Genomic DNA, 57,671 nt, shown 5'->3' with positions numbered 1-57,671 from the left:
CGCCCGCGTCGCGGTCTACGGGCACCTGCACATCCCGCGCAGCACCCGTTACGACGGCGTCCGGTTCGAGGAGGTGTCCGTCGGCTACCCCCGCGAGTGGCGTCGCCGCGCCACCCCGCCGGGCCGGCCCCGGGCCATCCTCCCGGCGCTCGCCGGGCAGCTCCGCTGACCGTCCACCGGCCCGGCCGGACCCCCCGCCGGGGACGGCGAATGAGGGGTCCGTAGGGGTTGGGTCCCAGGTCAGCGCTCAGTAGCGTCCACTCACGGTGACGGGCCGGGTGCCGGCGTACCCCCGTGTGCCGCACCGGCGGCTACCTCGGTGTTCGACGGAATCGATCGGCAGCAACTGCGGGCGGGTGGATCATGGCGGACGAAGAGAAGCTTCTCGAACACCTCAAGTGGGTGACCACCGAGCTCCGTCAGGCGCACCGGCGCCTGCGCGAGCTGGAGGAGCCCGAGCCGATCGCCGTGGTGGCCATGGCCTGCCGGTTCCCCGGCGGTGTGGACTCCCCGGAGCAACTGTGGGACCTGGTCGCCGCCGGCACCGACGCCACCGGACCGTTCCCCACCGACCGCGGCTGGGACCTGGCGGACCTGTACGACCCGGACCCGGACCACCAGGGCACCTCGTACAGCGACCGGGGCGGCTTCCTCACCGACGCCGGCCACTTCGACCCCACCCCGTTCGGCATCAGCCCGCGCGAGGCGCTCGCCATGGACCCGCAGCAGCGGCTGCTGCTGGAGACCACCTGGGAGGTGTTCGAGCGGGCCGGCATCGACGCCGGCACGCTGCGCGGCAGCCGTACCGGGGTGTTCGTGGGCACCGCCGGGCAGGACTACGCGTCGGTGCTGCGCCGGCTGCCCGCCGGCGTCGAGGGGTACGTGCTGACCGGCACCGCCGCCAGCGTCATCTCCGGCCGCCTCGCCTACACGTTCGGCCTGGAAGGGCCGGCCGTCACCATCGACACCGCCTGCTCCTCATCGCTCGTCGCGCTGCACCTGGCCGCGCAGGCGCTGCGCGACGGCGAGTGCACGCTCGCGGTCGCCGGCGGGGCCAGCGTGATGGCCACCCCGGGCGGCTTCGTCGAGTTCTCCCGCCAACGGGGCCTGGCCGCCGACGGGCGGTGCAAGGCGTTCTCCGCCGCCGCCGACGGCACCGGCTGGGCCGAGGGCGCCGGCCTGGTGCTCGTCGAACGGCTCAGCGACGCCCGCCGCCTCGGTCACCCGGTGCTGGCCGTGATCCGGGGCAGCGCGGTCAACTCCGACGGCGCCAGCAGCGGGCTCACCGCCCCCAACGGCCCCGCCCAGCAGCGCGTCATCCGGGAGGCCCTGGACAACGCCGGACTTACCCCGGCCGACGTCGACGTGGTCGAGGCGCACGGCACCGGCACCACGCTCGGCGACCCGATCGAGGCGCAGGCGCTGCTGGCCACGTACGGCCGGGACCGGCCCGCCGACCGGCCGCTGCGGCTCGGCTCGCTGAAGTCGAACCTCGGCCACACCCAGGCCGCCGCCGGCGTCGCCGGCGTGATGAAGATGGTGCTGGCGCTGCGCCACGGCCTGCTCCCCGCCACGCTGCACGCCGACGAGCCCACCCCGCACGTGGACTGGTCGACCGGCGCGGTCGCGCTGCTCACCGAGCCCCGAGCATGGCCGGCCGACCCGGAGCGGGTCCGCCGGGCCGCCGTCTCCTCGTTCGGCATGAGCGGCACCAACGCCCACCTGGTCATCGAGGAGGCCCCGGCCGTCGAACCGGCGCCCGAGCCGGCGGCCACCGTGGACCGTCCGGTCGTGCCGGTGCTGCTCTCCGCCGCCGACCCGGGCGCGCTCGCCGCCCAGGCCGGCCGCTGGGCGTCCTGGCTGGACACCGACCCCGCGCCCCGGCCGCGGGACGTGGCGTACGCGTCGGTCACCAGCCGGGCCGCGCTGGACCGGCGGGCCGTGCTCACCGCCACCGACCCGGACGGCCTGCGGGCCGCGCTGCGGGCGCTGGCCGCCGGTGAACCGTCCGGCGCGCTGGTCACCGGCGAGGCGACCGACCGCGGCCCCACCGCGATGCTCTTCTCCGGGCAGGGCGCGCAACGCGCCGGTATGGGCCGGGAGCTGTACGCGCAGTTCCCGGTGTTCGCGACCGCGCTGGACGAGGTGTGCGCGCACCTGGACCGGGCGCTTCCCCGGCCGCTGACCGAGGTGCTGTTCGCGGCCGAGGGCACGCCCGAGGCGGCGCTGCTGGACCAGACCGCGTTCACCCAGGCCGGCCTGTTCGCGGTCGAGGTGGCGCTGTTCCGGCTGGTCGAGTCGTTCGGCGTCACCCCGGACCTGCTGGCCGGCCACTCGATCGGCGAGGTCACCGCCGCGTACCTGGCCGGGGTGCTGTCGCTGAAGGACGCCTGCCTGCTGGTGGCGGCCCGGGGCGCGCTGATGCAGGCGCTGCCGGCCGGCGGCGGCATGCTCGCCGTCGCCGCCACCGAGGAACAGGTCCGCGCCGACCTGGCCGGACACGCCGACCGGGTCGGGATCGCCGCGGTCAACGGCCCGTCGTCGGTGGTCGTCTCCGGCGCGGCCGACGCGCTGGACGACCTGGCCGCGCGGTGGACCGGGCAGGACGTGCGGGTGCGGCGGCTCGCCGTGTCGCACGCGTTCCACAGCCCGCTGATGACGCCGATGCTGGACCGCTTCCGCGCGGTGCTGGCACGGCTGAGCTTCTCCGCCCCGACGCTGCCGGTGGTGTCGAACCTGACCGGCGCGCTCGCCGAGGGCGACGACCTGCGCACCCCCGACTACTGGGTGCGGCACGTCCGCGAGGCGGTCCGTTACGCCGACGGCCTGGCCGCGCTGCGCGCCGCCGGCGCGGACACGTTCCTGGAGATCGGCCCGCGCAGCGTGCTCACCGCGCTGACCGCCGAGGCGCTGCCCGACGCCGACGGCGTGCTCACCGTCGCCGCCCAGCGGCGCGACCGGAGCGAGACCGAGGCGCTGCTCGCGGCGCTCGCCGAGCTGCACGTGCACGGCGTGCCGGTGGACTGGACGCCCTGGTTCGCCGACACCGGCGCCCGCCCGGTCGACCTGCCCACGTACGCGTTCCAGCGGGAGCGGTTCTGGCCGGACGCGCCGGCCTGGCAGGCCGGGGACGTGTCCGGGGCGGGGCTCGGCGTGGCCGGGCACCCGCTGCTCGGCGCCGCCGTCCGGCTCGCCGGCGACGACGAGGTGGTGCTCACCGGGCGGCTGTCCGTGTCCACCCACCCGTGGCTGGCCGACCACGTGGTCGCCGGCGCGGTGGTGGTGCCCGGCACCGCGCTGCTGGAGCTGGTGGTGCGCGCCGGCGACGAGGCCGACGCCGGCCGGATCCGCGAGCTGACCGTGGCCACCCCGCTCACCCTGCCGGCCGCCGGCGCGGTCCGGGTGCAGGTGCGGGTCGGTGCCGCCGACGACACCGGCGCCCGGCCGGTGACCGTGCACGCCCAGCCCGACGACGACCCGGACGCCGAGTGGGTGCGGCACGCCGACGGTGTGCTGGAACCGGCCGCCGCCGAGGAACCCACGATCGGCGCGTGGCCGCCCGCCGGGGCGTCCGAGGTGGACGTCGCCGGCTGGTACGACGCGTTCGCCGCGCACGGCCTGGCGTACGGGCCGGTGTTCCGGGGCGTCCGCCGGGTCTTCTCCGGCCCGGACGGCGCGTACGCCGAGGTGACGCTCCCCGACGGGGCCGACCCGAGCGGCTTCGGCGTGCACCCGGCGCTGCTCGACGCGGCGCTGCACCCGATCGGCCTGCTCGACGTCGGCACCGGCGACGGTCCGCGCGTGCCGTTCGCGTTCGAGGGCGTGCAGGTGCACGCCGCCGGTGCCCGAGTGCTGCGGGTGCGGCTGACCCGCGCAGGCTCGTCGGTGCGGCTGGTCGCGGTGGACGCCACCGGCGCGCCGGTGGTTTCGGTGGACGCGTTGACGCTGCGTGAGCTGGGCGGCGGCGTGCCGGCGACCGCCGCCGACCGGTCGCTGTACGCGCTGACCTGGCCGGTCGAGGAGGTCACCGCACCGGCCACCGCGCCGGTGTGGGCGGTGCTGCGGCAGCCGCCGGCCGGCACCGGCACTGTCCCGGCCGACGCCGACGCCGACGCCGACGCGGCCACGTCCGCCGCCGGTCCCGGCGGTGCGGCGGAGTATCCGGCTGTGGCGGCGCTCGTCGCCGCCGTGGCGGCCGGCACGCCGGCACCGGACGCGGTGCTGCTGCGACTGCCCGCCGAGCCGGCCGCCGGCCGGACCGCCGCCGACGCGGGCCACCCGACGGACGACGCTCCCGACGGCGGGACGAGGGCCCGGACCGGTGCCGCCGCCGGCCTGCCGGACCGGGTCCGTGCGGTGACCACGGCGGTGCTGAGGACGCTCCAGGACTGGCTGGCCGCGGACGCGCTCGCCGACTCACGCCTGGTGGTGCTCACCCGGGGCGCGGTCGCGGCCACCGACGACGACCGGATCACCGACCTGCCCGGCGCGTCGGTGTGGGGGCTGCTGCGTTCGGCGCAGTCGGAGCACCCGGGCCGCATCGTGCTGGCCGACCTGGACCGGGAGCCGGACGCCGAGGCGCTGTCGCTACTGGCCGGGGTGGTCGCCGACCCGACGTCGACCGGCGGTCAGGTGGCGCTGCGCGGTGACGCGGTGCGCGTACCCCGGTTGGCGCGCCCGGCCGACGACGAGCTGAACCCGCCGGACGGGCCGTGGCATCTCGCGGCGGTCGCGCCCGGCACGCTGGACGGCGTCGCGCCGGTGTCGGCGCCGGTCGCCGAGCCGGGACCCGGCCAGGTCCGCATCGCGGTGCGGGCCACCGGCGTGAACTTCCGCGACGTGCTCATCGCGCTCGGCATGTACCCGGATCCGGCCGCCCGGATGGGCAGCGAGGGCGCCGGCGTGGTCCTGGCCGTCGGCCCGGACGTCACCGACCTGGCCCCCGGCGACCGGGTGCTGGGCATGTTCGAGCCCGGCTTCGGGCCGGAGGTGGTCGCCGCCCGTGAGCGGGTGGCCCGCATCCCGGCCGGCTGGTCGTTCACCGAGGCGGCCTCCGTGCCGCTGGTGTTCCTGACCGCCTGGTACGCGTTGCGGGACCTGGCCGGCCTGCGCTCCGGCGAGTCGGTGTTGATCCACTCTGGTGCCGGCGGCGTCGGCATGGCGGCGATCCAGATCGCGCACCACCTCGGCGCGACGGTCTACGCCACGGCGAGCCCCGGTAAGTGGGGGACGTTGCGGGGCCTGGGTGTCGCGGCGGAGCGGATCGCGTCGTCGCGGACCACGGAGTTCGAGCAGTCGTTCGCCGCCGCGAGCGGCGGCGCCGGTGTGGACGTGGTGCTGGACGCGCTGGCCGGTGAGTTCGTGGACGCGTCGTTGCGGCTGTTGCCGCGCGGCGGACGGTTCGTCGAGATGGGCAAGACGGACCTGCGGGATCCGGCGGTGGTGGCGCGGGAGCATCCGGGCGTCGTCTACCGGTCGTTCGACCTGAACGAGGCCGGCGGGACGCGGATCGGGGAGATGCTGGCCGAACTGCTGGCGCTGTTCGAGCGCGGTGTGCTGTCGCCGCTGCCGGTTCGGGCCTGGGACGTGCGGCAGGCGCGGGCCGCGTTGCGGCACCTCAGCCAGGCCCGGCACGTCGGCAAGGTGGTGCTCACGGTGCCGGTTCCGGCCGATCCGGAGCGCGTCACGCTGGTGACCGGCGCGTCCGGCGCCCTCGCGGGGATCGTCGCCCGGCACCTCGTCGCCACCGGCCAGACCCGCAACGTGCTGCTGGCCGCCCGCCGGTCCCCGGCCGACGACCCGGCGTACGCGGCCCTGGTCGACGAGCTGACCGCCGCCGGGGCCACGGTCCGCGCGGTCGCCGCCGACCTCGGTGACGCGGAGCGGGTGACCGCGCTGCTGGCCGGCGTGGACCTGACCGCCGTGTACCACTGCGCCGGTGTCATCGCCGACGCCACGATCGCGTCGCTCGACGCCGACGGCGTGGACCGGGTCATGCGGCCCAAGGTGGACGCCGCCTGGGCACTGCACCGGGCCACCGCCGGCCTGGACCTGTCCGCGTTCGTGCTGTTCTCCTCGTTCGCGGCCACGCTCGGCTCACCCGGGCAGGGCAACTACGCCGCCGCGAACGCGTTCCTCGACGCGCTCGCCGCCCACCGCCACGCCGCCGGGCTGCCCGCCACCGGCATCGGCTGGGGCATGTGGGCCACCACCAGCACCATGACCGCCCACCTCGACCGGGACGACGCGCGGCGGCTGCGCCGCCTCGGCATGACCCCGCTCACCGCCACCGAGGGCGCCGCCCTGCTCGACGCCGCCACCCGCCGTGCCCGGCCCGCCGTCGCGGCGGCCCGGCTGCGGCTCACCGGCGACGCCGACCGCTACCCGGCGATCCTGCGCGGCCTGGCCCGCCCCGGCGCCCGCCGCGCCGCGCAGGCCACCGGCGGCGAGAGCGGCTGGGCGCAGCGGCTCGCCGGCCTCGCCCCGGACGAGGCGACCGCGCTTCTGGTGGAGCTGGTCCGGGCGCAGGCCGCGGCGGTGCTCGGGCACGCCTCGGCGCAGGCGGTGCCCGGCACTCGGGCGTTCAAGGACCTCGGGTTCGACTCGTTGACGTCGGTGGAGCTGCGCAACCGGCTCGCCGCCGCCACCGGGCTGCGGCTGCCCGCCACGCTGGTCTTCGACCACCCCACCCCGGAACGCGTCGCCGGCCTGCTGCACGGACACCTCGCCGCCGCCGGGCCCGCCGCGCCGGCCACCCGTACCGCCGGGCCGGCCGGCGCCGACGAACCGCTCGCCATCGTCGGTATGGCCTGCCGCTACCCGGGCGGCATCGCCACCCCCGAACAGTTGTGGGACCTGGTCGCCGCCGGCGGCGACGCGATCGGCGGCTTCCCGGCCGACCGGGGCTGGGACCTCGACGCGCTCTACGACCCGGACGCCGAACGGGCCGGCACGTCCACCACCCGGCACGGCGGGTTCCTCGCCGACGCCGGCGACTTCGACCCGGCGTTCTTCGGCATCAGCCCCCGCGAGGCGCTCGCCATGGACCCGCAGCAGCGGCTGCTGCTGGAAACCGCGTGGGAGGCGTTCGAGTCCGCCGGCCTCGACCCGGCCACCCGCGCCGGCACCGCCACCGGCGTCTTCGTCGGCGCCGCCTCCTCCGGCTACGCCGCCGACGGCGCCGAAGGGCTCGAAGGTCACCTGCTCACCGGCACCGCCGGCAGCGTCGCCTCCGGCCGGCTCGCCTACACGTTCGGCCTGGAAGGGCCGGCCGTCACCGTCGACACCGCCTGCTCGTCGTCGCTCGTCGCGCTGCACCTGGCCGCGCAGGCGCTGCGCTCCGGCGAGTGCGACCTGGCGCTCGCCGGCGGCGTGGCGCTGATGGCCACGCCGGGCATGTTCTCCGAATTCTCCCGGCAGGGCGGCCTCGCCCCGGACGGCCGGTGCAAGGCGTTCGCCGCCGGCGCGGACGGCACCGGCTGGGGCGAGGGCGCAGGCATCCTGCTGGTGCAGCGCCTCGCCGACGCGCGACGCGACGGACGCCGCGTCCTCGCCGTGGTACGCGGCACCGCCGTCAACTCCGACGGCGCGTCGAACGGCCTGACCGCGCCGAACGGGCCGTCACAGCAACGCGTCATCCGCGCCGCGCTGGCCAACGCGCGGCTGTCGCCGGCCGACGTGGACGTGGTCGAGGCGCACGGCACCGGCACCACGTTGGGTGACCCGATCGAGGCGCAGGCGCTGCTCGCCACGTACGGGCAGGACCGTGAGACGCCGCTGCTGCTGGGGTCGATCAAGTCGAACATCGGCCACACCCAGGCCGCCGCCGGTGTCGCCGGGATCATCAAGATGGTCCTCGCCATGCGGCACGGCGTGGTGCCGCCGACGCTGCACGTGGACGCGCCCTCGTCGCACATCGACTGGTCGGCCGGCGCGGTCACGCTGGTCACGGACGCCGCGCCCTGGCCGGCCGTCGACCGGCCCCGCCGCGCGGCCGTGTCCTCGTTCGGCATCTCCGGCACCAACGCGCACGCCGTCATCGAGGCGGCCCCCGCCGCGCCGCCGGCCGGTCCCGCGCCCGCCGCCGGCCCCGGCCTGGTCTCCGCCGACGCCGTGCCGCTGCTGCTGTCCGCGCGCAGCGCCCGCGCGTTGCCCGCCCAGGCCGCCCGGCTGCGCGCCCACCTCGACGCCCACCCCGACCTGGACCTGGCCGACGTCGGCTGGTCACTGGCCGCCGGCCGGGCCCACCACCCGTACCGGCAGGTCACCGTCGTCGCCGGCCGCACCGACGCGCTGGCCGCGCTCACCGCCGCCGCGCCGCCGGCCGCCCCCGCCGACGGTACGCCGAAGGTCGTCTTCGTCTTCCCCGGCCAGGGCTCCCAGTGGCCCGGCATGGCGCTCGACCTGCTCGACAGCTCACCGGTCTTCCGGGACCGGATGCGCGAGTGCGCGGCCGAGTTGGCCGGGCTCGTCGACTGGACACCCGAGGACGTGCTGCGCGGCGCGCCCGACGCCCCGCCGCTGGACCGGGTCGACGTGGTGCAGCCGCTGCTGTTCGCCGTGATGGTGTCGCTGGCCGAGGTGTGGCGCTCCTGCGGCGTACGCCCCGACGCGGTGATCGGCCACTCGCAGGGCGAGATCGCCGCCGCGTGCGTGGCCGGCGCGCTCACCCTGCCCGACGCGATGCGGCTCGTGGTGGCCCGCAGCCGGGCGCTACTCGCCCTCTCCGGCCGCGGCGGCATGGTTTCCGTGCCGCTCTCCGCCGCCGACACCGCCGAGCTCATCGCGCCCTGGGGCGACCGGCTCGGGGTGGCCGCGCTCAACGGCGCCGCCGTCACCGTCGTCTCCGGCGACGCCGACGCCGTCGACGAACTGCTCGCCACCTGCGCCGACCGCGAGCTGCGGGCCCGGCGGATCGCGGTCGACTACGCCTCGCACTGCGCGCACGTCGACGCGGTCCGCGACGACCTGGCCGCCGCGCTCGGCACGCTCGAGGCGCGCCCGAGCCGGGTGGTGTTCCACTCCACCGTCACCGGCGAGCCGATCGACACCACCGACCTGGACGCCGGCTACTGGTTCCGCAACCTGCGCGAACCGGTCCGCCTCGCGCCGGTCGTGGACGCGCTGATCGACACCGGACACCGGGCGTTCGTCGAGATCAGCCCGCACCCGGTGCTCAAGGTCGTGGTGCAGGACGCGCTCGACCGCACGCCCGCCGGGACGCCCGGCGTCGTCGTCGGGTCGCTGCGCCGCGACGAGCACGGCCCCCGCCAGCTCCTCACCGCGCTCGGCGGCCTGCACACCGCCGGCGTACCCGTCGACTGGGCGGCCGTCTTCGCCGGCTCCGGAGCCGGCCGGGTGGACCTGCCCCCGTACGCGTTCCAGCGGGAACGGTTCTGGCCCGAACCGGGCGCGACGCACGGCGGCGACGTCACCGGCGCCGGCCTCGGCGCCGCCGGGCACCCGCTGCTCGGCGCCGCGGTCCGGCTGGCCGACGCGGACGAGGTGGTGCTGACCGGGCGGCTGTCGCTCACCGCGCAGCCGTGGCTGGCCGACCACGCGGTCGCCGGCACCGTGCTGCTGCCCGGCACCGCGCTCGTCGAGCTGGTGGTCCGGGCCGGCGACGAGGTCGGCGCCGCCCGGGTACGCGAGCTGACGCTCGTCGCCCCGCTGACCCTGCCGGACGCCGGTGGGGTCCGGGTGCAGGTACGCGTCGGCGCGCCCGACGACGCCGGCGCCCGCCCGGTGACCGTGCACGCCCAACCGGACGGCGTCACCGACGACGCGTGGACCCGGCACGCCGAGGGTGTGCTGGAACCGGCGACCGCCGAGGAGCCGACGCCCGACGCCTGGCCCCCCGCCGGCGCGGCCGAGGTGGACCTCACCGGCTGGTACGACACGCTCGCCGGGCACGGCCTGGCGTACGGGCCGGCCTTCCGGGGCCTGCGTCGGGCGTGGACCGTCGACGACACGGTCTGCGCCGAGGTCGCCCTGCCGGACGGGCCGGCTGACCGCGCCGGGCGGTTCGAGGTGCACCCGGCGCTGCTCGACGCCGCGCTGCACGCCATCGGCCTGCTGCCCGGCGCGGACCGGACGCCCGGACCGCGGGTGCCGTTCACGTTCGGTGGCGTGCAGGTGCACGCGGCCGGCGCGGCGGCGCTGCGGGTCCGGCTGTCCCGCGCCGGTGACACGGTGCGGCTGGTCGCCGCCGACGAGACCGGCGTGCCGGTGGTGTCGGTGGACGAGCTGGTGCTCAAGGAGCTGGGCGCGTCCGTCGTGCCGGCCGCCGCCGACCGGTCCGTCCTCGAGGTGACCTGGTCGGCCCGGGACGTCGTGCCGGCGCGTGAGCCGATGGTCTGGGCGACGCTGGGCGGCGGGGGCCTCGGCGCGGCGTACCCCGACGTGGCCGCGCTGGTGGCCGCCGTCGCGGCCGGCGCACCTGCCCCCGAGGCGGTGCTGCTGCCGGTCCTGCCCGGCCCGACCACCGACGGAACGGCCGGCGGGGACCTGCCGGACCGGGTGCGCGCGGTGACGGTGGCGGTGCTGGCGGAGGTGCAGGGCTGGCTGGCCGCCGACGTGCTGGCCGACTCGCGGCTGGTGGTGACCACCCGGGGCGCGATGGCGGCCCGGGACGGCGACCGGATCGCCGACCTGGCCGGCGCGGCGGTGTGGGGGCTGCTGCGGTCCGCGCAGTCCGAGCACCCGGGCCGGATCGTGCTGGCCGACCTGGACCGGGCGGCCGACGCCGACGTGCTGGCGCTGCTCGCCGCCGCGCCGGCCGGCGGGCAGGTCGCGCTGCGCGACGGCGACGTGCTCGTCCCGCGCGTGCTGCGCCCGACCGGCGACCGGCTCGTCCCGTCGACCGAACGTTGGCACGTGGCGGCCGTCGAGCCCGGCACCATCGACGGTGTCGCCCTGCGGCCTACCGACACGCTGCCGCTCGCGGCCGGTGAGGTGCGGGTGGCGGTGCGGGCGGCGGGGGTGAACTTCCGGGACGTGTTGATCGCGTTGGGCATGTATCCGGATGTGTCGGCGGTGATGGGTAGTGAGGGCGCGGGTGTGGTGGTGGAGGTCGGTTCGGGGGTGTCCGGGCTGGCGGTGGGTGATCGGGTGTTCGGGTTGTTCGAGCCGGGTTTCGGTCCGGTGGTGGTGGCGCGGCGGGATCGGGTCGCGCGGGTGCCGGCGGGTTGGTCGTTCGTTGAGGCGGCGTCGGTGCCGGTGGTGTTCCTGACCGCGTGGTATGCGTTGCGGGATCTGGCCGGGCTGCGTGCGGGTGAGTCGGTGTTGATCCATTCGGGTGCCGGTGGTGTGGGGATGGCGGCGATCCAGATCGCCCGGTATCTCGGTGCGACGGTGTACGCGACGGCGAGTCCCGGTAAGTGGGGGACGTTGCGGGGCCTGGGTGTTGCGGCGGAGCGGATCGCGTCGTCGCGGACCACGGAGTTCGAGCAGTCGTTCGCCGCGGCGAGTGGTGGTGCGGGTGTGGACGTGGTGTTGGACGCGCTGGCCGGTGAGTTCGTGGACGCGTCGTTGCGGTTGCTGCCGCGCGGCGGACGGTTCGTCGAGATGGGCAAGACCGACGTCCGCGACCCGGACCTGGTCGCCGCCCAGCACCCCGGCGTCACGTACCGGGCGTTCGAACTGAACGGTGCCGGCGGCGAGCGCCTCGGCCAGATGCTCACCGAACTGCTCGACCTGTTCGCGTCCGGCGCGCTGACGCCGCTGCCCATCCGGACCTGGGACGTGCGGCAGGCCCGCACCGCGTTGCGGCACCTCAGCCAGGCCCGCCACGTCGGCAAGGTCGTGCTCACCGTGCCCGCGCCCGTCGACCCGGACCGCGTCACGCTGGTCACCGGTGCCAGCGGCACCCTCGCCGGCCTGGTCGCCCGCCACCTCGTCGCCACCGGCCAGACCCGCAACCTGCTGCTGGCCGCCCGCCGCGCACCGGCCGACGACCCGGCGTACGCGGCGCTGGTCGACGACCTGACCGACGCCGGGGCCACGGTCCGCGCCGTCGCGGTCGACCTGACCGAACCCGGCCGGGCCGCCGACCTGGTGGCCGGCGTGGACCTGACCGCCGTCCACCACTGCGCCGGCACCATCGCCGACGCCACCATCGCGTCGTTGGACGCCGACGCCGTCGACCGGGTCATGCGGCCCAAGGTGGACGCCGCCTGGGCGCTGCACGAGGCCACCGCCGGGCACGACCTGTCCGCGTTCGTGCTGTTCTCGTCGATCGCGGCCACGCTCGGCTCACCCGGGCAGGGCAACTACGCCGCCGCGAACGCGTTCCTCGACGCGCTCGCCGCCCACCGACGGGCGAACGGCCTGCCGGCGGCCAGCCTCGCCTGGGGACTCTGGGCCACCACCAGCACCATGACCGCCCACCTCGACGACGGCGAGCACCGGCGCGCCATCCGCGCCGGCAGCGCGCCGCTCACCGACGCCGAAGGGCTCGCGCTGCTCGACGCCGCCCAGCGGCACGGCGGCGCGCACGCCGTGCTCATGAACGTGCCGACCAGCCCCGACCCGACCCGCGTGCCGGAACTGCTACGCGACCTGATCCGCCCGGCCCGGCGGCGGGCCGCCGCGCGTACCGGAGGGGACCTGTCGCTGGCCGAGCGGCTCGCGACGCTCAGCCCCACCGCCCGGCACAACCAGCTCCTCGACCTGGTCGCCGGCAGCGTCGCCGCGGTGCTCGGCCACCGGTCCGCCGACGGCGTCGACCCGCAACGCCCGTTCAAGGAACTCGGCTTCGACTCGCTGACCTCGGTGGAGCTGCGCAACCGGCTCGCCGCCGCCACCGGCCTGCGACTGCCCGCCACCGTGGCGTTCGACCACCCCACCCCGGTCGTGCTCGCCGAGCACCTCGACCGGGAGATCGGCGGCCGGGCCGCACCCGCCGCCGCACCGGCCGGCACCGCGACCACCGCCGTCGACGAGCCGATCGCCGTCGTCGGCATGGCCTGCCGCTTCCCCGGCGACGTCCGCAGCCCCGAGGACCTGTGGGACCTCGTCACCGCCGGCGCGGACGTGATCGCGCCGTTCCCCACCGACCGGGGCTGGGACCTGGCCGGCCTGCTGAACGACGGCGACGACCGGCCCGCGCCCCGGCACGGCGGCTTCCTCTACGACGCCGCCGACTTCGACGCCGCGTTCTTCGGCATCAACCCGCGCGAGGCGCTCGCCATGGACCCCCAGCAGCGGTTGCTGCTGGAGACGTCGTGGGAGGCGCTGGAACGCGCCGGCGTCGACCCGTCCACCGTGCGCGGCAGCAGCACCGGCGTCTACGTCGGCCTGATCTACCACGACTACGCCGGCACCGCCGTCGGCACCGACGACGAACTCGACGGGTACGTCGGCAACGGCAGCGCCGGCAGCGTCGCCTCCGGCCGCATCTCCTACCTGCTCGGCCTGGAAGGCCCGGCGGTCACCGTCGACACCGCCTGCTCGTCGTCGCTGGTCGCGCTGCACCTGGCCGCCCAGGCGCTGCGCCAGCAGGAATGCGGCCTGGCGCTGGCCGGCGGCGTGACGGTCATGTCCAGCCCGGGCATGCTCGCCGAGTTCTCCCGGCAGCGCGGCCTGTCCCCGGACGGACGGTGCAAGGCGTTCGGCGCCGACGCCGACGGCACCGGCTTCGCCGAGGGCGTCGGCATGCTGCTGCTGGAACGCCTCTCCGACGCCCGCCGCAACAACCGCCGGATCCTCGCCGTGCTGCGCGGCAGCGCCGTCAACCAGGACGGCGCCAGCAGCGGCCTCACCGCCCCCAACGGCCCCTCCCAGCAGCGGGTCATCCGGGCCGCGCTGGCCAACGCGCGGCTGTCGCCGGCCGACGTGGACGTGGTGGAGGCGCACGGCACCGGCACCGCGCTCGGCGACCCGATCGAGGCGCAGGCGCTGCTCGCCACGTACGGGCAGGAGCGTGAGACGCCGCTGCTGCTCGGGTCCGTCAAGTCGAACATCGGGCACACGCAGGCCGCCGCCGGTGTCGCCGGGATCATCAAGATGGTCCTCGCCATGCGGCACGGCCTCGTGCCGCCGACGCTGCACGCCGACGAGCCGTCCCCGCACGTCGACTGGGCGGCCGGCGCGGTCACGCTGGCCACGGCGACGGCACCCTGGCCGGCGGTCGACCGGCCCCGCCGCGCCGCCGTCTCGTCGTTCGGCATTTCCGGCACCAACGTGCACGCCATCCTGGAACAGGCCCCCGAGCCGGCCCCCGCGCCCACCACGCCGCCCGCCGTCACCGGCGACCTCGGCACCCCGTGCGTGCTCTCCGCCCGCACCCCGGACGCGCTGCGCGCCCAGGCCGACCGGCTGGCCGCCTGGATCGGGGCGAACCCGGCGGTGCCGCTGAGCGACCTCGGGCACGCGCTCGCCACCGGGCGGTCCGCGTTCGAACACCGGGCCGTGCTGCTGCCCCGCGACCGGTCGGGCCTGCTCGCCGGCCTGGCCGCGGTCGCCGCCGACGAACCGTCGTCCACCGTGGTACGCGGCACCGCCGGCACCGGCCGGCTCGCCGTGCTCTTCTCCGGTCAGGGCGCGCAGCGCCCCGGCATGGGCCGCGAGGCGTACCGGGCGTTCCCGGTCTTCGCCGCCGCGCTGGACGAGGTCTGCCGGCACCTCGACCCGCTGCTGCCGCGACCGCTGCGGCCGGTGCTCTTCGCGCCCGAGGGCGCCCCGGAGGCGGCGCTGCTGGACCGCACCGAGTTCACCCAGCCGGCGCTGTTCGCCGTCGAGGTGGCGCTGTTCCGCCTGATCGAGTCGTTCGGGGTCACCCCCGACGTGGTCGGCGGGCACTCGGTCGGCGAGATCACCGCCGCGTACGTGGCCGGGGTGCTCTCCCTGCCCGACGCCGCCACGCTGGTCGCCGCGCGTGGCCGGCTCATGCAGGCGCTGCCCGACGGCGGCGGCATGCTCGCGGTCGCCGCGCCCGAGGACGAGGTGACCGCCGCGCTCGCCGGGTACGCCGACCGGGTCGGTGTCGCCGCCGTCAACGGCCCGTCGTCCGTGGTCGTCTCCGGCGCGGTCGACGCCCTCGACGCACTGGAGCGCGCCTGGCGGGACCGGGGCCTCCGGACCCGCCGGCTGCGGGTCAGCCACGCGTTCCACAGTCCGCTGATGACGCCGATGCTCGACGGGTTCCGGGCCGTCGTCGACGGGCTCACCCTCGACCCGCCGCGCCTGCCGGTGCTGTCGAACCTGACCGGCCGCGTCGCCGAGCCGGACGCGCTGCGTGATCCCGACTACTGGGTGCGACACGTCCGCGACGCGGTCCGCTTCGCCGACGGCATCGCCGACCTGCGGCAGCGCCACGTCGGCACGTACCTGGAGGTCGGGCCGGACGGGGTGCTCGCCGGCATGATCCGCGACTGCCTCGGCGACGACGCCACGCCGGTGGTCGTGCCGACGCTGCGCGCCGGGCGTACCGAGGGGGCCGCGCTGCTCACCGCGCTCGCCGAGGCGTACGCCGGTGGTGTGCCGGTGGACTGGACGCCGCTGACCGGTGGCGGCGCGCCGCTCGACCTGCCCACGTACCCGTTCCAGCGGCGGCGTTTCTGGCCCGACGCCGCGGGCTGGCGGGCCGGCGACCTGACCGGCGCCGGACTGGCCGCCCCCGGCCATCCGCTGCTCGGCGCCGCGGTGCGGCTGGCCGGCGCGGACGAGACGGTGCTCACCGGCCGGCTCGCGGTGTCCGCGCAGCCCTGGCTGGCCGAGCACGTCGTGGCCGGTGCCGTGCTGCTGCCGGGCACCGCGCTGGTGGAGCTGGTGGTGCGCGCCGGCGACGAGGTCGGCACGCCCCGGGTACGCGACCTCACCGTCACCGCCCCGCTGGTGCTGCCCGCCACCGGCGGCGTCCGGGTCCAGGTGCGGGTCGGTGCCGCCGACGACACCGGCGGCCGGGACGCCGCCGTGTACGCCCAGCCGGACGACGACCCGGACGCGGAGTGGACCCGGCACGCCGAGGCGGTGCTGGAGCCGGCCGCCGCCGACGAACCGGGCCTCGCCGCCTGGCCGCCGCCGGGCGTCACCGAGACGGACCTGACCGGCTGGTACGAGACGCTCGTCGGCCACGGCCTGACGTACGGGCCGATGTTCCAGGGCCTGCGCCGGGCCTGGACCGGCCGCGACGAGGTGTACGCCGAGGTGGCGCTCCCCGACACGACGGTGGCCGGGTTCGCGGTGCACCCGGCGCTGCTGGACGCCGCGCTGCACCCGATCGGCCTGCTGCCGGGCGGGGACGCGCCGACCGGACCGCGCGTGCCGTTCGCGTTCGAAGGCGTGCAGGTGCACGCCGCCGGCGCCCGGCTGCTGCGGGTGCGGCTGACCCGCGCCGCCGCCGGCGTACGCCTGGTGGCGGTCGACGAGACCGGCGCGCCGGTGGTGTCGGTGGACACGCTGGTGCTGCGCGAGCTGGCCGGCGCCCCCGCCCCGGGTGCGGGCTCCCGGTCGCTGTACGCGGTGACCTGGCCGGCCGAGGAGATCCCGCCGGCCGGGGCGGACCTGACCTGGGCGGCGCTCGCCCCGGCGCGACCGGCCGACGCCGGCACGTCCCCGGACCGGCCGGCCCGGGGCCGGCCGGCGACCGGGCGCGGCGCGGCCCGGAAGAACGGCCGGACCGTCGCCGGCTCCCCGGACACCGGCTGGCTCGACGCGGACGGGGCACCGTCGGAGTTCCCGGACGTCGCGGCGCTCGCGGCGGCCGTGGCGGCCGGCACGCCCGCCCCGGACGCGATCCTGCTGCCGATCGGCCGCGCGCCTCGCGCAGCCGGGAGCGGCGCGGCGGACGCCACGGACGCGCCGACCGGCGGTACGGCGCTCGCGTCGGCCGGAGGGGCCGGTGTCGACGGTGACCTGCCGGGCCGGGCCCGGTCGCTGACCGCGGCGGTGCTGGCGGGCGTGCAGGCGTGGCTGGCCGCCGACGTGCTCGCCGACTCGCGGCTGGTGGTGGTGACCCGCGGCGCGGTGAGCACCGGCGACGACGACCGGGCGGTCGACCCGGCCGCCGCGGCGGTGTGGGGACTGCTGCGCTCGGCGCAGTCGGAACACCCCGACCGGATCGTGCTGGTGGACGCCGACGCCGCCCTCGACCGGCGCGCGCTCGGCGTGCTGGCCGCCGTGGTGGCGGACCCGTCCCCGGCGGGCGGTCAGGTCGCGCTGCGCGGCGACCGGGTGTGCGTACCCCGGTTGGCGCGCCCGACGAACGTGGAGCTGACGCCGCCGGCGGCGGGCGGCTGGCACGTCGCCGCCGCGCGGCCCGGCACGCTCGACGGCGTCGAGATCGTGCCGGCCACGCCGGCCCCGCTCGCGGCCGGTGAGGTGCGGGTGGCGGTGCGGGCGGCGGGGGTGAATTTCCGGGACGTGTTGATCGCGTTGGGCATGTATCCGGATGTGTCGGCGGTGATGGGTAGTGAGGGCGCGGGTGTGGTGGTGGAGGTCGGTTCGGGGGTGTCCGGGCTGGCGGTGGGTGATCGGGTGTTCGGGTTGTTCGAGCCGGGTTTCGGTCCGGTGGTGGTGGCGCGGCGGGATCGGGTCGCGCGGGTGCCGGAGGGTTGGTCGTTCGTTGAGGCGGCGTCGGTGCCGGTGGTGTTCCTGACCGCGTGGTATGCGTTGCGGGATCTGGCCGGGCTGCGTGCGGGTGAGTCGGTGTTGATCCATTCGGGTGCCGGTGGTGTGGGGATGGCGGCGATCCAGATCGCCCGGTATCTCGGTGCGACGGTCTACGCGACGGCGAGCCCCGGTAAGTGGGGGACGTTGCGGGGCCTGGGTGTCGCGGCGGAGCGGATCGCGTCGTCGCGGACCACGGAGTTCGAGCAGTCGTTCGCCGCCGCGAGTGGTGGTGCCGGTGTGGACGTGGTGTTGGACGCGTTGGCCGGTGAGTTCGTGGACGCGTCGTTGCGGTTGTTGCCGCGCGGCGGACGGTTCGTCGAGATGGGCAAGACGGACCTGCGGGATCCGGAGGTGGTGGCGCGGGAGCATCCGGGCGTTGTCTACCGGTCGTTCGACCTGAACGAGGCGGGTGGGACGCGGATCGGGGAGATGCTGGCCGAGCTGCTGGCGCTGTTCGAGCGCGGTGTGCTGTCGCCGCTGCCGGTCCGGGCCTGGGACGTGCGGCAGGCGCGGGCCGCGTTGCGGCACCTCAGTCAGGCGCGGCACGTCGGCAAGGTGGTGCTCACCGTGCCGGTTCCGGCCGATCCGGAGCGCGTCACGCTGGTGACCGGCGCGTCCGGCGCCCTCGCGGGGATCGTCGCCCGGCACCTCGTCGCCACCGGCCAGAGCCGCAACGTGCTGCTGGCCGCCCGCCGGTCCCCGGCCGACGACCCGACCTACGCGGCGCTGGTCGAGGACCTGGAGACGGCCGGCGCGACCGTCCGGGTCGCCACCGTCGACGTGGCGGACGACGCCCAGGTGACCGCGCTGCTGGCCGGCGTGGACCTGACCGCCGTGTACCACTGCGCCGGTGTCATCGCCGACGCCACGATCGCGTCGCTCGACGCCGACGGCGTCGACCGGGTCATGCGGCCCAAGGTGGACGCCGCCTGGGCACTGCACCGGGCCACCGCCGGGCACGACCTGTCCGCGTTCGTGCTGTTCTCGTCGATCGCGGCCACGCTCGGCTCGCCCGGGCAGGGCAACTACGCCGCCGCGAACGCGTTCCTCGACGCGCTCGCCGCCCACCGACGGGCGAACGGGCTACCGGCCACCAGCATCGGCTGGGGCGCGTGGGCCACCGGCGGCATGGCCGGGCGGCTCGACGCCGGCGACCGGCAGCGGCTCGGCCGGATCGGCATGACCGGCCTCAGCGCCGCCGAAGGCAGCGCGCTGCTCGACGCCGCCGCCGCGCAACCGCTGCCCGCCGTGGTCGCCGCCCGGCTGCGGGTCACCGGGGACCGGACGCACCTCCCGCCGCTGCTGCGGCTGCTGGCCCCCACCGGCGTACGCCGGCAGGCCCGCACCGCCGACGCGAACACCACCGGTTGGACCGAGCGGCTCGCCGGCCTCGCCCCGGACGAGGCGACCGCGCTTCTGGTGGAGCTGGTCCGGGCGCAGGCCGCGGCGGTGCTCGGGCACGCCTCGGCGCAGGCGGTGCCCGGCACTCGGGCGTTCAAGGACCTCGGGTTCGACTCGTTGACGTCGGTGGAGCTGCGCAACCGGCTCGCCGCCGCCACCGGGCTGCGGCTGCCCGCCACGCTGGTCTTCGACCACCCCACCCCGGAACGCCTCGCCGAACACCTGCACGAACGACTCGGCCACCGGCCGGCCGTCGTCGCCGCCACCCGGGCCACCGCCACCGAGGACGACGACCCCATCGCCATCATCGGCATGGCCTGCCGTCTCCCCGGCGGTGTCACCAACCCGGACCAACTGTGGGACCTGGTCTCCACCGGCGGCGACGGGATCGCCGAGTTCCCCGCCGACCGGGGCTGGGACCTCGACGCGCTCTACGACCCGGACGCCGACCGCGCCGGCACGTCCACCACCCGCCACGGCGGGTTCCTGCCGGACGCCGCCGACTTCGACCCGGCGTTCTTCGGCATCAGCCCCCGCGAGGCGCTCGCCATGGACCCGCAGCAGCGGCTGCTGCTGGAGACCTCGTGGGAGGCGTTCGAGTCCGCCGGCCTCGACCCGCACGACCGCACCACGACCACCGGCGTCTTCGCCGGTCTGATCCACCACGACTACGCCGGTCGGCTCGACGCCTCCGAGGAACTGGAGGGGTACCTGGTCAACGGCACCGCCGGCAGCGTCGCCTCCGGCCGCGTCGCGTACGTCTTCGGGCTGGAAGGGCCGGCCGTCACCGTCGACACCGCCTGCTCGTCGTCGCTCGTCGCGCTGCACCTGGCCGCCCAGGCGCTGCGGGCCGGGGAGTGCGACCTGGCGTTGGCCGGTGGCGTCACCGTGATGGCCACGCCCAGCGCGTTCGTCGGCTTCTCCCGCCAACGCGGGCTGGCCCCCGACGGGCGGTGCAAGTCGTTCGCCGCCGGCGCCGACGGCACGAGCTGGGGCGAGGGCGTCGGCATGCTGCTGGTCGAGCGGCTCAGCGACGCCCGCCGTCGCGGCCACCGGGTCCTCGCGGTGGTGCGGGGCACGGCGGTGAACCAGGACGGCGCGTCGAACGGCCTGACCGCGCCGAACGGCCCGTCGCAGCAGCGGGTGATCCGGCAGGCGCTGGCGAACGCGCGGCTCACCACATCGGACGTGGACGCCGTCGAGGCGCACGGCACGGGCACCACGTTGGGTGATCCGATCGAGGCGCAGGCGGTGCTCGCGACGTACGGGCAGGACCGCGAGACGCCGCTGCTGCTCGGCTCCGTCAAGTCGAACCTCGGCCACACCCAGGCCGCCGCCGGCGTGGCGGGCATCATCAAGATGGTCCTCGCCATGCGGCACGGCATCGTCCCGCCGACGTTGCACGTGGACGAGCCGTCGCCGCACATCGACTGGTCGGCGGGGGCGGTGACGCTGGCGACGGCTGCGACGCCGTGGCCGGTGGTGGACCGGCCGCGTCGGGCGGCGGTGTCGTCGTTCGGCATCTCCGGCACCAACGCCCACGTCATCCTCGAACAAGCACCCGTGGACCCGGCAGGTCCGACGGCCGACGGTGACGCGACCGGAACCGGCGGCGCGGATCACTCCGGCGCGGCGGCTCCTGACCGCTCCGGCGGCGGGCCGGTGCCGGTGCTGCTGTCGGCGCGTACCGACGCGGCGCTCGCCGCGCAGGCCGACCGGTGGGCGCGTTGGCTCGCCGCCGACGAGACGCTGCGTCCGGTCGACGTCGGATGGTCGGCGTTCACCACCCGGCCGGCGCTGGAGCAGCGCGCCGTGGTGGGCGCCACCGACCGGGACGACCTGCTGGCCGCGCTGCGCGCGCTGGCCGCCGGCACGTCCTCCGGCGCGGTGACCACCGGTCCGGCCGGCCCGCGTGGGCGACTGGCGGTGCTCTTCTCCGGGCAGGGCGCGCAGCGCGCCGGCATGGGCGCGGAGCTGTCCGACGCGTTCCCGGTCTTCGCGTCCGCGCTGGACGAGGTGTGCGCGCACCTGGACCCGCTGCTGCCGCAGCCGCTGAGGCCGGTGTTGTTCGGCGACGGTGACCTGCTGGACCGCACCGAGTTCACCCAGCCGGGCCTGTTCGCGGTCGAGGTGGCGCTGTTCCGCCTCGTGGAGTCGTTCGGGGTCACCCCGGACTTCGTGGGTGGACATTCGATCGGTGAGGTCACCGCCGCGCACGTGGCCGGGGTGCTGTCCCTGGCCGACGCGTGTGCCCTCGTCGCGGCGCGGGGCCGGTTGATGCAGGCGTTGCCGGCCGGCGGCGGAATGCTGGCGGTGGCGGCCTCGGAGTCGGAGGTGGCCGCGTCGGTGGCCGGGCACCCGAGCCTGGGCGTCGCGGCGGTCAACGGCCCGTCCTCGGTGGTGGTGTCCGGGCCGGTCGACGCGCTGGACGACATCGAGCGCGACTGGCGGGAGCGCGGCGTGCGCACCCGGCGGCTGACGGTGTCGCACGCGTTCCACAGTCCGCTGATGGAACCGATGCTGGCCGGGTTCCGGGCCGTCCTCGACGGGCTGAGCTTCGCCGCGCCGCTGCTGCCGGTGGTGTCGAACGTGACCGGCGCGCTCGCCGGAGATGAGATCACCACCGTCGACTACTGGGTGCGGCACGTGCGGGAGGCGGTGCGGTTCGCCGACGGCGTGAGCGCGTTGCGGGCGGCCGGGGCGGACACGTTCCTGGAGATCGGTCCGCAGAGCGTGTTGACCGCGCTGGCCGCGGAGATCCTGCCCGACGACGACACGGTGGTGGCGACCGCCGTGCAGCGCCGGGACCGGGACGAGAGCGACGCGTTGTTGGCCGGGCTGGCGGAGTTGCACGTGCACGGCGTCCGCGTCGACTGGACGCCCTGGTTCGCCGGCGCCGCCCGCGTCGACCTGCCCACCTACGCGTTCCAGCACGAGCGGTTCTGGCCCGACACGCCGACCCGGACCGACGCCTCCGACGCCGAGTTCTGGGCCGCCGTGGAGAGCGGCGACCTCACCGCGCTCGCCGGTCACCTCGCCGACGACGCCCTCGACACGCTCGCCCCGGCGCTGCCCGCGCTCACCACCTGGCGACGCGCCCGCACCCGGCGTACCCCGGCCGACCGGTGGGCGTACCAGGTCACCTGGAAGCGGCTCGACCCCGACGAGCGGCCCGCCGCCGGTGGCGCCTGGCTGGTCGTCGCCCCGGCCGGGGAACCCGCCACCGCCGACGTCGCGACCGCGCTGGCCGGCGCGGAGCTGCGCCCGGTCACCGTCGACCCGGCCACCGCCACCCGGACCGACCTCGCCGCCGCGCTCGGCAAGGCGCTCGCGGACGGGCCGGTCGACGGCGTGGTCTCGCTGCTCGGCCTGCACGACGCGCCGCACCCGGAGCATCCGGCGCTGCCCGCCGGCACCGCCGCCACGCTGCTGCTGATCCAGGCGCTGCACGACACCGGCGACACGCCGCCGCTGTGGTGCCTCACCCGGGACGCGGTCGCCACCGACGGCGACGACCCGGTGCGCGGAGTCGCCCAGGGCGGCCTGTGGGGCCTGGCCCGGGTCGCCGGGCTGGAACTGCCCCGGCAGCGCGTCAACCTGCTCGACCTGCCCGCCGGCGACACCGACCCGGCCCGGCTCGCCGCCGCGCTCACCGCCGACGGCGACGAGGACCAGCTCGCGCTGCGCGGCACCGCCCTCTACGCCCGCCGGCTGGTCCGCGCCGCCCCGGCCGCGTCGGCCGCCGCCGACCGGTGGCAGCCCACCGGCACGGTGCTGGTCACCGGCGGCACCGGCGCGCTCGGCGCGCACGTGGCCCGCTGGGCGGCCGGCGCCGGCGCGGAGCACCTGGTGCTCACCAGCCGACGCGGCGACGCCGCCCCCGGCGCGGCCGAGCTGCGCGACGAGCTGACCGGGCTCGGCGTACGCGTCACGGTGGCCGCCTGCGACGTGGCCGACCGGGACGCGGTCGCCGCGCTGCTCGCCCGCCTCGACGCCGACCCGGCGCCGCTGACCGCCGTGGTGCACGCCGCCGGGCTCAACGACGTGGCGCCGCTGCTCGACACCGACCCCGACCGGCTGGCCGGGGTGCTGACCGGCAAGACCGCCGGCGCGGTGCACCTCGACGAGCTGCTCGGCGACCGGCCGCTCGACGCGTTCGTGTTGTTCGCCTCCATCGCCGGGGTGTGGGGCAGTGGCGGGCAGGCCGGCTACGCGGCCGGCAACGCCCACCTCGACGCGCTGGCCGCACGGCGGCACGCCCGTGGCCTCGCCGCCACCTCGGTGGCGTGGGGACCGTGGGCCGACGGCGGCATGGCCACCGACGACGCGCAGCGGGAACTGGCCCGCCGTGGACTGCGGGCGATGGCACCCGCCGACGCGGTGCACGCCATGCGCGTCGCGGTCGGGCGCGGCGACGCCGCCCTCACCGTGGTCGACGTGGACTGGGCGATGTTCGCCCCCGCGTACGCGTCGAGCCGTCCCCGACCGTTCCTGGCTGACCTGCCCGAGGCCCGGCAGGCGATCCGCGCCGCCGCGGAGGTCCCCGCCGACGGCGGCGCGGCGCTGCGTGACCAGCTCCGCGACCTGTCCACCGAGGACCGGGACCGCAAGCTCGTCGAGCTGGTCCGCGCCGAGGCGGCGGCCGTGCTCGGCCACGGCGGCCCGGAGCGGGTCAAGCCCCGGCGGGCGTTCAAGGACCTCGGCTTCGACTCGCTCACCGCGGTCGAGCTGCGCAACCGGCTCAACCGGGCCACCGGCCTGTCGCTGCCCACCACGCTGGTCTTCGACCACCCCGACCCGGCCGCGCTCGCCGACCACCTGCGCGCCACGCTGCTGCCCGACACGCCGACCACGTCGACGGCCGACCCGGCCGAGACCGCGGTACGCCAGGCGCTGGCCACCGTTCCGCTCGCCCGCATCCGCGAGGCCGGGCTGCTGGAGCTGCTGCTCGGCCTCGCCGACGGCGGCGGCCCCGCGCCCGAGCCGGACGGCGCGGAGGTCGACCTCGACGACCTCGACACCGACACCCTGATCCGGCTGGCCCTCGACGGCTCCGAGTCCTGACGCCCACGTACGGAGTAGATGATGTCCACGTCTTCAGACAAGGTCGTCGAGGCGCTTCGGGCCTCCCTCAAGGAGACCAGCCGGCTCAAGCAGCTCAACCAGCAGCTCACCGCCGCCGCCCGGGAGCCGATCGCGATCGTCGCGATGTCCTGCCGCTACCCGGGCGGGGTGTCCACCCCCGAGCAACTGTGGGAGCTGGTGGACGCCGGCGGCGACGCGATCGGCGGCTTCCCCACCGACCGGGGCTGGGACCTGGCCAACCTCTACGATCCGTCCGCCGACCGGGTCGGCCGCTCCACCACCCAGCAGGGCGGCTTCCTCTACGACGCGGCCGGCTTCGACGCCGAGTTCTTCGGCATCAGCCCGCGTGAGGCGCTCGCCATGGACCCGCAGCAGCGGCTGCTGCTGGAGACGTCGTGGGAGGCGTTCGAAACCGCCGGCATCGCCCCCTCGTCGGTACGCGGACAGAAGGTCGGCGTGTTCGTCGGCACCGCCGCCAACGGCTACGGCGTCGCCTCCGACGGCGGCGCGACGGACGCCGACGAGGGCTACCTGCTCACCGGCACCGTCACCAGCGTGGTCTCCGGGCGGATCGCGTACGCGCTCGGCCTGGAAGGGCCGGCCGTCACCGTGGACACCGCCTGCTCGTCGTCGCTCGTCGCGCTGCACCTGGCCGCGCAGGCGCTGCGGGCCGGCGAGTTCGACCTGGCGCTCGCCGGCGGCGTGACGGTGATGGCCAGCCCCAGCGCGTTCGTCGGCTTCTCCCGCCAGCGGGGTCTCGCCTCCGACGGGCGGTGCAAGTCGTTCGCCGCCGCCGCCGACGGCACCGGCTGGGCCGAGGGCGTCGGCCTGCTGCTCGTCGAACGGCTCGCCGACGCCCGCCGCAACGGCCACCCGGTGCTCGCCGTGCTGCGCGGCAGCGCGGTCAACCAGGACGGCGCGTCCAACGGGCTCACCGCCCCCAACGGCCCCTCCCAGCAGCGGGTCATCCGGCAGGCGCTCAGCAACGCCCGGCTCGACACCGCCGACGTGGACGCGGTCGAGGCGCACGGCACCGGCACCACGCTCGGGGACCCGATCGAGGCGCAGGCGCTGCTCGCCACGTACGGGCAGGACCGCGACGGCCGTGACCCGCTCTGGCTGGGCTCGATCAAGTCGAACCTGGGCCACAGCCAGTCCGCCGCCGGCGTCGCCGGAGTGATCAAGATGGTGCAGGCCATCCGGCACGGCCGGCTGCCCGCCACGCTGCACGTCGACACGCCGTCCCCGCACATCGACTGGTCCGCCGGTGCGGTGGAACTGCTCACCGAGGCCCGGGGCTGGCCGGCGGTGGACCGGCCGCGCCGCGCCGCGATCTCCTCGTTCGGCATCAGCGGCACCAACGCCCACGTCATCCTGGAACAGGCCGAACCGACGCCCACCCCGCCCGTCGACACCGACCGGCCGGCCCTGGTCGCCGGCGCCGCGACCGTGTGGCCGCTCTCCACCCGGTCCGCCGACGCGCTGCGCGAGCAGGCCGCCCGGCTGGCCCGACACGTCCGCGAGCACGCCGACCTCGACCCGGCGCGGCTGGCCTGGTCGCTTGCCACCACCCGGTCGGTGTTCGAGCACCGGGCCGCCGTGGTGGCCGCCGACCCCGAGCAGCTCCTCGCCGGCCTGGACGCCGTCGCCGCCGGCACCCCCGCCGCCACCGTCGTCACCGGGCAGGCCGGCGAGCCGGGGGAGGGACCGGTCTGGGTGTTCCCCGGTCAGGGCGCGCAGCACGTCGCGATGGCCGCCGAGCTGATCGGCGCCGCGCCGGTCTTCGACGAGGCGCTCGCCGAGTGCCAGGCCGAACTGGACCGCTGGATCGACGTCGACGTGGTCGACGTGCTCACCGGTGCCGACGATTCGTGGCTGACCCGCTCCGAGATCGCCCAGCCGGCGCTGTTCGCGGTCGGTGTGGCGCTGGCCCGGCTGTGGCGGCACGCCGGAATGAGCCCGCGCGCCGTGATCGGCCACTCCCAGGGCGAGATCGTCGCCGCCCACGTGGCCGGCGCGCTCACCCTCGCCGACGCGGCCCGGGTGCTGGCGCTGCGGCTGCGGGCCCTGGCCGACGTCGCCGGCACCGGCACCATGGCCGCCGTCGACCTGCCCGCCGCCGAGCTGGCCGCCCGCCTGCCCGAGGGCGTGACCGTCTCCGTGGTCAACGGCCCCGCCACCACCGCCGTCGCCGGGCCGCCGCAGGCCATCGCCGACCTGATCGCCACGCTGGTCGCCGACGGCGTACGGGCCCGCCCGGTGGCCGTCGACTACGCCTCGCACTCCCCGGCCATGGCGCCGGTCGCCGACCGGCTCCGCACCGAGCTGGCCGGCCTGACGCCGCGCGCCGGCGACGTGCCGATCATCTCCACGGTCACCGGCGCCCGGCTCGACGGCGCCCGCCTCGACGCCGACCACTGGGCCGACAACCTGCGCCTGCCGGTGCTGTTCGACACCGCCGTGCGGACCGCGATCGACGCCGGGCACACCGACTTCGTCGAGGTGTCCCCGCACCCGGTGCTCACCATGTCGGTCGCGGCCATCCTGGACGACACCGGCACCACCGGCCGCGCGCTGTCCACGCTGCGGCGCGGCGAGGACGCCCGGCTGCGGCTGCTGACCAGCATCGCGCACGCCCACGCCCACGGCCTGCCGGTGGAGCTGAGCCGGGTCCTGGCCCCCGCGCCGGTGCTCACCGGCCTACCCACGTACGCGTTCCAGCGGCGGCGCTACTGGCCGGAGCGGATGGCGGCGACCGCCGCCGGCCCGGTCGGCCCGGACGTCGTCGACGTGGAGTTCTGGTCCGCCGTGGAACGCGCCGACGTCGCCGCGCTCACCGCCGGCGACGCCGACCCGGAGGTGCTCGCCCCGGCGCTGCCGCTGCTGTCGTCCTGGCGTCGCGCCCGGCTCCAGCGGGCCGTGCTGGACGGCTGGTCGTACCGGGTGGTGTGGCAACCCGCCACCGCTGTCGCCACCCCGGCCGCCGCCGACCTGCTGGTGGTGTCGCCGGCCGGCGACGACCGGGCGGACGCCTGGCTGGCGCTGCTCGCCGCCGCGCTGCCCGACGGGTCGACGCTGCGCACGCTGCCCGTCGACCCGCTCCACGCCACCCGCGCGGAGCTGACCGCGTCGCTCACCGACGAACCGGCCGCGATCGTGTCGCTGCTCGGGCTCGCCGACGCCGACCACCCGGGCCACCCCGGCATCTCCACCGGCCTGGTCGCCACCACCCGGCTGGTGCAGGCCGCCCAGGACGCCGGCCGCACCGCCCCGCTGTGGTGCGTCACCCAGGGCGGCGTGGGCACCGGCCCGGCCGAGCCGGTCACCAGCGCCGCCCAGGCCGCGCTCTGGGGCCTGGCCCGGGTGATCGGCCTGGAACACCCCCGGCAGTGGGGCGGCGTGGTCGACCTGCCCGCCGCGCCCGACGCCGCGACCTGGGCCGAGGTCGCCCGCATCCTCACCGGCGGCGGTGACGAGGACCAGTTCGCGGTCCGCCCGTACGGCACGTTCGTCCGCCGGCTGGCCCGCACCACCGCCCGCACCGCCGGGCAGCTCGCCGGCTGGCAGCCGCGCGGCACCGTGCTGATCACCGGCGGCACCGGCGCGATCGGCGCCCAGGCCGCCCGCTGGCTCGCCGCCAACGGCGCCGAGCACCTGGTGCTCACCAGCCGCCGTGGGCTCGACGCCGCCGGGGCCCGCGAGCTGGCCGACGAGCTGACCGCCGACGGGGTACGGGTCAGCGTGGTCGCCTGCGACCTGGCCGACCGGGACCAGGTCGCCGCGCTCGTCGCCGGCCTGGACGACGTCGCGCCGCTGACCGCCGTGCTGCACGCCGCCGGCATCACCCGGCTCACCGCGCTCGTCGACACCGACCTGGACGTGTTCGACCACGTGATGGCCGGCAAGGTCGCCGGCGCCGCGTACCTCGACGAGCTGCTCGGCGACCGGCAGCTCGACGCGTTCGTGCTGTTCGCGTCCATCTCCGGCGTGTGGGGCAGCGGCGGGCAGGGCGCGTACGCGGCGGCGAACGCCTACCTGGACGCGCTCGCCGAGCAGCGCCGCGCCCGGGGACTGACCGCCACCTCGATCTCCTGGGGCGCCTGGGCCGAGGGTGGCATGGCTACCACCGAGGAGGCGCAGCGGCTGCTCAGCCGGCGTGGCCTCAACCCGATGCAGCCGGCCGCCGCGCTGCTGGCCCTGCGCCGGGCCGTCGAACACGGCGAGACCACGCTTGTCGTGGCCGACGTGGACTGGGCCCAGTTCGCGCCCGCGTACGCCTCCGCCCGGCCCCGGCCGCTGCTCGCCGACATCCCGGAGGCCCGGGACGCGCTGACCGAGCGCCCCGCCGAGGACGTCGACGACCGGGCCGCCGGACTGCGCCGGCAACTGCTCGACCTGCCCCGCGCCGACCGGGAACGCCGCCTCACCGACCTGGTCCGCGACCACGCCGCCGCGGTGCTCGGCCACAGCGGCAGCGACGCGGTACGCCCCCGGCGCGCGTTCCGCGACCTCGGCTTCGACTCGCTGACCGCGGTGGAGCTGCGCAACCAGCTCACCGCCGCCACCGGCCTGTCGCTGCCCACCACCGTCATCTTCGACTATCCCAGCCCGGCCGTGCTCGCCGGCCAGCTCGCCACGCTGCTGCGGCTGCCCGAAGCCGGCGACGCCGCCGCCGACGCCCCCGCCGGCCCGGCGACGGCCGACGAGCCGATCGCGATCGTCGGCATGAGCTGCCGCTACCCGGGCGGCGTCGCCGACCCCGACGGGTTGTGGGAGCTGGTCGCCGAGGGCCGCGACGGCATCACCGAGTTCCGCACCGACCGGGACTGGGACCTCGACCGGCTCTTCGCCGACGACCCGGACGCCCCCGGCCGCTCGTTCACCCGCCACGGCGGGTTCATCGACCGGGCCACCGAGTTCGACCCGGACTTCTTCGGCATCAGCCCGCGCGAGGCGCTCGCCATGGACCCGCAGCAGCGGCTGCTGCTGGAGGCCACCTGGGAGGCGTTCGAGCAGGCGGCGCTCGCCCCGGACGCGCTGCACGGCACCGCGACCGGCGTGTTCGTCGGCGCGTCCCCGTCCGGCTACGGCGCCGGCGACGAGACCCGCGACCTGGACGGCTACCGGCTCACCGGCGGCGCGCACAGCGTCATCTCCGGCCGGGTCGCCTACACGTTCGGGCTGGAGGGCCCGGCGGTCACCGTGGACACCGCCTGTTCGTCGTCGCTTGTCGCGCTGCACCTGGCCGTGCAGTCGCTGCGTCAGGGTGAGTGCGACCTGGCGCTGGCCGGCGGCGTGAACGTGCTGGTGACCCCCGGCGCGTTCGTCGAGTTCACCCGCCAGGGCGGGCTGGCCGCCGACGGCCGCTGCCGGTCGTTCGCCGCCGCAGCCGACGGCACCGGCTGGTCCGAGGGCGTGGGCGTGCTGGTGGTGGAGCGGCTCTCCGACGCCCGCCGCAACGGCCACCGGGTGCTCGCCGTGGTCCGGGGCTCCGCCGTCAACCAGGACGGCGCGTCCAACGGCCTCACCGCGCCGAACGGGCCGTCCCAGCAGCGCGTCATCCGGGCCGCGCTCACCGCCGCCGGGCTCACCACCGCCGACGTGGACGCCGTGGAGGCGCACGGCACCGCCACCACGCTCGGCGACCCCATCGAGGCGCAGGCGCTGCTGGCCACGTACGGGCAGGAGCGGGCCGGCGAGCCGCTGTGGCTGGGCTCGATCAAGTCCAACATCGGGCACAGCCAGGCCGCTGCCGGCGTCGCCGGCGTGATCAAGATGGTGCAGGCGCTGCGCCACGGCGTGCTGCCCCGCACGCTGCACGTGGACGCGCCGACCCCGCACGTCGACTGGTCGGCCGGCGCGGTGGAACTGCTCACCGAGGCCCGGCCGTGGCCGGCGGTGGACCGGCCCCGCCGCGCCGCGGTCTCCTCGTTCGGCGTCAGCGGCACCAACGCCCACGTCATCATCGAGCAACCGCCGGCCGCCGAGCCCGAGGTGACCGGGCGGCCCGCGCCGCCGCTGGTGCCGGTGCTGGTGTCCGCGCGCGGCGACGGCGGGCTGGCCCGGCAGGCGGCCCGCTGGGCCGACGCGTTCGCCGCGCCGATCCGGCCCGACCTGCTCGACGCCGGCCGAGCGTCACTGACCGTGCGGACCGCGCTGGAGCACCGGGCGGTGCTGCTCGCCGCCGACCACGACGAGCTGGTCGCCGGGCTGCGCGCGCTCGCCGCCGGCGGGGCGGCCGACAACCTGGTCACCGGCCGCGCCACCGACCGGGGCCCGGTGGCGGTGCTGTTCTCCGGGCAGGGCGCGCAGCGCGCCGGCATGGGCCGGGACCTGTACGCGGCGTTCCCGGTGTTCGCGTCCGCGTTGGACGAGGTGTGCGCGCAGCTCGACCCGTTGCTGCCGGAGCCGTTGCGGCCGGTGTTGTTCGGCGACGGTGACCTGCTGGACCAGACGCAGTTCACGCAGGCCGGTCTGTTCGCGGTCGAGGTGGCGTTGTTCCGGCTCGTCGAGTCGTTCGGGGTCACCCCGGACTTCGTGGGTGGGCACTCGATCGGTGAGGTCACCGCCGCGTTCGTGGCCGGGGTGTTGTCGCTGCCGGACGCGTGTGCGTTGGTGGCGGCGCGGGGCCGGTTGATGCAGGCGCTGCCGGCCGGTGGCGGGATGCTGGCGGTCGCCGCCGCCGAGTCGGAGGTCGCGGCGTCGGTCGCGGATCGTGCGGACGTGGGGATCGCGGCGGTCAACGGCCCGGAGGCGGTCGTCGTCTCCGGTGACCTCGACGCGCTCGACGAGCTGGCACACGCCTGGCGGGAGCGCGGTCTGCGGACCCGGCGGCTGACCGTGTCGCACGCGTTCCACAGCCCGCTGATGGCACCCATGCTGGCCGAGTTCCGGTCCGTGCTGGACGGGTTGACGTTCGCCGCGCCGCTGCTGCCGGTGGTGTCGAACGTGACCGGCGCGTTGGCGTCGGGCGACGACCTACGGACGCCCGACTACTGGGTGCGGCACGTGCGGGAGGCGGTCCGGTTCGCCGACGGCGTGACCGCGCTGCGTGCCGCCGGGGTGGACACGTTCCTGGAGATCGGCCCGCGCAGCGTGCTCACCGCGCTGATCCGCGACACGGCCGACGACCGTGCCGGGCTGGCCGTCGCCACCCAGCGCGCCGACCGCGCCGAGCCCCGCGCGCTGCTCACCGCGCTGGCGGAACTCTTCGCCGGCGGCGCGCACGTCGACTGGACCCCGCTGTTCGCCGGCGCCCCGGCCACCGCCGCCGACCTGCCCACCTACGCGTTCGGCGGCGACCGCTACTGGCTGCGCCCGGCCGGACCCGCCGCCGACGTCACCGGCGCCGGCCTCGGCGCCGCCGGCCACCCGCTGCTCACCGCCGCCGTCCGGCTGGCCGGCGAGGACGCCGCCGTGCTCACCGGCCGGCTGTCCCTGTCGACCCAGCCGTGGCTCGCCGACCACGAGGTCGCCGGCGCGGTCCTCGTCCCCGGCACCGCGCTCGTCGAACTCGTGCTGCGCGCCGGCGAGGAGTTCGGCCCTTGCCGGGTACGCGAGCTGACCGTCGCCGCGCCGCTGGTGCTCCCCGCCCGGGGCGGGGTGCGGGTGCAGGTCCGGGTCGGCCCGCGCGACCACGCCGGCTGGCGTACCGTCGCGGTGCACTCCCAGCCCGACGACGACCCCGACGGCGACTGGATCCGGCACGCCGAGGGTCTGCTCACCGCCGCCGCCCCCACCGACGAAACCGGCCTCGGCGCGTGGCCCCCGCCGCACGCGGTCGAGACGGACCTCACCGGCTGGTACGACGCGCTCGCCGGCCACGGCATGACGTACGGGCCGGCGTTCCAGGGCCTGCGACGGGCCTGGACGACCGGCGACGACACCGTCTACGCCGAGGTGACGCTGCCGTCCGCCGGCACCGACCCGGCCAGCGGGTTCGGCGTGCACCCCGCGCTGCTCGACGCCGCGCTGCACCCCACCGCGCTGCTGCCCGGGGACGGCACCACCGGCCCGAAGGCGCCGTTCGCGTTCACCGGCGTCCAGGTGCACGCCGTCGGCGCGGACACGCTGCGGGTCCGGCTCACCCGGGCCGGCACGGCGGTGCGGCTGCTCGCCGTCGACCACACCGACCGGCCCGTCGTCACCGTCGACGCGCTGGTGCTGCGCGAACTGACCGGCGTCACGCCGCCGGCCGCCACCCGCGCCGCCCGGTCGCTGTTCCGGGTCGCCTGGCCGGCCGAACCGCTCACCCCGGCCACGCCGCCCGCGTCGGCGGTGCTCGGCACGCCGCTGCCCACCCTGCCCGACGCCGCCGCCCACCCGGACGTGGCCGCGCTGCTCGCCGCCGGCGGCGTACCCCCGCTGGTGCTGCTGCCGGTGCCGCCGGCCGGCCCGACGCCGGACGCGGTCCGGGCCGCCACCACCGGCGTGCTCGCCACGCTGCGGGCCTGGCTGACCGCCGACGCGACCGCCGACGCGCGGCTCGTCGTGGTCACCCGCGACGCGGTGCCGGCCACGCCGGACGACAGGGCCACCGACCTGGCCGGCGCCGCCGTCTGGGGCCTGGTCCGCTCCGCCCAGTCCGAGCACCCCGGCCGGATCGTCCTGGCCGACCTGGACCGCGACCTCGACGCCGACGTGCTGGCGCTGCTCGCGACCGCCGCCGGTGACCCGGCCGCGGCGCAGCTCGCGATCCGCGGCGACACCACCCGCACCCCCCGGCTGGTACGCGCCGACGCCCCATCCGCGACCGCCCCGGTCACCCGCGGTGGCACCGTCCTGGTCACCGGCGGCACCGGCGCGCTCGGCGCGCTGCTCGCCCGGCACCTCGTCACCGACCGGGGCGTGGACTCGCTGGCCCTGGTCAGCCGGCGCGGACCCGACGCCGACGGGGCGGCCGACCTGGTCGACGAGCTGACCGCGCTCGGCGCGCACGTCCGCGTGCTGGCCTGCGACGTCACCGACCGCGACGCGGTCGACCACCTGATCGCCGACCTCACCGGCGCCGGCCGGCTCGCCGGGGTGGTGCACACCGCCGGGGTGCTCGACGACGCCGTGATCACCGGCACCGACGCCGACCGGCTGGCCCGGGTGCTCGCGCCCAAGGTGGACGCCGCCTGGCACCTGCACGAGGCCACCGCCGGCCTCGACCTCGACCTGTTCGTCACCTACTCGTCGATCGCCGGCGTGCTCGGTTCCCCCGGCCAGGGCGCGTACGCCGCCGCGAACGCCTACCTCGACGCGCTCGCGGTCCACCGCCGTGCCCAGGGCCGGCCCGCGCACGCGCTGGCCTGGGGCATGTGGGACACCGACGGGATGGCCGCCGGCCTCGACGGCGCGGACCGCTCCCGGGTGGCCCGCGCCGGGCTCGGCGTCATCACCGCAGCGGTCGGCGTCGCGCTCTTCGACGCCGCCGTCGCCAGCGACACCGCCGCGCTCGTGCCGGCCGTGCTGGACCTGCCGGCGCTGCGCGCCGCCGCCGGCGTACCCCCGATGCTGCGTGCCCTGGCCGGCGTGCCCGCCCGGCGGCAGGCCGGCGCGGCGGCCGACGGCTGGGCCGGCCGGCTCGCCGCGATGCCCGCCGACGAGGCCCGCGTCGAGGTGGACCTGCTGGTCCGTGGCCTGGTCGCGCAGGTGCTCGGCCACGGCGGCGCGGACGCGGTGCCGGCCGACCGGGCGTTCCAGGAACTGGGCTTCGACTCGTTGACGGCGGTGGACCTGCGTAACCGGGTCAACGCGGCCACCGGGCTGCGGCTGGCGTCCACGCTGGTGTTCGACTACCCGACGCCGGCCGCGCTCGCCGCGCACGTGCACGAGCAGCTCACCGGCGCCACCGCCGCGACCCGCCCCGACGCGGCGGCGGTCACCGGCGTGGACGAGCCGATCGCGATCGTCGGCATGGCCTGCCGCTATCCGGGCGGCATCGACAGCCCCGAGGCGCTGTGGGAGCTGCTGGCCGCCGACGGGGACGGCATCGGCGCGTTCCCCGCCGACCGGGGCTGGGACCTGGACACGCTGTTCCACAGCGACCCCGACCACCCGGGCACCTCGTACGCCCGGGAGGGCGGCTTCCTCGCCGGCGCCGCCGACTTCGACCCGGGCTTCTTCGGCATCAGCCCGCGTGAGGCGCTCGCCATGGACCCGCAGCAGCGGCTGCTGCTGGAGGCGTCCTGGGAGACGTTCGAGTCCGCCGGGGTGGACCCGGCCCGGCTGCGCGGCTCGCGTACCGGCGTCTTCGCCGGCCTGATGTACCACGACTACGCCGCCGGGGTGGGGGAGCTGCCGGAGGGCGTGGAGGGCTACCTCGGCACCGGCAACTCCGGCAGCGTGGTGTCCGGGCGGGTCGCGTACACGTTCGGGCTGGAGGGCCCGGCGGTCACCGTGGACACCGCCTGCTCGTCGTCGCTGGTCGCGTTGCACCTGGCCGTGCAGGCGCTGCGCTCAGGCGAGTGCGACCTGGCGCTCGCCGGCGGCGTGACCGTGATGGCCAACCCGGGCACGTTCATCGAGTTCTCCCGCCAGCGTGGCCTGGCCGCCGACGGGCGGTGCAAGTCGTTCGCCGCCGCCGCCGACGGCACCGGCTGGTCCGAGGGCGTCGGCGTGCTGCTGGTGCAGCGCCTGGCCGACGCCCGGCGGGACGGCCGGCGCATCCTCGCCGTGGTGGCCGGCACCGCCGTCAACCAGGACGGCGCGTCCAACGGTCTCACCGCCCCGAACGGGCCGTCGCAGCAGCGCGTCATCCGGCAGGCCCTGGCCAACGCGCGGCTCACCACGTCGGACGTGGACGCGGTCGAGGCGCACGGCACCGGCACCACGCTCGGGGACCCGATCGAGGCACAGGCGCTGCTCGCCACCTACGGGCAGGACCGCGACGGCGAACCGCTGTGGCTCGGTTCGGTGAAGTCGAACCTGGGCCACACCCAGGCCGCGGCCGGCGCCGCCGGCATCATCAAGATGATCATGGCGATGCGGCACGGCGTGCTGCCCCGCACGCTGCACGTCGACGAACCGTCCCCGCACATCGACTGGGACGCCGGCGCGGTCACCCTGCTCACCGAGGCCCGGCCCTGGCCGCTGTCGAACCGGCCCCGCCGCGCCGCCGTCTCCTCGTTCGGGGTGAGCGGCACCAACGCGCACGTCATCATCGAGGCGCCGCCCGCCGAGCCGACCCCCGCCGCGACCGAGCCGCCGCGCGGCCCCGCCCCGGTGCTGCTCTCCGCCCGCGACCCGGAGGCGCTCGCCGCGCAGGCCGACCGCTGGGCCCGCCGGCTGGCCACCGACGCCGCCGTCCGGCCAGTCGACGTCGGCTGGTCGTCGGTGACCGGCCGGGCCGTCCTGGAGCACCGCGCCGTCGTCGTCGCCACCGACCGCGACGACCTGCTCGCCGGGCTGCACGCGCTCGCCGCCGGCACGCCGGCCGGCACCGTGCACACCGCAACGGCGACCACCCGTGGCCGGCTCGCGATCCTCTTCTCCGGGCAGGGCGCGCAGCGCGCCGGCATGGGCCGGGAGCTGTATGCGGCGTTCCCGGTGTTCGCGTCCGCGTTGGACGAGGTGTGCGCGCAGCTCGATCCGCTGCTGCCGCAGCCGCTGAAGCCGGTGCTGTTCGACGCCGGTGACCTGCTGGACCAGACGCAGTTCACGCAGGCCGGGCTGTTCGCGGTCGAGGTGGCGCTGTTCCGGCTCGTGGAGTCGTTCGGCGTCACCCCGGACTTCGTGGGCGGCCACTCGATCGGTGAGGTCACCGCTGCGTACGTGGCCGGGGTGTTGTCGCTGCCCGACGCGTGCGCGCTGGTCGCGGCGCGGGGCCGGTTGATGCAGGCGCTGCCGGCCGGCGGCGGGATGCTGGCCGTCGCCGCGCCGGAACGGGACGTCCTGGCGTCCCTCGATGGCACCCCCGAGCTGGGCGTCGCCGCCGTCAACGGGCCCTCGTCGGTGGTGGTGTCCGGACCGCTAGACGCGCTGGACGAGATCGAGCGCGGCTGGCGGGAGCGGGGCGTCCGCACCCGCCGGCTGACGGTGTCGCACGCGTTCCACAGCCCGCTGATGGCACCGATGCTCGCCGAGTTCCGGGCCGTGCTGGACGAGTTGAGCTTCTCCGCGCCGCTGCTGCCGGTGGTGTCCAACCTGACCGGCGCGCTCGCCGACCCGGCCGACCTGACCCGCGCCGACTACTGGGTGCGGCACGTCCGCGAGGCGGTCCGCTACGCCGACGGGATCACCGCGCTGCGGGACACCGGCGCCGACACGTTCCTGGAGATCGGCCCGCAGAGCGTGCTCACCGCGCTGACCGGCGACATCCTGCCCGACGCGCTCGCGGTCGCCGCCCAGCGCCGGGACCGCGACGAGACCGCCGCCCTGCTGGCCGCGCTGGCCGACCTGCACGTGCACGGCGTACCGGTCTCCTTCCCGCAGTGGTTCGCCGGCACCGGCGCGACCCGGATCGACCTGCCCACGTACGCGTTCCGGCACCAGCGCTACTGGCTGCCCACCGGCCGCCCCCGCGGCGGCGACGTCAGCGGCGCCGGGCTCGGCGACGCCGCCCACCCGCTGCTCGGCGCCGCCGTCACCGTGGCCGGCGCGGACCTGGTGGTGCTGACCGGCCGGCTGTCGCCGGCCACCCACCCGTGGCTCGCCGACCACGTGGTGACCGGCGCCGTGCTGGTGCCCGGCACCGCGCTCACCGAACTGGCCGTGCGGGCCGGCGACGAGGCCGGCACCCCCCGGGTACGCGACCTCACGCTCACCGCGCCGCTGGTGCTGCCCGCGACCGGCGGCGTGCGGGTGCAGGTGAGTGTCGGCGCCCCCGACGCCACCGGCGGCCGGCCGGTGGCCATCCACTCCCAGCCGGACGGCGACGTCGAGTGGACCGCGCACGCCGACGGCGTGCTGGAACCCGCCGCCACCGACGAGCCGACGCTCGACACCTGGCCGCCCGTCGGGCTCGCCGAGGTGGACCTGGCCGGCTGGTACCCGGCGCTGGCCGAACACGGCCTCGCGTACGGGCCGGTGTTCCAGGGCCTGCGCCGGCTCTGGACCGGCGACGGCGAGGCGTACGCCGAGGTCGCGCTCGGCGACGACGCGGCCGGCGAGGCGTCCCGGTTCGGCGTCCACCCGGCGCTGCTGGACGCCGCGCTGCACCCGGTCGGGCTGCTGCTCACCGGCGACGGCCCGCGCGTGCCGTTCACCGTCGAGGGCCTCCAGGTGCACGCCGCCGGGGCCCGCGCCCTGCGGGTGCGGCTCACCCGCACCGGCACCACCGTCCGCCTGGTCGCCGTGGACACCTCCGGCGCGCCGGTGGTGTCGATCGACACGCTGGCGCTGCGGGAGCTGACCGGCGCGGTCGTGCCGGGCGTCGCGGCCCGGTCCCTGTACGCGCTCGACTGGCAGCCCGAGGACGTCACGCCGGCCGACGCGCCGTCCGGCTGGGCGGTGCTCGGCGGGACCGGCGTCGACCCGGCCGGTACCGGATCCGACCTCGGGCTGGCGGCGTACCCGGGGGTCGCGGCGTTGCTCGACGCGGTCGACGCCGGCCCCGACCCGGCCCCGCGGGCGCTCCTGCTGCCGCTGCCCGCCGCCGACCTGCCCACCCCGGACGCGGTGCGCGTGGTCACCACCGAGGTGCTCGGCACCGTGCGGTCCTGGCTGGCCGCCGACGCGCTCGCCGGCACCCCGCTCGTGGTCCTGACCCGGGGCGCGGTCTCCGTCGGCGTCGGCGACCCGGTGACCGACCTGCCCGGTGCCGCCGTGTGGGGTCTGCTGCGTTCCGCGCAGTCCGAACATCCCGGCCGGATCGTGCTGGCCGACCTCGACGCCGATCCGGACGACCGGACGCTCGCCGTGCTCGCGCACGCGGTCACCGACCCGACCGGCGGTCAACTCGCGGTACGGGACGGCCGGGTGTTCGTGCCCCGCCTGGTCCGCGCCGCCTCGACGCCTGGCGTTCCGGCCCCGACCGACCCGGCGTCGGACGGCGGCGAGCGGGTGGTGCGGGACGGCACGGTGCTGGTGACCGGCGGCACCGGCGCGTTGGGCGCGTTGGTGGCGGAGCGCCTCGTCACCGGGCACGGGGTGCGGTCGCTGGTGTTGGTGTCGCGGCAGGGGCCGGCCGCGCCGGGCGCGGACGCGCTTGTCGAGCGGTTGACCGGCCTGGGTGCGTCGGTGTCGGTGGTGGCGTGTGACGTGACCGATCGGGATCAGGTGTTCCGGTTGGTGTCGGGTGTGCCGGGCCGGTTGGCCGGGGTGGTGCACACCGCCGGAGTGCTGGACGACGGGGTAGTGTCGTCGATCAGCCCGGAGCGGCTGGCGGCGGTGTTGGCGCCGAAGGCCACGGCGGCGTGGTGGCTGCACGAGGCGACCCGCGACCGTGAGCTGGACCTGTTCGTGTTGTTCTCGTCCGTCGCCGGGGTGCTCGGCTCGCCGGGCCAGGCGGCCTACGCGGCGGGGAACGCGTTCCTGGACGCGCTGGCGGCGCGACGCCGGCAGGACGGACTGCCCGGGATCAGCCTGGCGTGGGGAATGTGGGACACCGCCGGGATGGCGGCGTCGTTGTCGGAGGGGGAACGGCAGCGGTCGGCGCGGGCCGGGTTGACGCCGATGAGCGTGCAGACCGGCCTGGAGCTGTTCGACGCCGCGCTCGCCGAGGGCCGTCCGGTGCTCGTGCCGGCCGTCGTCGACGTACCGGCGCTGCGGGCCGCGCTCGGCACCGGCCCGGTGCCGGCGGTGCTGCGTACCCTGGTCGGCCCGACCGCCGCCCGGCGGCAGGCCGGCGCGGGCGGCGACTGGGCCGACCGGCTCGCCGGCCTCGACCCGCAGGAGGCCCGCGCCGAGGTGGACCTGCTGGTCCGCGGCCTGGTCGCGCAGGTGCTCGGCCACGCCGGGGCCGGCGCGGTGCCCGCCGACCGGGCGTTCCGGGAACTGGGCTTCGACTCGTTGACCGCGGTGGACCTGCGTAACCGGGTCAACGCGGCCACCGGGCTGCGGCTGCCGTCCACGCTGGTCTTCGACCACCCCAGCCCGGCGGCGCTCGCCGAGCACCTCTACGAGCAGGTCTCCGGCCGGATCAGCGCCCGCCGCGCGGCGGTGCGGGCGGTCGACACCGACGAGCCGATCGCCATCGTCGGCATGGCCTGCCGCTATCCCGGCGGCGTCGACAACCCGGAGCAGCTCTGGCAGCTCCTGTCGTCGGGGCGGGACGGCATCGTCGAGTTCCCCGCCGACCGGGGCTGGGACCTCGACACGCTCTACGACCCGGACCCCGACCACGCCGGCACCTCGTACGCCCGACACGGCGGCTTCCTCGCCGGCGCGGCCGACTTCGACCCGGACTTCTTCGGCATCTCGCCCCGCGAAGCGGTCGCCATGGACCCGCAGCAGCGGCTGCTGCTGGAGGCCACCTGGGAGAGCTTCGAATCCGCCGGGGTGGACCCGGTGGCGCTGCGCGGCTCGCGTACCGGCGTGTTCGCCGGCGTCATGTACCACGACTACGCCTCCCGGCTGGCCGACCTGCCGCCGGACGCCGAGGGCTACGTCGGCACCGGCACCTCCGGCAGCGTGCTGTCGGGCCGGGTCGCGTACACGTTCGGGTTGGAGGGGCCGGCCGTCACGGTCGACACCGCCTGCTCGTCGTCCCTGGTCGCGCTGCACCTGGCCGCGCAGGCGCTGCGCTCCGGCGAGTGCGACCTGGCGCTCGCCGGTGGCGTGACGGTGATGGCCACGCCCGGCACGTTCATCGAGTTCTCCCGGCAGCGGGGCCTGTCCCCGGACGGCCGCTGCCGGTCGTTCGCCGCGTCCGCCGACGGCACCGGCTGGTCCGAGGGCGTCGGCGTGCTACTGGTGCAACGACTCTCCGACGCCCGACGCGAGGGCCGGCGGATCCTCGCGGTGGTGCGGGGTACGGCGGTGAACCAGGACGGCGCCTCCAACGGGCTGACCGCGCCGAACGGCCCGTCGCAGCAGCGCGTGATCCGGCAGGCGCTGGCGAACGCGCGGTTGAGCACCGCCGACGTGGACGCGGTGGAGGCGCACGGCACGGGCACCACGCTGGGTGATCCGATCGAGGCGCAGGCGCTGCTCGCCACGTACGGGCAGGACCGCGAGACGCCGCTGCTGCTCGGGTCGGTGAAGTCGAACCTGGGCCACACGCAGGCCGCCGCCGGTGTCGCCGGGATCATCAAGATGGTCCTCGCCATGCGCCATGGCATCGTCCCGCCGACGTTGCACGTGGACGAGCCGTCGCCGCACGTCGACTGGACCGCCGGGGCGGTCAGTCTGGCGACCGAGGCCACGCCGTGGCCGGTGGTGGACCGGCCGCGTCGGGCGGCGGTGTCGTCGTTCGGCATCTCCGGCACCAACGCCCACGTCATCCTGGAACAGCCCACGGACGTCATCGAGCCGGTGAGCGTCGGAGAGCCGACCGGTGGGCCGGTGCCGGTGCTGCTGTCGGCGCGCACCGACACCGCGCTCGCCGCGCAGGCCGACCGGTGGGCGCGTTGGCTCGCCGCCGACGAGACGCTGCGTCCGGTCGACGTCGGATGGTCGGCGTTCACCACCCGGCCGGCGCTGGAGCAGCGCGCCGTACTCGCCGTCGCCGACCGGGACGGCCTGCTGGCCGCGCTGCGGGCGTTGGCGGCCGGTGAGCCGTCCGGCGCGGTGGTCACCGGCGGCCGGGAGCAGCGGGACCGGGTCGCGGTGCTGTTCTCCGGGCAGGGCGCGCAGCGCGCCGGCATGGGCCGCGAGTTGTCCGACGTGTTCCCGGTGTTCGCCGCCGCGTTGGACGAGGTGTGCGCGCAGCTCGATCCGCTGCTGCCGCAGCCGCTGAAGCCGGTGTTGTTCGGCGACGGTGACCTGCTGGACCAGACGCAGTTCACGCAAGCCGGTCTGTTCGCGGTCGAGGTGGCGTTGTTCCGCCTGGTCGAGTCGTTCGGCGTGATCCCGGACGTCGTGGGCGGGCACTCGATCGGTGAGGTCACCGCCGCGTACGTGGCCGGGGTGTTGTCGCTGCCGGACGCGTGTGCGCTGGTGGCGGCGCGGGGCCGGTTGATGCAGGCGTTGCCGGCCGGCGGCGGGATGCTGGCGGTGGCTGCCTCGGAGTCGGAGGTGGCCGCGTCGATCGCCGGACACCCGAGCCTGGGTGTCGCGGCGGTCAACGGCCCGTCGTCGACAGTCGTCTCCGGTGACCTGGACGCGCTGGACGAGATCGAGCGCGCATGGCGGGACCGGGGCGTGCGGGTTCGCCGATTGACGGTGTCGCACGCGTTCCACAGCCCGCTGATGGAGCCGATGCTGGCCGAGTTCCGCGCGCTTCTCGACGGGCTGTCGTTCGCCGCGCCGTTGCTGCCGGTGGTGTCGAACGTGACCGGCGCGTTGGCGTCGGGCGACGACCTGCGGACGTCGGACTACTGGGTGCGGCACGTGCGGGAGGCGGTGCGCTACGCCGACGGCGTGACCGCGTTGCGCGACGCCGGGGTGGACACGTTCCTGGAGGTCGGCCCGCAGAGCGTGTTGACCGCGCTGACCGCCGGGATCCTGCCCGACGACGGTGTGGTCGCGGTGGCGGTGCAGCGCCGCGACCGGGACGAGGCGGGCGCGTTGCTGGCCGGGCTGGCGGAGCTGCACGTGCGCGGCGTCCCCGTCGACTGGACGCCCTGGTTCGCCGGCGCCACCCGCGTCGACCTGCCCACGTACGCGTTCGCGCACCGCCGCTACTGGCCGGCGACCGGCCGCCGCCGAGGCGACGTGTCCGGCGCCGGGCTGAGCGACGCCGCGCACCCGCTGCTCGGCGCCACCGTCGACCTCGCCGGCGACGGCGAGGTGGTCCTCACCGGCCAACTCTCCCTCGCCACCCATCCCTGGCTGGCCGACCACGCGGTGGCCGGGACCACGCTGCTGCCCGGCGCGGCGCTCGTCGAACTCGCCGTCCGGGCCGGCGACGAGGCCGGCGTACCCCGGCTCCGCGAACTCACCGTCGCCGCGCCGCTGGTCCTGCCGGACACCGGCCGCCTGCGCATCCAGGTCCGCGTCGACGGCGCCGGAACCCGGCGCGCCGTCACCGTCCACTCCCGCCCCGACGACGACCCCGAGGCGGGCTGGACCCGGCACGCCGACGGCATCCTCGAACCGCCCGCCTCCGGGGAACCCGTCATCGGGACCTGGCCGCCGGCCGGCGCGACCGAGGTCGACCTGACCGGCTGGTACGACACGCTCGCCGCGCACGGCCTGGCCTACGGCCCGGCGTTCCGGGGCCTGCGCCGGGCCTGGACCGGTGACGACGAGACGTACGCCGAGATCGCCCTGCCGGACGACATGGCCGCCGACGCGGCCCGGTTCGCGCTCCACCCGGCGCTGCTGGACGCCGCCCTGCACCCGATCGGGCTGCTGCCCGACGGCGGGACCGGCGGAACCCGGGTGCCGTTCGCATTCGAGGGCGTCCAGGTGCACGCCACCGGCGCCACCGTGCTCCGGGTCCGGCTGTCGCGCACCGGGGACGCGGTCCGGCTGGTCGCCGCCGACGAGAGCGGCGCGTCGGTCGTGTCGGTGGACTCCCTGGTCCTGCGCGAGATGACCGGACCGACCGCGTCCGGCACCGCGACCCGGTCCCTGTACGAGGTGCGCTGGCAGACCGCGGAGACGACCGCCGGCCGGGCGACCGGCTGGGCGGTGCTCGGGGCGTCCGTCGACGGGTTGTCGTCGTATCCGGACGTGTCGGCGGTGGTCGACGCGGGGGAGGGGTTGCCGTACACGCTGGTGTTGCCGGTGGCGGGGCCGTCCGATGTGGATGTACCTGATGCGGTGCGGGTGGTGGCGTCGGATGTGTTGGCGGTGGTGCAGGGGTGGTTGGCGGCGGAGTCGTTGGCCGAGTCGCGGTTGGTGGTGGTGACCCGGGGCGCGGTGGTGGCTGCGGGTGGGGATCGGGTGACCGATCTGGCGGGTGCGGCGGTGTGGGGGTTGTTGCGGTCGGCGCAGTCGGAGCATCCGGAGCGGATCGTGTTGGCCGATCTGGATCGGGGCGTCGACGGTGGGGTGCTGTCGGTGTTGGCCGGTGTGCTGGGTGACCTGCCGGCGACGGGTGGGCAGGTGGCGGTACGCGGCGACGACGTGCTGACGCCGCGCCTAGTCCGCGCCGCGCCCGCCGGGCATACGCCGGCGGTCGACGGTCTGGCCGCCACCGACGAAGCATCGGTGCCGGACCACGTCGGGCACGAGATCGGCGCCGGCACGGTGCTGGTCACGGGCGGCACCGGCGCGTTGGGCGCATTGGTGGCGGAGCGCCTCGTCACCGGGCACGGGGTGCGGTCGCTGGTGCTGGTGTCGCGGCAGGGTCCGGCCGCGTCGGGTGCGGACGCGCTTGTCGAGCGGTTGTCGGGCCTGGGTGCGTCGGTGTCGGTGGTGGCGTGTGACGTGACCGATCGGGATCAGGTCGCGCGTGTGGTGGCGGGTGTGGCGGGTCGGCTCGCGGGGGTGGTGCACACGGCGGGGGTGTTGGACGACGGGGTGGTGTCGTCGATCAGCGCGGAGCGGTTGGCGAACGTGCTCGCGCCGAAGGTCACGGCGGCGTGGTGGCTGCACGAGGCCACCCGGCATCTCGACCTGGACCTGTTCGTGTTGTTCTCGTCCGTCGCCGGAGTGCTCGGCTCGCCGGGCCAGGCCGCGTACGCCGCGGGCAACGCGTTCCTGGACGGGCTGGCGGTGTGGCGTCGGCACGAGGGTCTGCCGGCGGTGTCGTTGGCGTGGGGGATGTGGGACACCGCCGGGATGGCGGCGTCGTTGTCGGAGGGGGAGCGGCAGCGGTCGGCGCGGGCCGGGTTGACGCCGATGAGCGTGCAGACCGGCCTGGAGCTGTTCGACGCCGCGCTCGCCACCGGTCGGCCGCAGCTCGTGCCCACCGTGATCGACGTGCCGGCGCTGCGCGCGGCGACCGCCGGCGCACCCGTACCCGCGATGCTGGCCACGCTCGTGGGCCGTCCCGCCGGCCGGCGCCTCGCCGGGGCCGGTGGCTGGGCCGGCCGGCTCGCCCGGCTCACCGACGACGAGGCCCGCGCCGAGGTCGACCTGCTGGTCCGCGGTCTGGTCGCACAGGTGCTCGGCCACGCCGGGGCCGGCGCGGTGCCCGCCGACCGGGCGTTCCAGGAACTGGGCTTCGACTCGTTGACCGCGGTGGACCTGCGCAACCGGGTCAACGCGGCCACCGGGCTGCGGCTGCCGTCCACGCTGGTGTTCGACTACCCGACCCCGGCCGCGCTCGCCGGACAGGTGTGGTCCGAACTGGCCGGGAGCCGGCCGGACCCGGCCGCCGCGCCGGCCCCCGTCACCACCGGCCTGGACGAGCCGGTCGCGATCGTCGGCATGGCGTGCCGCTACCCCGGCGGGGTGGAGAACCCGGAGCAGCTCTGGGAGCTGCTGGCCGCCGGTGGGGACGGCATCGCCGAGTTCCCGGCCGACCGCGGCTGGGACCTCGGGTCGCTGTTCGACCCGGACCCCGACCGCAGCGGCACGTCGTACGCGACGCAGGGCGGATTCCTCTACGACGCCGCCGAGTTCGACCCCGGCTTCTTCGGCATCTCGCCGCGTGAGGCCCTGGCCATGGACCCGCAGCAGCGGCTGCTGCTGGAGACGTCGTGGGAGGCGTTCGAGTCCGCCGGCCTCGACCCGGCCACGCTGCGCGGCTCGCGTACCGGCGTGTTCGCCGGCGTGATGTACCACGACTACGCCACGCGGCTGGTGGAGCTGCCGGCCGAGGTCGAGGGCTACGTGGGCGTCGGCACGTCGGGCAGCGTGCTGTCCGGCCGGGTGGCGTACTCGTTCGGGCTGGAAGGCCCGGCGGTCACGGTGGACACGGCGTGTTCGTCGTCGCTGGTGGCGTTGCACCTGGCGGTGCAGGCGCTGCGTTCCGGGGAGTGCGACCTGGCCCTGGCCGGCGGGGTGACGGTGATGGCGACGCCGGGCACGTTCATCGAGTTCTCCCGCCAGCGTGGTCTGTCCCCGGACGGCCGCTGCAAGTCGTTCGCGGCAGCCGCCGACGGCACCGGCTGGGGCGAGGGTTCGGGTGTGCTGCTGGTGCAGCGACTCTCCGACGCCCGACGCGAGGGCCGGCGGATCCTCGCGGTGGTGCGGGGCACGGCGGTGAACCAGGACGGCGCGTCGAACGGCCTGACCGCGCCGAACGGTCCGTCGCAGCAGCGGGTGATCCGGCAGGCGCTGGCGAACGCGCGGCTCACCACATCGGACGTGGACGCCGTCGAGGCGCACGGCACGGGCACCACGTTGGGTGATCCGATCGAGGCGCAGGCGGTGCTCGCGACGTACGGGCAGGACCGCGAGACGCCGCTGCTGCTCGGCTCCGTCAAGTCGAACCTCGGCCACACCCAGGCCGCCGCCGGCGTGGCGGGCATCATCAAGATGGTCCTCGCCATGCGGCACGGCATCGTCCCGCCGACGTTGCACGTGGACGAGCCGTCGCCGCACATCGACTGGTCGGCGGGGGCGGTGACGCTGGCGACGGCTGCGACGCCGTGGCCGGTGGTGGACCGGCCGCGTCGGGCGGCGGTGTCGTCGTTCGGCATCTCCGGCACCAACGCCCACGTCATCCTGGAACAGCCCACGGACGTCATCGAGCCGGTGAGCGTCGGAGAGCCGACCGGCCGGCCGGTGCCGGTGCTGCTGTCGGCGCGCACCGACACCGCGCTCGCCGCGCAGGCCGGCCGCTGGGCGGCCTGGTTGGCCGGTGACGAGACGATCCGACCGGCCGACATGGCCTGGTCGTCGGCGTTCACCCGGGCGACGCTGGAGCAGCGGGCCGTGGTGACCGCCACCGACCGCGACGGCCTGCTCGCCGGGCTGCGGGCGCTGGAAGCCGGCGCACCCTCCGGCACGGTGGTCACCGGCGGCCGGGAACACCGGGACCGACTCGCGATGCTGTTCTCCGGGCAGGGCGCGCAGCGCGCCGGCATGGGCCGGGAGCTGTATGCGGCGTTCCCGGTGTTCGCGTCCGCGTTGGACGAGGTGTGCGCGCAGCTCGATCCGCTGCTGCCGGAGCCGTTGCGGCCGGTGTTGTTCGGCGACGGTGACCTGCTGGACCAGACGCAGTTCACGCAGGCCGGTCTGTTCGCGGTCGAGGTGGCGTTGTTCCGGCTGGTGGAGTCGTTCGGGGTCACCCCGGACCTCGTGGGCGGGCACTCGATCGGGGAGATCGTCGCCGCCCATGTCGCGGGCGTGCTCTCCCTGGCGGACGCGTGTGCGTTGGTGGCGGCGCGGGGCCGGTTGATGCAGGCGCTGCCCGCCGGTGGCGGGATGTTGGCGGTCGCCGCCGCAGAGTCGGAGGTCGCGGCGTCGGTCGCGGGTCGTGCGGACGTGGGGATCGCGGCGGTCAACGGCCCGGAGGCGGTCGTCGTCTCCGGTGACCTCGACGCGCTCGACGAGCTGGCACACGCCTGGCGGGAGCGCGGTCTGCGGACCCGGCGGCTGACCGTGTCGCACGCGTTCCACAGCCCGCTGATGGCACCCATGCTGGCCGAGTTCCGGTCCGTGCTGGACGGGTTGACGTTCGCCGCGCCGCTGCTGCCGGTGGTGTCGAACGTGACCGGCGCGTTGGCGTCGGGCGACGACCTGCGGACGCCCGACTACTGGGTGCGGCACGTGCGGGAGGCGGTCCGGTTCGCCGACGGCGTGACCGCGTTGCGCGACGCCGGGGTGGACACGTTCCTGGAGATCGGCCCGCGCAGCGTGCTCACCGCGCTGATCCCCGACCAGGCCGACGGCGTACGGGCGGTCGCCGCCCAGCGCCGCGACCGGGACGAGAGCGACGCGCTGCTCACCGCACTGGCCGAGCTGCACGTGCACGGCGTGTCCGTCGACTGGGCGCCCTGGTTCGCCGGCACCGCCGCGACCCGCGTCGACCTGCCCACGTACGCGTTCCAGCGGCAGCGGTTCTGGCCCGACACGCCCGCCCGGACCGACGGACCGGACGCCGAGTTCTGGGCCGCCGTGGAGCACGGCGACCCGGCCGCGCTCGCCGCGCACCTCGGCGACGACAGCGCCGCCGACGCGCTCAGCGCCGCGCTGCCGGTCCTGGCCGACTGGCGTCGGGCGCGGACCCGGGGTGCCGGCTCGGCGTACCGGATCGGGTGGGAACCGGTGCGTCCCGCCCCCGTGTCCGCACTGACCGGCCGGTGGCTGGTCGCCACCGTCAACAGCGGCGCGGACGCGGGCGTCACGAAGACGCTCGCCACGGCCGGCGCCCAGGTGGACACACTCACCGTTCCGGCCGGCGTCGACCGGCAGGGACTGGCCGAGCGGCTGCGGCGGCTCGGCGACCAGGGCTGGGCCGGCGTGCTCTGCGTGCTGCCCCGCCAGGACCGGCCCGTCCCCGACGCGCCGGCCGTCCCGACCGGCACGGCCGCGCTGCTCACGCTCGTCCAGGCGCTCACCGACACCGGCCTGCCCGGCCGGGTGTGGGCGCTCAGCCGCGCCGCGCTGCCCGTGACCTCCGGTGACCGGGGCGGCGACGTACTCGCCGCAGCCGCCTGGGGCCTCGGCCGGGTCGTGGCGCTGGAACGGCCGGACCGGTGGGGTGGCCTGATCGACCTGCCCGGCCGCGCCGACCGCACCACCCGCGCCGCGCTCGTCGCGGTGCTCGCCGACGGCGGCCACGACCAGGTGGCCGTACGCCGCACCGGTGTCCTCGCCCGGCGTCTCCTCCCGGCGGCGCCGCCGGCCGGCGGCGGGTGGCAGCCGCGCGGCACCGTGCTGGTCACCGGCGGCACCGGCGCGCTCGGCCGGCACGTCGCCCGGTGGCTGCTGGCCAACGGCGCCGACGAGGTGGTGCTGGCCTCCCGGCGTGGCCTCGACGCGCCGGGCGCCGCCGACCTGGCCGCCACGCTCGGCGCGGTACGGGTGGTCGCCTGCGACGTCAGCGACCCGGTCGCCGTCACCGACCTGGTGGACGACCTGCCGGCGCTGACCGCCGTCGTGCACACCGCCGGCGTCGCCGGCGACCCCGCCGCCGTGACCGACCTGACCACCACGGACCTGGCCGGCACGCTGTCCGGCAAGGTGCTCGGCGCGGTCCACCTGGACGCCGCCTGCCAGGGCCGCGACCTGGACGCGTTCGTGGTGTTCTCCTCCGTCGCCGGCGTGTGGGGCGGCGGCGGGCAGGCCGGCTACGCCGCCGGCAACGCCCTGCTCGACGCGCTGGTCGCGGCCCGCCGCGCCGCCGGCCGGCCCGCCACCGCGCTCGCCTACGGGCCGTGGGCCGCCGACGGCATGGCCGCCGGGGAGACGGCGGACGGGCTGCGCCGGCGCGGTCTCGAACCGCTGCCGCCCGCCGCCGCCGTCGCCGCGCTGGGCCGCTGGGTCAACGCCCCCGAGCCGGCCCCGGTGATCGCCGGCGCGGACTGGTCCCGGTTCGTCGCCGCGTACACCGCGGCCCGGCCCAGCCACCTGTTCGACCGGGTCGCCCCGGCCGTCGCCGTCGAACGGACGCAGCCGGAAACCGCCGACGGCGGCCTCCGCGCCCGGCTGGCCACGCTGCCGGCCGCCGGGCAGGAGACACTCCTGCTCGACCTGGTACGCGCCGAGGCCGCCGCGGTGCTCGGGCACGCCTCCACCGACCAGGTGCCCGCCGGCCGGGCGTTCCGCGAACTCGGCTTCGACTCGCTGGCCGCGGTGCAACTGCGGGACCGGCTGGGCCGGGCGACCGGTGTCACGCTGCCCTCGACAGTGGTCTTCGACCATCCGTCGGCGGCCGAACTGGCGCGCTTCCTGCGTACCGAGATGGTGGCCGGCGCGGACGTTCCCACCGAGGCCACCCGGCCGGCCCGACCGGCCGCCGACGAACCCATCGCCATCGTCTCGATGGCCTGCCGCTTCCCCGGCGGGGTGTCCTCCCCGCAGGAGCTGTGGCGGCTGCTCGCCGACGGCGGGGACGCGGTCACGCCGATGCCCACGGACCGGGGCTGGGACCTGGACGGTCTGTTCGACAGCGACCCGGAACGGGTCGGCACCAGCTACACCCGCAGCGGCGGCTTCCTGGCCGACGTGGCCGGCTTCGACGCCGCGTTCTTCGGCATCAACCCGCGCGAGGCGCTCGCCATGGACCCGCAGCAGCGGCTGCTGCTGCACACCACCTGGGAGGCGTTCGAGCACGCCGGCATGGACCCGCAGCGGGTACGCGGCTCCGCCACCGGCGTGTTCATGGGCACCAACGGGCAGGACTACGCCACGTTGCTGCTGGGTGCCCGGTCCGAGGTGGAGGGCTACCAGGCCACCGGCAACGGCGCGTCGGTGGTCTCCGGCCGGCTGGCGTACGCGTTCGGCCTGCACGGGCCCGCCGTCACCGTCGACACGGCCTGCTCGTCGTCGCTCGTCGCGCTGCACCTGGCCGCGCAGGCGCTGCGCTCCGGCGAATGCGACCTGGCACTGGCCGGCGGCGTCACCGTGATGTCCACGCCCGGCGCGTTCCTGGAGTTCTCCCGGCAGCGTGGGCTCGCCGAGGACGGCCGGGTCAAGGCGTTCGCCGCCGCCGCGGACGGCACCGGCTGGGGCGAGGGCGTCGGCGTGCTGCTGCTGCAACGCCTCTCCGACGCGGAACGCGACGGCCGGCGGATCCTCGCCGTGGTACGCGGCAGCGCGGTCAACCAGGACGGCGCGTCCAACGGGCTGACCGCCCCGAACGGGCCGGCGCAGCAGCGCGTCATCCGGGCCGCCCTGGCCAACGCCGGCCTGACCCCGGCCGACATCGACGCGATCGAGGCGCACGGCACCGGCACCACGCTCGGCGACCCGATCGAGGCGCAGGCGCTCGCCGCCGCGTACGGGCCGGACCGGCCGGCCGACCGGCCGCTCTGGCTCGGGTCGGTCAAGTCGAACCTGGGCCACACCCAGGCCGCCGCCGGCGCGGCCAGCCTGATCAAGATGGTGCTGGCGCTGCGCCACGCGACGCTCCCGGCCACGTTGCACGTCGACGCGCCCACCCCGCACGTGGACTGGGCGTCCGGCCCGCTGGCGCTGCTCACCGAGGCCCGCCCCTGGACGGCCGGCGGCTCGCCGCGCCGCGCCGGCGTCTCGTCGTTCGGTATCAGCGGCACCAACGCCCACGTGATCCTGGAGGAGGCGCCGACCACGGCTGCCGCCGACGACCGGCCCGCCACCGTGGGGACGGGCCGTGCCCCGGACGCGAGCGACACCGCGCAGGGGCGGTCCGACGCGGACCCGACCGCCGCGCCGCGCACCGACGCGGACCCGACCGCCGCGCCGCGCACCGACGCGGACCCGACCGCCGACGCGGACCCGACCGCCGCGCCGCGCGGCGACGTGGCGCTGCCGTGGCCGGTCAGCGCCGCGACCGCAGCCGGCCTGCGGGACCAGGCCGACCGCCTGGCCCGGCGGCTCGCCGACCCGGCCGACCCGCTGGCCGTCGAGCCGGCCGCTGTCGATCCGGCGGTCGTGGCGGGCCCCGCCGGTCCGCTGGCCGCTGTCGACCCCGGCGCGGTCGCCTGGGCGCTGGTGGAGGGCCGGGCGCACCTGGCCCACCGGGCCGTCGTGGTCGCCGCCGACCCGGCGACCCGGCTGGCCGCGCTGACCGCGCTCGCCGCCGGCGACACCCACCCGGCGCTCGTCCCGGCCGCGCCCGCGCGGACCGGCCGCACCGCGATCCTCTTCTCCGGGCAGGGCGCGCAGCGCGCCGGCACGGGCCGGGAGCTGTACGCGGCGTTCCCGGTGTTCGCGTCCGCGTTGGACGAGGTGTGCGCGCACCTCGATCCGCTGCTGCCGCAGCCGCTGAAGCCGGTGCTGTTCGGCGACGGCGACCTGCTGGACCGCACCGAGTTCACCCAGCCCGGCCTGTTCGCGGTCGAGGTGGCGCTGTTCCGCCTCGTGGAGTCCTTCGGGGTCACCCCGGACTTCGTGGGTGGGCACTCGATCGGTGAGGTCACCGCCGCGTTCGTGGCCGGGGTGTTGTCGCTGCCGGACGCCTGTGCGTTGGTGGCGGCGCGGGGCCGGTTGATGCAGGCGCTGCCGGCCGGTGGCGGGATGCTGGCGGTCGCCGCCCCCGAGGCCGACGTGACGGCGTCCGCCGCCGGGCACCCGGACGTCGGGATCGCGGCCGTCAACGGCCCGTCGTCGGTGGTGGTGTCCGGGCCGCTCGACGCGCTGGACGAGATCGAGCGCGGCTGGCGCGGGCGTGGGGTCCGCACCCGCCGGTTGACCGTGTCGCACGCGTTCCACAGTCCGCTGATGGCACCGATGCTGGCCGGGTTCCGGGCCGTGCTCGACGGGTTGAGCTTCTCCGCGCCGCTGCTGCCGGTGGTGTCCAACCTGACCGGCGCGCTCGCGACGGGCGACGACCTGCGGACGCCGGACTACTGGGTGCGGCACGTGCGCGAGGCGGTCCGCTATGCCGACGGCATCGCCGCGCTGCGCGACACCGGCGTGGACACGTTCCTGGAACTCGGGCCCGCCGCGGTGCTCACCCCGATGAACGCCGACCTGCTGCCCGACGACACCGCCGCGGTCGCCGCGCTGCGCGCCGGCGTACCGGAGGTCACCAGCCTGCTCACCGCGGTCGCCGCCGGCTACGCGGCCGGGCGTGACCCGCACTGGCCGGCGCTGCTGGCGCCGCTGGCCGGCCCCCGCCCCGCCGCGCGGGACCTGCCTGAGCTGCCCACGTACGCGTTCCAGCCCCAGCGGTACTGGCCCACGCTGACCACCCCGGTCGGCGGCGCGGCGGCCGACGACGGCGAGTTCTGGCGGGCGGTCGGCGACGGCGACCTCGACCGGCTCGGCATCGACACCGGGCAGCCGCTGCGCGACGTGCTGCCACAGCTCGACGCGTGGCGACGCCGGCGGCACCAGGACGGCGTGCTGGCCGGGTGGCGCTACCGGGTCACCTGGCACCGGCGACCGCTGACCGGCGGCGAACCGGGACGCTGGCTGCTGGTCGCGCCGCCACGCGAGACCGCCGACACGGTCGCCGACGCGCTGCGGGCCGGCGGCGCCGACGTACGGCTGCTCACCGTCGACCCGGCCACCGCGGACCGGGACGGCCTCGCCGACGCCCTGGCCCGGGCCGAGGCCGACCACCGGCCCACCGCGCTGCTGTCGCTGCTCGCGCTCGACGAGGCACCGCACCCCGGGCAGGACGCCCTGCCGGCCGGGCTCGCGGCCAACCTGCTGCTGCTCCAGGCACACGTCGCCCGCGACGGCGGCACGCCGCTGTGGCTCGCCACCGCCGGGGCCGCCGCCACCGACGACGAACCCGCCGCCCGGCCGTGGCAGGCCACGAGCTGGGGCCTCGGCCTGGCCGCCGCGCTGGAACACCCCCGGCACGTCGGCGGGCTCGTCGACCTGCCCGGCACGGTGACCGCCGCCGCCGCCGCCGGGCTGCTGGCCGCGCTGACCAACCGGGAGGGGGAGGACCAGGTCGCGGTGCGTCCGACCGGCCCGCTCGTCCGCCGGCTGGTCCGGGCCACCGGCCCGGGCACGGGTACGGGCGGCGGCTGGACGCCGCAGGGCAGCGTCCTGCTCACCGGCGGCGCCGGACCGGTCGCCCGGCACACCACCGCCTGGCTCGACCGGGCCGGCGCGTCGGTGGTGCCGCTGGACGAGACGGCCGGCGGCAAGCTGGCCGACCGGATGGCGCAGCTCGCCGCCGACGGGCGGCCGGTGACCGGGCTGGTGCACGTGCCGGCCGACACCGGCACCGCGCCACTGGTCGACCTCACCCTGGCCGACCTCGCCGCCGACCTGACCGCCACCGTCGGTGACCTGCCCCGCTACGCCGACGAGGTGGAACAGCGCGTGCTCGGCGCGCTGGTGGTCTGCTCGTCCACCTCCGGCGTGTGGGGCTCCGGCGGGCGCTACGGGCAGGCGGCCGGCGACGCGCTGCTGCACGTCCTCGCCGCCGGTTGGCAGCACGCCGGGCTGCCGGTGACCTCGGTGGCGTTCGGCCCCTGGGCGGACGGCCTCACCGAAACCGACCTGGCGCACCTGGGCCGGGGCGGCCTGCCCGGCATGGACCCGGAGCTGGCCGTCGCCGCGCTGCGCCAGGCGGTCGTCGACGGCGACCGGCTCGTCGTCGCCGACGTGCGATGGGACCGGTTCGTGCCGGCCGTCGCCGCGGTCCGGGACCGGCCGCTCTTCGGCGACCTGCCCGAGGCCGCCGAGGCGCTGCGCGGCCTGCACGCCGAGCAGCCCGCGGACGACGCCGCCGCGGCGGCGCTGCGGGACCGGCTCCGCCCGCTCGGCGACGCGGAGCGCGACGCGATCCTGGTCGAGCTCGTCGCCGGTCAGGCCGCGGCGGTGCTCGGCCACCCGGACGCCGCCGACCTCGGCCCCGGCCGGGCGTTCCGCGAGGTCGGATTCGACTCGATGACCGCCGTCGAGCTGCGCAACCGGCTCCGCGCCGCCACCGGGACCACGCTGCCGGGCAGTGTGGTCTTCGACTACCCGACCCCGCTGGCGCTCGCCCGGCACCTACGGACGCTGCTGGCACCCGACGGCGCCGCCGCCACCACCGGCCTGCTCACCGAGCTGGAGAAGGTGGACGATCTCTTCGCCACCGGCGCGCCGGACCCGCTCACCCGGCAGAAGCTGCTGGTGCAGATGCAGGCGTTCATCGCCCGGTGGGGCGACGATCGCTCCGGCCCGCCGCAGGCGCCGGTGACCGACACGCTCGGCGCGGCCAGCGACGCCGAACTGTTCGATTTCATCCACCGTGAGCTGGGCGGTCCGGGCGGCGAATTCTGAACGAATTCGCGCGCCATTGTGGGCCGCCGCGGCACCGCCGGTCGCGGGGGCATTGTGGACGCCGCCGCGACCGGTCCGGCCGGGCCGCTCGCGGCGGCGTACCGGCCCAGCCTGCGCACCTCACGGCGGCGTCCCTGCTAGGGGCGGCCCTAGGGGCGTCCTAGGGGTTGTGACCCGTCTGGCCAGGCAATTACCTTCCTCACCGTAAGTGAGACCTGGTGGGCGTCGGTCAACGCTATTCGTGATCGCGCCGAACGGTATTGGGTCGCCTGTTGTTCCGGCCCGAAAAGGTGGCGCTGATGGCGACTGAGGACACCCTCCGGGAATATCTGAAATGGATGACCGCCGACCTGCACCAGACCCGGCGGAAGCTCGGCGAGCTGGAGGCCGCGAACCGCGAGCCCATCGCCGTCGTCGGCATCGGCTGCCGGTTCCCCGGCGGGGTGCGCTCCCCGGAGGACCTGTGGCGGCTGGTCGACAGCGGCACCGACGCGGTCTCGACGTTCCCCACCGACCGTGGCTGGGACCTGGAGCGGCTCATCCACCCGGACCCCGACCACCCCGGCACCTCCTACGTCGGTGAGGGCGGCTTCCTCGACTCGGCCACCGAGTTCGACGCCGGCTTCTTCGGCATCAGCCCGCGTGAGGCGCTCGGCATGGACCCGCAGCAGCGGCTGCTGCTGGAGACGTCCTGGGAGGCGTTCGAGCACGCCGGCATCGACCCGGCGACGCTGCGCGGCCACCAGGTCGGCGTGTTCGCCAGCACCACCGGCCAGGACTACGCGGCGCTGCTCCAGACACCCCCGCCCGGCGTCGAGGGGTACGTGCTCACCGGCACCGCCGCCAGCGTCGTCTCCGGCCGCATCTCGTACGTGTTGGGCATCGAGGGACCGGCCGTCTCCGTCGACACCGCCTGCTCGTCGTCGCTGGTCGCGATGCACCTCGCCGGTCAGGCGCTGCGGCAGGGCGAGTGCACGCTCGCGCTCGCCGGCGGCGCCACCGTCATGTCCACCCCGGCCGCGTTCGTCGGGTTCAGCCGCCAGCGCGGCCTGGCCGCCGACGGCCGGGTCAAGGCGTTCGCCGCCGCCGCCGACGGCACCGCCTGGGGCGAGGGCGTCGGCGTGCTGCTGCTGGAACGGCTCTCCGACGCCCGCCGCAACGGCCATCCGGTCCTCGCCGTGATCCGGGGCAGCGCGGTCAACCAGGACGGCGCGTCCAACGGGCTCACCGCCCCCAACGGCCCCTCCCAGCAGCGGGTCGTGCTCCAGGCGCTGGCCAGCGCCCGGCTCGCCCCGGAGCAGGTCGACGCCGTGGAGGCGCACGGCACCGGCACCAACCTCGGCGACCCGATCGAGGCCACCGCGCTGCTGGCCACGTACGGGCAGGGCCGGCCGGCCGACCGGCCGCTGCGGCTCGGGTCGGTGAAGTCGAACATCGGCCACACCCAGGCCGCCGCCGGCGTCGCCGGTGTGATCAAGATGGTGATGGCGCTGCGCCACGAGCGGCTGCCGGCCACGCTGCACGTGGACGCGCCCACCCCGCACGTCGACTGGTCCGCCGGCGCGGTGTCGCTGCTGCGCGAGCCGCTGCCCTGGCCGCCCGGGGAGCAGCCCCGCCGGGCCGGTGTCTCCTCGTTCGGCATGAGCGGCACCAACGCCCACGTGATCGTCGAGGAGGCCCCACCGCCGCCGGAGCCGGCCGCCGCCGCCCCGGCGACCCCGGACGCCGAGGCCGCCGCTCCGCCGGACGCCGCCACCGCGTCGGGTGCCGCCGCCTCGCCGGTGGCCGGTCCGGCGCCGGTGCTGGCCGCCGGTCTGGTGCCGGTGCTGCTCTCCGCACGCGACGCCGCCGGCCTGGCCGCCCAGGCCGCCCGCTGGGCCGACTGGCTCGACGCCGGCGAAGCCCACCAAACCGCCACCGACACCCTCGACGGCGGGACCCCGCCGCTTGTCGACATCGGCTGGTCGTCGGCCACCACCCGGGGCGCGCTCGACCACCGGGCCGTCGTCCTCGCGCCGGACCGCGACGCGCTGCGCGCCGGACTGCGTGCCCTGACCGCCGGCGACACCGCGTCCGGCCTGGTCACCGGCGCCGGCCCGCGCGGCGGGCAGGTGGCGTTCCTGTTCAGCGGGCAGGGCGCGCAGCGCGCCGGGATGGGCCGGGAGCTGGCCGCCGCGTTCCCCGCGTACGCGGACGCGCTCGCCGAGGTCTGCCGCGAACTCGACCGGCACCTGCCCCGCCCGCTCGGACCGATCCTCGCCGCCGAACCCGGCACCGCTGACGCCGCCCTGCTGGACCGGACCGAGTACACCCAGGCCGCGTTGTTCGCCGTCGAGGTGGCCCTGTGCCGGCTGCTGGACTCCTGGGGCGTGCGGCCGGACCTGCTGGCCGGCCACTCCATCGGCGAGGTGGTCGCCGCGCACGTGGCCGGCGTGTTCAGCCTCGCCGACGCCGCCACGCTGGTCGCCGCGCGCGGGCGGCTCATGCAGGAACTGCCGGCCGGCGGCGCGATGCTCTCCGTGGCCGCCGCGCCCGCCGACGTCGAGGCGCTCCTCGCCGGCGTCGACGGGCCGATCGGCGTCGCCGCCGTCAACGGGCCGGCCGCCGTCGTGGTCTCCGGCGCCGCCGACGCGATCGCCGAGGTCGAGCGCCGCGCCGCCACCCAGGGGGTACGCGCCAAGCGCCTCACCGTCAGCCACGCGTTCCACAGCCCGCTGATGGAACCGATGCTCGCCGCGTTCGCCGCCGTGGTCGACCGGCTGGAACGGCACGCGCCGGCCCTGCCGATCGTGTCCAACCTGACCGGCGAGCCGGTCGACCCGGACGAGATCCGCACCTCCGCGTACTGGGTGCGGCACGTCCGGGAGACGGTCCGCTTCGCCGACGGCGTGACCCGGCTGCGCGCGCTCGGCGCCGGCACGTTCCTGGAGGTCGGGCCCAGCGGCGTGCTGACCGCGCTGACCCGGGAGCTGACCGGCCCGGACGCCACCGCCGTGGCGCTGCTGCGCCGGGACCGGCCGGAACCGGAGGCGCTGCTCACCGCGCTCGCCGAACTGCACGTCGCCGGCGTTCCGGTCGGCTGGCGGGAGCTGTTCGCCGGCGCCGACCCGCACCGGGTCCGGCTGCCCGGGTACGCGTTCCACCGCCAGCGGTTCTGGCCCGAGCCGCCGGCCGCCGCGCCCGCCACCGAGGCGAGCGGCGCGGACGCCGACTTCTGGGCCGCCGTGGAACGCGCCGACATCGACGCGCTGCGCGACCAGCTCGGCGCCGCCGCCGGCCCCGACCCGGTGGAGACGCTGCGGCCCGCGTTGCCCGTGCTCTCCGCCTGGCGTCGCGGCCGGCACGACCGGTCCGTGGTGGACGGCTGGTCGTACCAGGTGCGGTGGCAGCCGGTCCCGGTCGCCGAGGGGGACCGGCCGACGGGCCGCTGGCTGGTGCTGCTGCCCACGGACGCCCCTCCCGGCTGGGCCGACGACCTGCCCGCGCTCGTCGACGACGCGACGGTGCTACGTCTCGGCGCCGACGACCTGGACCGCGCCGCGCTCGCCGGCCGGCTGCGTGCCGCGATCGGTGACGCGCCGGTGGCCGGCGTGCTGCACCTGGTCGCCGGTCAGGACCGGCTGCTGCCCGAGCACCCCGGCGTCAGCGTCGCCGCCGCCACCACGCTGGTGCTGCTCCAGGCGCTGACCGACGTCGACCTCACCGCGCCCGTCTGGTGCCTGACCAGCGGCGCGGTCAAGGCCGGACCCGCCGACCGGCTCACCGACCCGGTGCAGAACCTGGTCTGGGGCCTCGGCCGGGCCGCCGCCGTGGAGCAGCCGCACCGGTGGGGC

At 76.9% G+C, this 57,671-nt stretch carries 4 protein-coding genes (2 of these 4 cut by a window edge); all 4 read left to right on the top strand.

Going from position 1 to position 57,671, the window contains the following annotated elements; all coding sequences use genetic code 11:
• On the top strand, window positions 1-169 hold the 3' portion of the coding sequence (locus VKK44_RS14135; RefSeq protein WP_343447423.1) for a metallophosphoesterase family protein. It extends 713 nt beyond the left edge of the window; the window shows 169 of its 882 coding nt (coding positions 714-882); its start codon lies beyond the left edge, outside the window; its stop codon occupies window positions 167-169.
• Between the two features lie 194 nt (window positions 170-363).
• Window positions 364-24,075 carry a type I polyketide synthase gene (locus tag VKK44_RS14130; RefSeq protein WP_343447422.1) on the top strand — a complete coding sequence of 7,904 codons (23,712 nt, stop codon included), beginning with the start codon at window positions 364-366 and terminating at the stop codon, window positions 24,073-24,075.
• A 21-nt stretch (window positions 24,076-24,096) separates the two neighbouring features.
• Window positions 24,097-53,838 carry a type I polyketide synthase gene (locus VKK44_RS14125; protein ID WP_343447421.1) on the top strand — a complete coding sequence of 9,914 codons (29,742 nt, stop codon included), beginning with the start codon at window positions 24,097-24,099 and terminating at the stop codon, window positions 53,836-53,838.
• Window positions 53,839-54,137: 299 nt separating this feature from the next.
• Window positions 54,138-57,671, top strand: partial view of a type I polyketide synthase gene (locus tag VKK44_RS14120; protein ID WP_343447420.1) — the 5' end (the start) only. Its footprint extends 6,792 nt past the window's final position; only the first 3,534 of its 10,326 coding nucleotides appear in the window; its start codon is at window positions 54,138-54,140; its stop codon lies off the right edge, out of view.

This window comes from Micromonospora sp. DSM 45708 (assembly GCF_039566955.1).
Lineage (GTDB): Bacteria > Actinomycetota > Actinomycetes > Mycobacteriales > Micromonosporaceae > Micromonospora.
The sequence above is the reverse complement of the archived record's forward strand: the minus strand, read 5'-3'. Positions and strand labels throughout refer to the sequence as shown.

Bases quoted from the DNA above. Each gene is read 5' to 3' on its own strand.
- VKK44_RS14125 (WP_343447421.1), top strand. From the start codon at position 24,097: ATGTCCACGTCTTCAGACAAGGTCGTCGAGGCGCTTCGGGCCTCCCTC.
- VKK44_RS14130 (WP_343447422.1), top strand. From the start codon at position 364: ATGGCGGACGAAGAGAAGCTTCTCGAACACCTCAAGTGGGTGACCACC.